The organism is [Mycobacterium] fortunisiensis (genome assembly GCF_019050325.1).
In the GTDB taxonomy this organism is placed as follows: Bacteria; Actinomycetota; Actinomycetes; order Mycobacteriales; family Mycobacteriaceae; genus Mycobacterium; species Mycobacterium fortunisiensis.
Map to the genome: position 1 here is coordinate 57672 of NZ_VOMB01000001.1, position 46033 is coordinate 103704.

46 protein-coding genes and 2 pseudogenes (1 of these 48 running past the window's edge) are annotated in these 46033 nt (G+C 67.1%); 28 read left to right on the top strand and 20 right to left on the bottom strand.

Annotated features, from left to right (window positions below):
* On the top strand, window positions 1–864 hold the 3' portion of the coding sequence (locus FR943_RS00240; protein WP_217154323.1) for a pirin family protein. 111 nt of this gene lie to the left of the window's left edge; the window shows 864 of its 975 coding nt (coding positions 112–975); its start codon lies beyond the left edge, outside the window; its stop codon occupies window positions 862–864.
* Here the strand turns inward: FR943_RS00240 and FR943_RS00245 are convergent.
* Both FR943_RS00245 and FR943_RS00250 read right to left on the bottom strand, forming a co-directional pair.
* Window positions 861–3017 carry an FUSC family protein gene (locus FR943_RS00245; RefSeq protein WP_217154324.1) on the bottom strand — a complete coding sequence of 719 codons (2157 nt, stop codon included), beginning with the start codon at window positions 3015–3017 and terminating at the stop codon, window positions 861–863. The two genes, FR943_RS00240 and FR943_RS00245, sit on opposite strands and share 4 nt — an antisense overlap.
* A gap of 11 nt (window positions 3018–3028) precedes the next feature.
* A complete protein-coding gene (locus FR943_RS00250) occupies window positions 3029–3604 on the bottom strand; it encodes a TetR/AcrR family transcriptional regulator (RefSeq protein WP_217154325.1) in 576 nt (191 codons plus the stop codon).
* Window positions 3605–3726: 122 nt separating this feature from the next.
* Here FR943_RS00250 and FR943_RS00255 point away from each other — a divergent pair, with 122 nt between their 5' ends.
* From FR943_RS00255 to FR943_RS00265, 3 genes are all read left to right on the top strand, one after another.
* On the top strand, window positions 3727–4362 hold the full coding sequence (locus FR943_RS00255) for a TetR/AcrR family transcriptional regulator (protein ID WP_217154326.1): 636 nt from the start codon (window positions 3727–3729) through the stop codon (window positions 4360–4362).
* A 71-nt stretch (window positions 4363–4433) separates the two neighbouring features.
* Window positions 4434–5396: a class I SAM-dependent methyltransferase gene (locus FR943_RS00260; RefSeq protein ID WP_217154327.1), complete on the top strand. Its 963-nt coding sequence runs from the start codon at window positions 4434–4436 to the stop codon at window positions 5394–5396.
* On the top strand, window positions 5393–6325 hold the full coding sequence (locus tag FR943_RS00265) for a class I SAM-dependent methyltransferase (protein WP_217154328.1): 933 nt from the start codon (window positions 5393–5395) through the stop codon (window positions 6323–6325). Before FR943_RS00260 ends, FR943_RS00265 begins: the two co-directional genes overlap by 4 nt.
* A gap of 18 nt (window positions 6326–6343) precedes the next feature.
* Here FR943_RS00265 and FR943_RS00270 read toward each other — a convergent pair whose 3' ends face one another.
* Window positions 6344–6526: a hypothetical protein gene (locus FR943_RS00270; RefSeq protein WP_217154329.1), complete on the bottom strand. Its 183-nt coding sequence runs from the start codon at window positions 6524–6526 to the stop codon at window positions 6344–6346.
* Window positions 6527–6716: 190 nt separating this feature from the next.
* Between FR943_RS00270 and FR943_RS00275 the strand changes: the two genes are divergently transcribed.
* From FR943_RS00275 to FR943_RS00295, 5 genes are read left to right on the top strand one after another with little or no spacing between them, the layout of a single operon-like run.
* Window positions 6717–7580 carry an SDR family NAD(P)-dependent oxidoreductase gene (locus tag FR943_RS00275; RefSeq protein ID WP_217154330.1) on the top strand — a complete coding sequence of 288 codons (864 nt, stop codon included), beginning with the start codon at window positions 6717–6719 and terminating at the stop codon, window positions 7578–7580.
* A gap of 5 nt (window positions 7581–7585) precedes the next feature.
* Window positions 7586–8551, top strand: coding sequence for an NADPH:quinone oxidoreductase family protein (locus tag FR943_RS00280; protein ID WP_217154331.1), 966 nt, complete (start codon window positions 7586–7588; stop codon window positions 8549–8551).
* 9 nt (window positions 8552–8560) lie between these two features.
* The gene (locus FR943_RS00285; protein ID WP_217154332.1) at window positions 8561–9298 is read left to right on the top strand and encodes a class I SAM-dependent methyltransferase; all 738 of its coding nucleotides are present in this window, start codon (window positions 8561–8563) and stop codon (window positions 9296–9298) included.
* Window positions 9295–9801 carry a DUF456 domain-containing protein gene (locus FR943_RS00290; protein WP_217154333.1) on the top strand — a complete coding sequence of 169 codons (507 nt, stop codon included), beginning with the start codon at window positions 9295–9297 and terminating at the stop codon, window positions 9799–9801. Before FR943_RS00285 ends, FR943_RS00290 begins: the two co-directional genes overlap by 4 nt.
* Complete coding sequence (locus FR943_RS00295; RefSeq protein WP_217154334.1) at window positions 9798–10337, top strand: YceI family protein; 540 nt, start codon at window positions 9798–9800, stop codon at window positions 10335–10337. Before FR943_RS00290 ends, FR943_RS00295 begins: the two co-directional genes overlap by 4 nt.
* Before the next feature lie 96 nt (window positions 10338–10433).
* On the opposite strand, the gene FR943_RS00300 is transcribed toward FR943_RS00295, so the two are convergent.
* Window positions 10434–11243 carry a tyrosine-protein phosphatase gene (locus FR943_RS00300; protein ID WP_217154335.1) on the bottom strand — a complete coding sequence of 270 codons (810 nt, stop codon included), beginning with the start codon at window positions 11241–11243 and terminating at the stop codon, window positions 10434–10436.
* Window positions 11240–12493 carry an acyl-CoA dehydrogenase family protein gene (locus FR943_RS00305; RefSeq protein ID WP_218045113.1) on the bottom strand — a complete coding sequence of 418 codons (1254 nt, stop codon included), beginning with the start codon at window positions 12491–12493 and terminating at the stop codon, window positions 11240–11242. The genes FR943_RS00300 and FR943_RS00305 overlap by 4 nt, the downstream gene beginning before the upstream one ends.
* Window positions 12494–12536: 43 nt before the next feature.
* On the opposite strand from FR943_RS00305, the gene FR943_RS00310 reads away from it, so the two are divergent.
* Window positions 12537–13010, top strand: a complete 474-nt coding sequence (locus tag FR943_RS00310) for a nuclear transport factor 2 family protein (RefSeq protein ID WP_217154336.1) — start codon at window positions 12537–12539, stop codon at window positions 13008–13010.
* On the opposite strand, the gene FR943_RS00315 is transcribed toward FR943_RS00310, so the two are convergent.
* Together FR943_RS00315 and FR943_RS00320 are read right to left on the bottom strand one after the other, a co-directional pair.
* Entirely contained in the window at window positions 12956–14224 is a 1269-nt protein-coding gene (locus FR943_RS00315; protein WP_217154337.1) for an MFS transporter, read from the bottom strand. The two genes, FR943_RS00310 and FR943_RS00315, sit on opposite strands and share 55 nt — an antisense overlap.
* A 46-nt stretch (window positions 14225–14270) precedes the next feature.
* Window positions 14271–15152, bottom strand: coding sequence for a LysR family transcriptional regulator (locus FR943_RS00320; RefSeq protein ID WP_217154338.1), 882 nt, complete (start codon window positions 15150–15152; stop codon window positions 14271–14273).
* 43 nt (window positions 15153–15195) lie between these two features.
* On the opposite strand from FR943_RS00320, the gene FR943_RS00325 reads away from it, so the two are divergent.
* Both FR943_RS00325 and FR943_RS00330 read left to right on the top strand, forming a co-directional pair.
* Entirely contained in the window at window positions 15196–15846 is a 651-nt protein-coding gene (locus FR943_RS00325; RefSeq protein ID WP_217154369.1) for a response regulator, read from the top strand.
* A gap of 9 nt (window positions 15847–15855) precedes the next feature.
* On the top strand, window positions 15856–17022 hold the full coding sequence (locus FR943_RS00330; protein ID WP_217154339.1) for a sensor histidine kinase: 1167 nt from the start codon (window positions 15856–15858) through the stop codon (window positions 17020–17022).
* Window positions 17023–17028: 6 nt separating this feature from the next.
* Here the strand turns inward: FR943_RS00330 and FR943_RS00335 are convergent, their stop codons facing one another.
* A complete protein-coding gene (locus FR943_RS00335; RefSeq protein WP_217154340.1) occupies window positions 17029–18645 on the bottom strand; it encodes an LCP family protein in 1617 nt (538 codons plus the stop codon).
* Window positions 18646–18737: 92 nt separating this feature from the next.
* On the opposite strand from FR943_RS00335, the gene FR943_RS00340 reads away from it, so the two are divergent.
* A complete protein-coding gene (locus FR943_RS00340) occupies window positions 18738–19652 on the top strand; it encodes an alpha/beta fold hydrolase (protein ID WP_217154341.1) in 915 nt (304 codons plus the stop codon).
* On the opposite strand, the gene FR943_RS00345 is transcribed toward FR943_RS00340, so the two are convergent.
* Together FR943_RS00345 and FR943_RS00350 are read right to left on the bottom strand one after the other, a co-directional pair.
* On the bottom strand, window positions 19627–20766 hold the full coding sequence (locus FR943_RS00345) for an acyl-CoA dehydrogenase family protein (protein WP_217154342.1): 1140 nt from the start codon (window positions 20764–20766) through the stop codon (window positions 19627–19629). The genes FR943_RS00340 and FR943_RS00345 overlap by 26 nt on opposite strands.
* A 104-nt stretch (window positions 20767–20870) precedes the next feature.
* The gene (locus tag FR943_RS00350) at window positions 20871–22019 is read right to left on the bottom strand and encodes an ROK family transcriptional regulator (RefSeq protein ID WP_217154343.1); all 1149 of its coding nucleotides are present in this window, start codon (window positions 22017–22019) and stop codon (window positions 20871–20873) included.
* Between the two features lie 121 nt (window positions 22020–22140).
* On the opposite strand from FR943_RS00350, the gene FR943_RS00355 reads away from it, so the two are divergent.
* The gene (locus FR943_RS00355; protein WP_217154344.1) at window positions 22141–24903 is read left to right on the top strand and encodes a cadherin-like domain-containing protein; all 2763 of its coding nucleotides are present in this window, start codon (window positions 22141–22143) and stop codon (window positions 24901–24903) included.
* Window positions 24904–24997: 94 nt separating this feature from the next.
* On the opposite strand, the gene FR943_RS00360 is transcribed toward FR943_RS00355, so the two are convergent.
* The 4 genes from FR943_RS00360 to FR943_RS00375 form a co-directional block, all read right to left on the bottom strand.
* Window positions 24998–25390 (bottom strand): RidA family protein, encoded by a 393-nt coding sequence (locus FR943_RS00360; protein WP_217154345.1) that lies wholly within the window; start codon window positions 25388–25390, stop codon window positions 24998–25000.
* A gap of 108 nt (window positions 25391–25498) precedes the next feature.
* Window positions 25499–26938 carry a Re/Si-specific NAD(P)(+) transhydrogenase subunit beta gene (gene pntB, locus FR943_RS00365; protein ID WP_217154346.1) on the bottom strand — a complete coding sequence of 480 codons (1440 nt, stop codon included), beginning with the start codon at window positions 26936–26938 and terminating at the stop codon, window positions 25499–25501.
* Window positions 26939–26975: 37 nt separating this feature from the next.
* On the bottom strand, window positions 26976–28502 hold the full coding sequence (locus tag FR943_RS00370) for a Re/Si-specific NAD(P)(+) transhydrogenase subunit alpha (protein WP_217154347.1): 1527 nt from the start codon (window positions 28500–28502) through the stop codon (window positions 26976–26978).
* 155 nt (window positions 28503–28657) lie between these two features.
* Window positions 28658–29677, bottom strand: coding sequence for a magnesium transporter CorA family protein (locus FR943_RS00375; protein ID WP_217154370.1), 1020 nt, complete (start codon window positions 29675–29677; stop codon window positions 28658–28660).
* A 69-nt stretch (window positions 29678–29746) separates the two neighbouring features.
* Between FR943_RS00375 and FR943_RS00380 the strand changes: the two genes are divergently transcribed.
* Window positions 29747–30400 carry a DUF3159 domain-containing protein gene (locus FR943_RS00380; protein ID WP_217154348.1) on the top strand — a complete coding sequence of 218 codons (654 nt, stop codon included), beginning with the start codon at window positions 29747–29749 and terminating at the stop codon, window positions 30398–30400.
* 48 nt (window positions 30401–30448) lie between these two features.
* Here the strand turns inward: FR943_RS00380 and FR943_RS00385 are convergent, their stop codons facing one another.
* On the bottom strand, window positions 30449–31306 hold the full coding sequence (locus tag FR943_RS00385; protein WP_217154349.1) for a 3-hydroxyacyl-CoA dehydrogenase: 858 nt from the start codon (window positions 31304–31306) through the stop codon (window positions 30449–30451).
* Between the two features lie 200 nt (window positions 31307–31506).
* Between FR943_RS00385 and FR943_RS00390 the strand changes: the two genes are divergently transcribed.
* Genes FR943_RS00390 through FR943_RS00400 form a run of 3 tightly spaced genes read left to right on the top strand, consistent with a single transcriptional unit; the run spans window position 31507 to window position 34167 of the window.
* Window positions 31507–32370, top strand: coding sequence for an ABC transporter permease (locus FR943_RS00390; RefSeq protein ID WP_217154350.1), 864 nt, complete (start codon window positions 31507–31509; stop codon window positions 32368–32370).
* Entirely contained in the window at window positions 32367–33398 is a 1032-nt protein-coding gene (locus tag FR943_RS00395; RefSeq protein ID WP_217154351.1) for a taurine ABC transporter substrate-binding protein, read from the top strand. The genes FR943_RS00390 and FR943_RS00395 overlap by 4 nt, the downstream gene beginning before the upstream one ends.
* Complete coding sequence (locus FR943_RS00400) at window positions 33379–34167, top strand: ABC transporter ATP-binding protein (RefSeq protein WP_217154352.1); 789 nt, start codon at window positions 33379–33381, stop codon at window positions 34165–34167. The genes FR943_RS00395 and FR943_RS00400 overlap by 20 nt, the downstream gene beginning before the upstream one ends.
* Before the next feature lie 77 nt (window positions 34168–34244).
* Here the strand turns inward: FR943_RS00400 and FR943_RS00405 are convergent, their stop codons facing one another.
* Window positions 34245–34355, bottom strand: coding sequence for a hypothetical protein (locus tag FR943_RS00405; RefSeq protein ID WP_003883225.1), 111 nt, complete (start codon window positions 34353–34355; stop codon window positions 34245–34247).
* Window positions 34356–34481: 126 nt separating this feature from the next.
* Here FR943_RS00405 and FR943_RS00410 point away from each other — a divergent pair, with 126 nt between their 5' ends.
* Window positions 34482–35165: a TetR/AcrR family transcriptional regulator gene (locus tag FR943_RS00410; RefSeq protein ID WP_217154353.1), complete on the top strand. Its 684-nt coding sequence runs from the start codon at window positions 34482–34484 to the stop codon at window positions 35163–35165.
* Between the two features lie 8 nt (window positions 35166–35173).
* Complete coding sequence (locus tag FR943_RS00415; RefSeq protein WP_217154354.1) at window positions 35174–35947, top strand: SDR family oxidoreductase; 774 nt, start codon at window positions 35174–35176, stop codon at window positions 35945–35947.
* Window position 35948: 1 nt separating this feature from the next.
* On the opposite strand, the gene FR943_RS00420 is transcribed toward FR943_RS00415, so the two are convergent.
* A complete protein-coding gene (locus tag FR943_RS00420) occupies window positions 35949–36323 on the bottom strand; it encodes a DoxX family protein (protein WP_217154355.1) in 375 nt (124 codons plus the stop codon).
* 98 nt (window positions 36324–36421) lie between these two features.
* Here FR943_RS00420 and FR943_RS00425 point away from each other — a divergent pair, with 98 nt between their 5' ends.
* Complete coding sequence (locus tag FR943_RS00425) at window positions 36422–37306, top strand: sigma-70 family RNA polymerase sigma factor (RefSeq protein ID WP_217154356.1); 885 nt, start codon at window positions 36422–36424, stop codon at window positions 37304–37306.
* Window positions 37307–37315: 9 nt separating this feature from the next.
* The gene (locus tag FR943_RS00430) at window positions 37316–39034 is read left to right on the top strand and encodes an acyl-CoA dehydrogenase (protein ID WP_217154357.1); all 1719 of its coding nucleotides are present in this window, start codon (window positions 37316–37318) and stop codon (window positions 39032–39034) included.
* Between the two features lie 7 nt (window positions 39035–39041).
* Here FR943_RS00430 and FR943_RS00435 read toward each other — a convergent pair whose 3' ends face one another.
* Window positions 39042–40133 carry an alcohol dehydrogenase catalytic domain-containing protein gene (locus FR943_RS00435; RefSeq protein ID WP_217154358.1) on the bottom strand — a complete coding sequence of 364 codons (1092 nt, stop codon included), beginning with the start codon at window positions 40131–40133 and terminating at the stop codon, window positions 39042–39044.
* A gap of 26 nt (window positions 40134–40159) precedes the next feature.
* On the opposite strand from FR943_RS00435, the gene FR943_RS00440 reads away from it, so the two are divergent.
* Both FR943_RS00440 and FR943_RS00445 read left to right on the top strand, forming a co-directional pair.
* Window positions 40160–40624: an acyl-CoA thioesterase gene (locus FR943_RS00440; protein WP_217154359.1), complete on the top strand. Its 465-nt coding sequence runs from the start codon at window positions 40160–40162 to the stop codon at window positions 40622–40624.
* Window positions 40593–41030: an SRPBCC family protein gene (locus FR943_RS00445; RefSeq protein WP_217154360.1), complete on the top strand. Its 438-nt coding sequence runs from the start codon at window positions 40593–40595 to the stop codon at window positions 41028–41030. Before FR943_RS00440 ends, FR943_RS00445 begins: the two co-directional genes overlap by 32 nt.
* On the opposite strand, the gene FR943_RS00450 is transcribed toward FR943_RS00445, so the two are convergent.
* Window positions 41031–41333, bottom strand: coding sequence for a hypothetical protein (locus FR943_RS00450; RefSeq protein ID WP_217154361.1), 303 nt, complete (start codon window positions 41331–41333; stop codon window positions 41031–41033).
* A gap of 131 nt (window positions 41334–41464) precedes the next feature.
* On the bottom strand, window positions 41465–42154 hold the full coding sequence (locus tag FR943_RS00455) for a GntR family transcriptional regulator (RefSeq protein ID WP_217154362.1): 690 nt from the start codon (window positions 42152–42154) through the stop codon (window positions 41465–41467).
* A 127-nt stretch (window positions 42155–42281) separates the two neighbouring features.
* Between FR943_RS00455 and fadD5 the strand changes: the two are divergent.
* From fadD5 to FR943_RS00475, 4 genes and pseudogenes are all read left to right on the top strand, one after another.
* Window positions 42282–43980: pseudogene (gene fadD5 / locus FR943_RS00460) on the top strand (fatty-acid--CoA ligase FadD5).
* Between the two features lie 150 nt (window positions 43981–44130).
* The gene (locus FR943_RS00465; RefSeq protein ID WP_067768338.1) at window positions 44131–44931 is read left to right on the top strand and encodes an MlaE family ABC transporter permease; all 801 of its coding nucleotides are present in this window, start codon (window positions 44131–44133) and stop codon (window positions 44929–44931) included.
* Window position 44932: 1 nt separating this feature from the next.
* Entirely contained in the window at window positions 44933–45802 is an 870-nt protein-coding gene (locus tag FR943_RS00470; protein WP_217154364.1) for an ABC transporter permease, read from the top strand.
* 4 nt (window positions 45803–45806) lie between these two features.
* Window positions 45807–46033, top strand: a pseudogene (locus tag FR943_RS00475) (MCE-family protein MCE1A); the annotation flags it as partial.

Sequence of the window (46033 nt, forward strand, 5' to 3'; positions counted from 1 at the left end):
GGTGAGGGATTCCCCGTCGTCCGGGCCTTCGGCGGCGTCAGCGCTGCCGATCTCGACCCGTTCGTCCACATGGACCAGATGGGTGAGGTGGAATACCAGCCCGGCGAGGCGCGGGGCACCGATTGGCACCCGCACCGAGGATTCGAAACCGTCACCTACATGATCGACGGCCGCTTCGCACACCAGGATTCACACGGCGGCGGCGGTCTGATCACCGACGGTGCCACGCAGTGGATGACCGCGGGATCGGGAATCCTGCACATCGAAACCCCGCCGGCCGAACTCGTCGACAGCGGCGGCACGTTCCACGGCATCCAGCTGTGGGTGAACCTGCCCCGCAAGGACAAGTTCGCCACCCCGCGCTACCAGGCCATCGAGGGCGGCGACGCCACGTTGCTGTCCTCGCAAGACGGCGGCGCCCTGGTCCGCATCATCGCCGGCGACATCGACGGGAAAACCGGGCCGGGCAGCACACACACCCCGATCACGTTGGCGCACGCCACGATTGAGCCCGGGGCGCAGCTCAATCTGCCGTGGAACCGCGAGTTCAACGCGTTGGTGTACGTCCTGAGCGGACGCGGCAGCGTCGGCCCGGTGGGCCATCCGATCCATCAGGGCCAACTCGCCGTGCTCGGTCCGGGTGACCGGATCACCGTGTCGGCCGAACCCACCCAGGATTCGCACCGCCCCGCGATGGAGGTTCTGCTGTTGGGCGGCAAGCCCATCCGTGAACCCGTCTTCCACTACGGGCCGTTCGTGATGAACTCGAAGGCCGAGCTCATCCAGGCGCTGGAGGATTATCAGGCCGGCAAGTTCGGCCAGATTCCGCCGGACGCCCTGATGCCGCACCGTCCGCTCAACTAACCCACCGCCTCGGCGGGCTGCGGGTAGAGCAGCTCGAGCTCGCCGAGATGTGCAGCCGCCGTCACCAGCGGCAGGGCCGCCGAGACCGCCAGGTCGGTTTCGGTGGCCTCGGCGCGCAGTGACGTCACGAAGGTCTCGCCGATCGGTACCCACACCGAGGTGGCGTCGGCGCCGGTGAGCCGGGCGCAGATGGCCCGGGTGTGCTCTTCGATGATCGCGGCGGTCTGCGGATAGACGCCCAGCGGCGGGGGCACGATGTCGGCGATCAACTCGGCCGCGGCCCGCACCCGGATGGCCCGGTTGGCCGCCCGCACCACCGGGGCACGCTGGTCGGAGGGGCCGCCGTTCTCCGAAAGGTAGTGTCGCACCGCATCATCGAGGGTGCGGGTGGCGGCCAGGGCGTCGTGGCCCAGTGCGATGACGCGGTCGGTGGCCTCTTCGGAGGCGCCCCGGGTCACCCGCAGCACCGCCGCTTTGAGGAACCGCGCCCCCGCCTGGCGGGCCCGGTCGACCGCCGTCGACACCGACGCCGTCGCGCCACGCGGCCACAACAGCAACGACATGGCGATGCCCACCAGCGCGCCGACCACCACGTCTTCGACCCGCACCAGCCCCACCCGCCAACCGGTCGGCACGATCAGGTTGAAGTTGATCAGCACCATCATGGTGAACGCGGCCTGCCCGGCGATGAACGAGCCGACCTCGGGCACGTAGGCAGAGCCAAATGCCACGACGGGCAACAGGATCCACATCACCACGGGATCCACCCCGACGAACTCGATGAGCACCGCGCCCAGGACGAAGCCGATGGCGGTGCCGGCGACGGCACGCAGCACGCGCGTCCCGGTGGTCAGCGCGCTGCTGCGCAGCACCGACATCGCACCCAGTACCACCCAGAAGCCGTGCTGCACCGGGAACACGTGCGTGACACCCACCGCCAGCGCCAGTCCCAGCCCGGTGCGCAGGCTGTTGCGCAGCACCACGGCCCGGCCGGTGACCAGGCCCCTGGCGATCGCGGTGACGGCGAGGGTCTCGGGCATCACCCAGTCAGCGGTGCCGGTTTCCGGCAGCCGCCGCCCCAGCACCCGGGCCCACACCGGTCGGGCGTCGGCCAGCGCGGCGTTGCGGATCACCCGGCCGGTCACGGCGATGGTGGCCGAGATGGTGCGCCGAATGAGCAGGCCGCGGCCCAACTCGACGGCCGCTTCGTCGTCGGCGGTGTCCAGGATCTGGGTGATCTCGTCGCGGTAATTGCCCTGGGCCACGGTGCGCTGCTCGGTCAGCGCGGCCCGCAGGTCGGCCTCCCGTGCCGCGCGCACGGACCGATCGGCGGTCTGCAACAGGGCGGCGCTGTCGCGTAGCACCCGCACCGCCGGGGTGCGCATGGAGCCGAGCAGGGCCGCGGTGTCGTCGGTGACCTGATCGCAGATCCAGCCCAGATCGTCGACGACGCGCACCAGGGCGCGGCTGCCGGCGGTGAGCGCGACGGGGCGGTAATCGGCGCCGAGAAAGCTGGCGTACAGGGCGTTCATTGCCCGGGTCACGTCGCGGTCGGTGGCCGCGCCGTCGAGGCGGTCGGCCAGCAGCCGGCACACCCGGGCCGCGTAGCGCCGCAGTTCGTCGTGATGGCGGGGCCGGAACAGGAACAGCGCCGCGGGCACGCAGATCACCAGCGCGATCAGCCAGCCCAGCAGCCGGTCGGGAATTGGGCCGACGGGCGTACACAGCGGCAGCACGAACAACAGCAGGGTGGCGCGCTGCCCGGCGGCGACGATCTCGCTGAGCACCCCGGAGAACATCACCACCACGCCGACGACGAACATCGCCACCACGCTCAGCCACGGGTGCGGAGCCAGCACGGTGCCGAGCACGATCAGCACGAGGCCGTTGAGTGCCAGGCCGGCGTAGGCCAGGGCGCGGGCCGGGCGGTTGCCGGGGAAATCGGCGGTGATGAGCAGGGAGACCGCGCCGAAGATGGCGAACAGCGGGGTCTGGGACCCGCCGCCGAGGGCGAATCCGGCGGCGGCTGCGATGGGGAGGACGATCGCGGCCCGCAGCGCGCGGCGCAGTGCGTCGTAGTCGGGGTCCTTGGTGCGCAGACGATCGCGCAGGCGGTCGGCTGTCCGGCGCCAGATCGCGGCCGGGGTCAGCATGTTCGCCGATGTTAGACCGGTTGGTCGGATCCGGTGGCCGGTGTGAACCGGCCCGATTCGAGCGTGTCCCGCATCTGGGTGGTGATCCACTGCAGGGCGTTGGTGTCGCGCGGCAGGGTGCTCTGCTCGAAACCGACGATGAGGTAGATACCCCACGCGGCGAAGCACTCGGCGGTGCGCTTGTCGCCGATGAGCTCGAGCGCGGATTCGTAGATGATGTCGAAACGCATCTGGTCCACCACGGCCTGCACGGCGTAGACCTCGGCGTCCAGGGAGCTCCAGACCCGGATGGCGGCCTCGGCGCCATGCGGCAGGGCGAGTGCTTCGCCGATGATGCTCTCGATGCGGTGGTGCGCATCCTGGTCGGCCCGCAGGGACTCGACCACCCGCTGGGTGCGGGCCTCGCGCCAGTGGGCGATCAGCTCGCGCGTGTAGGACGCCCAGTTGGGGAAGTAGTGGTAGAACGAGCCGGTCGTGACGCCGAGCCGGTTGCACACCTCGGCCAGCTTGAGGCCTCCGTAGCCGAGGTCGGACAGTACGTCCAACCCGGTTTCGAAGTAAGCCTCCCGTGAAACGCCCCCCGCCATGGCGGACAACGGTAGTTCGTCGTCGATCTGACGGTGCGACTGGGTTTGCTGGCGGGCGGGTTTGGCGCCGCGCGAAAAAATCAGCGTCGGGCCCCCAACTTGACGTGTGGCACAATTTCAACGTGGAGCACATCGCGAGTCGAGGACCGGGACGTCCCCCGGCAGCAAAGGCAGCGGAGACACGTGAGCGCATCCTGCATGCTGCCCAGGAAGTTTTCAGCGAACTTGGATACGACGCAGCTACATTTCAGGCAATCGCCATTCGTGCCGATCTCACCCGCCCAGCGATCAACCACTATTTCAGTAGCAAACGTGTTCTGTACCGCGATGTGGTGGAGCAGGCCCATGCCAAGTTGATGGCCGCCGCCCTTGCCAAAACGCAGGAAGCCAGCACGTTACTGAGCCGGATTTCGGCGGTGTTCGCTGCGGCGATGGACACCGAATCCACGGACCGTTCGGCGGCTGCTTTCCTGGTCACGTCGGTGCTGGAATCGCAGCGTCATCCCGAACTGGTTTCCGAGGAGCACGACGCGCTGGCCAGCTCGCGGAAGTTCGTCACGTGGGCGGTCAACGATGCGATCGAAAAGGGTGAATTGAGCGCGGACACGGACATCCCGGCGATCGTCGAGATGTTGGTCGCGGTGATGTGGGGGATGGGCTTTTACGCCGGTTACGTGGGTGATCGCGACGAGCTGGCGGTCATCGTGGACAAGTTCGAGCTGCTGATGGCGAACAAGCTCTGGCAGCTGCGCGATTGACGCCTCGTCGGCGTGAGGTAGCACACACTACCGTATAGCTTGGCTAACTATTCGGTAGGATGGTTGGGCAAATGACTGATCTGACTGACGTACGGCCCGATCGAGCCGACGGCGACAGCTGGGACATCACCGAGAGTGTCGGGGCCACGGCTCTGGGGGTGGCCGCCTCCCGCGCCGCCGAGACGGCCCAGCCCGATCCATTGATCCGCGATGAGTTCGCCTTCCTCCTGGTGGCGGCCGCGGGCCCGGCCTGGGCCCAATTGGCCGGCAGCGAACCGCTCTGGATTGGCGACGACCCGAACGCCCGTCGCATCCACGAGCTGGCCCGCAACTATCAGGCCGTGCGCACGCACTACTTCGACGATTACTTCTCCGAGGTCGCCCACGACGGCATCCGCCAGGTCGTCGTCCTGGCCGCGGGCCTGGATTCCCGGGCCTACCGGCTGGACTGGCCGGTCGGCACCACGGTGTTCGAGATCGACCAGCCCAAGGTGTTGCAGTACAAGACCGCGACGCTGGAGGCGCACGGCGCGGTGGCGCGGGCTCGGTATGTCGGTGTACCGATTGATTTGCGCGACGACTGGCCGGCGGCCTTGGCCGCCGCCGGATTCGACCCAGCCCAGCCGACCGCGTGGCTGGCCGAAGGATTGCTGCCCTATCTGCCCGGTGAGGCCCAGGACCGCCTGTTCGAACTGGTCGCCGCGCACAGCGCCCCAGGAAGTCGGCTCGCCGTCGAGGACTTCGTCATGGACCCGGCTCGGTACACGCCGGAGAAGCGCGCCGAGCGCCGGGCCCAGGGCGAGCACATGCGCACTGCGCTGGGGTTGGACATCGACACCGACGCCCTGATGTACACCGGTGACGAGCGGACCGCCGCCGCCGAGTGGCTCGCGGAGCACGGGTGGGAGGTCGACGCGTGCTGCGCCGCCGACGAGATGGACCGGTTGGGCCGGCCGGCCCGAGCCGACGAGTTGGCCGAACTCGGTTTGGACAGCGTGCTGTTGCGCGCGCGATTGGACGGAGAATCCCGATGAGCTCACTGCGCAGCCACGACGACACCTGGGACATTGCCACCAGCGTGGGGTCGACCGCGGTCATGGTGGCCGCCGCCCGGGCCGGCGAGACGGACCGGGAGAACGCCCTGATCCGTGACCCGTACGCCCGGATCCTGGTGGCCGGCGCCGGGAGTGGAACGTGGGAGTCACTGTTGGACGGTGATCTCGTCGAGAAGATCGGCGCCGTCGACACCGAGGCCGCCGCGGTCTTCGAGCACATGGGCAGCTATCAGGCGGTGCGTACGCACTTCTTCGACGACTTCTTCGCCAAGGCCGTCGACGCGGGCATCCGCCAGATCGTGATCCTGGCCTCGGGCTTGGATTCGCGGGCCTACCGGCTGGAGTGGCCGGCCGGGACGACGGTGTACGAGATCGATCAGCCCAAGGTGCTGGAGTACAAGGCCGAGACGCTGGCTGCCCACGGTGTGCAGGCGGCTGCGCAGCGCCGTGAGGTGGGCATCGACTTGCGTCAGGATTGGCCGAAGGCATTGCGCGCGGCGGGCTTTGACGCCGAACAGCCCACGGCATGGTTGGCCGAGGGGCTCTTGATGTATCTGCCCGCCGATGCCCAGGACCGGTTGTTCGAACTCGTCACCGAGCTGTCGGCGCCCGGCAGCCGGATCGCCGCGGAGACCGCCGGGGTGACGGCCCGCGAGCGCCGCGAAGAGATGCGGGAGCGTTTTGAGCGGTTCGCCGCGCAATTCAACATGGAACATGCGCTCGATGTTCAGGAATTGATGTACGACGACCCGAACCGGGCCGACGTGGTGCAGTGGCTGGCCGAACACGGCTGGCGGTCGCACGGTGTGCACTCAGTGGACGAGATGCGCCGACTGGGCCGTTACGTCGAAACGGTGCATCGTGACCCGGCCGGCTTCTCCACGTTCGTCACGGCCGAACGACTCTGAGCGTTTCTCGGAACCCGTTCAGCCGTTCGGCCTGATGCTGGTGTGCTTCACCGTGTTGTCGACCTGCGGAACCTGTGCCTTCTGATGCTGCTGGTGTACCCACATGTGGTGGTCGACCCCGGCGGACGCCGGAGCGGCCAGACCCACGACCGCGGCGGCCAGACCACTGGCAATGACGGCGCTGAATCCCAACTTCTTCATGTCTGACCCTCTTCTGTATCGCTTTTCTTGATTAGTTCAACTTTAGCGATACTGGAATGATTCCAAATTAAACGTCGCGGGACCGTGACAGTGGTCACTCGTCGACCCGGTGCGCCGTCCGCGAGGCAGCCGCCGTATACAAGAGGGGAGCTGAGCCCCTTTTTCAGGCCCGTTATCGAGGAGGAATCCCATGCCAGGAGTGCAGGACCGCGTCGTCGTCGTCACCGGAGCCGGCGGAGGTCTGGGTCGTGAATATGCCCTGACGCTCGCCCGCGAGGGCGCCAGCGTCGTCGTCAACGACCTGGGCGGTGCCCGTGACGGGTCCGGCGCCGGACACAACATGGCCGACGAGGTGGTGGCCGAGATCCGCGAAAAAGGGGGTCGCGCGGTGGCCAACTACGACAGCGTCGCCGAGCAGGCGGGCGCCGAGAACATCATCAAGACCGCCATCGACGAGTTCGGCAAGGTCGACGGTGTGGTGAGCAACGCAGGCATCCTGCGAGACGGCACCTTCCACAAGATGACGTTCGAGCAGTGGGACGCCGTGCTCAAGGTGCACCTCTACGGCGGGTACAACGTCATCCGCGCGGCCTGGCCGCACTTCCGCGAGCAGAGCTTCGGCCGCGTCGTGGTGGCCACCTCCACCAGCGGTCTGTTCGGCAACTTCGGTCAGGCCAACTACGGTGCGGCCAAGCTCGGCCTGGTCGGTCTGATCAACACGCTGGCCCAGGAAGGCGCCAAGTACAACATCAAGACCAACGCGGTCGCGCCGATCGCCGCAACCCGGATGACCCAGGACATCCTGCCGCCCGAGGTGTTCGAGAAGCTCACCCCGGAATACGTCGCGCCGGTGGTGGCCTACCTGATGACCGAGGAACTGCCCGACACCGACTCGGTGTTCATCGTCGGCGGCGGCAAGGTCCAGCGCACCGCGCTGTTCCAGAACGACGGCGTCACCTTCACCGAGGTGCCCACCGTCGATGACATCGCCGCCAAGTGGGGCGAGATCACCGACCTGTCCGCCGCCCAGCTGGCCACCTTCAAGCTGGGCTAATACGAGTGAAAGCGCTTGTAGCGCAGGCACTCACCGGTACATCCGGGCTGGCGTACGTCGACGTCCCCGATCCTGCTTCCGCGGAAGCGGTGATCGTGGACGTCGGCGCCGCCGGCGTGTGTTTTCCCGATCTGCTGTTGCTGCGCGGTGAGTACCAGCTGCGGCTGGAACCGCCGTTCACCCCGGGGATGGAAGTGGCCGGAACGGTGCGTTCCGCCCCGGAAGGCTCCGGTTTCACACCCGGACAACGAGTTTCAGCGTTCTCGATGATCGGTGGATACGCCGAGCAGGTGGCGGTGCTGCCGTCCAACGTGGTGCCGACGGCCGCCGGTCTCGACGACGCCGAAGCGGCATCGCTGCTGGGCAACTACTACACCATGCAGTTCGCGCTGGCTCGTCGTGGTGGGCTGGTGGCGGGCGAGACCGTGCTGGTGCTCGGCGCGGCAGGCGGCATCGGGACTGCGTCGATCCAACTCGCCAAGGCCATGGGCGCCAAGGTCATTGCGATGGTGCACCGGCCGGGCGCCGAGGAGTTCGTCGCCGCTGCCGGGGCCGATGCGGTGCTGCCGCTGACCGACGGCTGGCGCCAGGCGGTGATGGACGCCACCGACGGAAACGGCGTCGACCTGATCGTCGACCCGATCGGTGGCGACGCGTTCGACGACGCCATCCGGGTGCTCGCCCCCGAGGGCCGGCTGTTGGTGATCGGATTCGCCGCGGGCAGCGGAATTCCCACGGTCAAGGTGAACCGCCTGCTGTTGCGCAACGTCAGTGTGGTCGGTGTGGGCTGGGGCGAGTTCGTGCGCCGGCACCCGGCGGCCCAGGCCCAGGTGGGTGCGGAGCTGGCCAGGCTGGTTGCCGGCGGGTTGCGGCCGCCGCCGCCGGTGCGGTTCCCGCTGTCCGAAGGGGCGGCGGCGCTGGATGCGCTGGCCCGTGGTGAAGTGCGGGGCAAGTTGGTGCTTGAGCCGTAACGTGGAGATGTGGACACCGCATCGAATCGGGCACTGAGCACGGCGCTGGATCTTCTTCGGGATCCACCCGCCAAGCCGGACCTCGGCAAGGGCTATCTCGACCTGTTGGGGGCGGGCAGTGGTGAAGCCCCCAAGAATTCCGGGTTCATCCAGAAGGCGTGGGCTTCCCCGGTCGGGTCGATGCTCTACGACCACGCCCAGCTGTTGAACCGTCGGCTGCTGACGGCGTTCCACCCGCCCATCGACTGGCTCGGCATCCCCAGCGGCGGGGTGGCGCTCGACGTCGGCAGTGGACCCGGCAACGTCACCGCCGCACTGGCCCGGGCCGCCGGGCTCGACGGGGTGGCACTCGGTGTCGACATCTCGGAGGCGATGCTCGAACGCGCGGTCAAGGCCGAGGCGAGCCGCCAGGTGGGTTTCGTGCGCGCCGACGCACAACAGCTGCCGTTCCGGGACGAGACCTTCGACGCCGCGGTGTCACTTGCGGTGCTGCAGTTGGTCCCTGACGCCGAGGCGGCGCTCTCGGAGATGGTGCGGGTGCTCAAGCCGGGCCGGCGGATGGCGATCATGGTGCCGACGGCGGGCCACGGCGGGCCGATGCGGTTCCTGTCCCGTGGCGGCGCCCGGTTTTTCGCTGAGGACGAGCTCGGTGACATATTCGAAGAGCTGGGCCTGGTGGGTGTGCGGACCAAGACGCTGGGATTCCTCCAGTGGGTGCGTGGGCAGAAGCCGCTGGACGCCCGGTGAGTGTTCTCGGGGTCGTTCTTGTTGCGTTGGTGATCGCGGTCGGGCTGGTCGGCATCGTGGTGCCGATCCTGCCCGGCGGTGGATTTCTGGTGTTCGCCGCGATCGCGGTGTGGGCGGTGTGGGAAGCCAGGGCAATTCCGGCGCACGCCACCGTCGCCTGGGTGACGCTGGGGATTGCGGCGGTGTTCTTCGTGGCCGCTGAGGTGATCAAGTATGTCTGGCCGGTGCGGCGAATGCGGGCCGCCGAGGTCGGCATCTGGACCCTGGTGGCCGGCGGCGTACTCGGGGTGATCGGGTTCTTCGTCATTCCCGTGATCGGGCTGGTGATCGGTTTCGTCGCCGGGGTCTACCTGGCCGAGCTGGCCACCCGGCGCGACTACCGGCGGGCCTGGACGTCGACTGTGCACGCCCTCAAGGGTGTGGCGTTGTCCGTCGGCGTGGAGCTGACCGGCGCGCTGCTGGCCACGATCACCTGGGTGACGGGTCTGGTGATCGCGTCGTGACCCGGTGGACGCTCGGTCCCGACTCGGGCGAGTTGCTGTTGCGTACCGGGGTCACGGGTACTGCGGCGCGGATGGGCCATCGGCTGACCATCGCGATGCGGACTTGGCAGGCATGCGTCGACTGGGATGGCGACGTGCCGAGCGCGATGGAGGTGACGGTGGACCTCGACTCCCTCGACGTGCTGCGGGGTGAGGGCGGCATGACCCCGCTCTCCGGTGCCGAGAAAGGGCTCATCCGATCAAACGCGTTGAAGTCGTTGCATGCGAAGCGGTTTCCCCAAGCGGTCTTTCGATCGTCCGAGATCGTCGGGGACGGCGACTCGTATCGGATTCGCGGCATGCTCGAGCTCGGCGGTCACCATGGGGACCAGGCGGTCGATGTGCAGGTGGAGTCGGACGGTGACGGCTGGCGCATTTCCGGCACGGCGCACGTGCGGCACAGCGCATTCGGGATCAAGCAGTATTCGATGCTGATGGGTGCGATGAAGGTGGCCGACGAGGTTGAGGTGAGTTTGGCGGTGACGCACCCGGCCTGACCATGCGTGGCGGTGCCTGTTGACTTCGACACCACGCACACCGCTACTCGAAAAAGTGCAGCGTCAGCTCAAAGTCAACGAGCAGAGGAGCGTCGACTAACCCACCAGGTTGGCCCGCAGCGCGGTGAGGTCCTCAGCGGACACCCCGGCCGCTTCGAGGAATCCGCGCACTGAACCGTAGGCCTCATCGAGCTTGCGCCGCGCTGCGTCGAGGTACTCCTCGCGGACCCCGAGCACCTCGTCGGTTAGTCGGGCCTCGGCGTAGGTGACCATTTCCGGAGCGTCTTGGGCCCGGGCCCGCACCGAATCCATGATCCGATTCCGCAGCGCGGGGATCGCGTTGTTGCTGGCCAGGAAGTCGGCGATGATGCGGTCCCGTTCGACGCCGACCGTCTCGAGCACGGTGGCCACGGTGAAGCCGGTCCGGTCCTTGCCGGCGAAGCAGTGCGCGATCACCGGACGGTCTTGTGCCAGAAGCGAAATCACCTCGCGTACCGCCGTTTGCGCGCCCGGCAGCGTGGGGAACTCCTCGTACACCTCGGTCATGTACCGGCGGGCCGCGGTGCCCACGTCCTCGTCATCGGCGGATTCTGCCATCACCCGCTGGAACGTGCTCTCGTGCGGTGCGTCCTGGGTGGAGTTGTCGTCGGGATGGAACGGCAGTAGGTGCACCGCGACGCCGTAGGGCACCTGCCCCGAACCCTGTCGTTGCACCTCCTGATGTGACCGCAGGTCGGCGACGTCAGTGATGCCGAGCCGGCGGAACACCGCCCGGCCGGCGTCGGAGAGCTGGCTGAGCTGACTGGAGCGGTAGAGCAGCCCCGGTCGGATCGCGGTCTCGCCCGCGACGTCCCGAAAGTTCCACGCCCCCGACAGTTCCCCGAGCTCGGTGTTGTTGGTGGTCACCGCGATGTCACCGCCGTGCCCGATTGGCGGCACGCCGCCGCCGCGAGCGGTGACTTTTCTCGGCCTAGTTCGGCGCGCGCGATCGTGCGCATGTGCACCTCGTCGGGCCCGTCGAACAGCCGCATCGCCCGGTGCCAGGCATAGAGCCGGGCCAGCGGGAAGTCGTCGCTCACCCCGGCCGCGCCGTGCACCTGGATGGCTCGGTCGATCACGTTGCAGGCGATCTGCGGGGCCACCGACTTGATCTGGGACACCAGCACGTGGGCGGCCTTGTTGCCGTCCTGGTCGATCGTCCAGGCGGCCTTTTCACACAGCAGGCGGGCCTGGTCGATCTCGTTGCGGGACTTGGCGATCGACTCGCGCACCACTCCCTGCTCGGCCAGTGGCTTGCCGAAAGCCACCCGCTTCTGCACCCGGTCGACCATCAACGCCAGCGCACGTTCGGCCGCGCCGAGCGCGCGCATGCAGTGGTGGATCCGGCCCGGCCCGAGCCGGGCCTGGGCGATCGCGAAGCCGCTGCCCTCCTCGTGCAGCAGGTTCTCGGCCGGCACCCGCACGTTGTCGAACACGATCTCGCAGTGCCCGTGCTGGTCCTGCCAACCGAACACCGGCAGCGAGCGCTGGATGTCGACCCCCGGAGTGTCGACGGGAACCAGGATCATCGACTGCTGTTGGTGTGACGCGGCGTCGGGATTGGTACGGCCCATCACGATCAGGATCTTGCAGCGCGGATCGGCGGCGCCGGTGATCCACCACTTGCGGCCGTTGATCACGTAATCGGCCCCATCACGCAGCATCGTGGTCTCGATGTTGCGGGCGTCGGAGGACGCCACGGCCGGCTCGGTCATTGCGAACGCCGACCGGATCTCCCCGGCCAACAGCGGCTCCAGCCACTGCTTGCGCTGCCTCTCGTCGGCGAACAGGTGCAGCGTCTCCATGTTCCCGGTGTCGGGGGCCGCACAGTTGAGTGCCTCCGGAGCGATCTCCATGCTCCAGCCGGAGATCTCCGCCAGCGGGGCATACTCCAGATTGGTCAGGCCGGACTCCGAGGGCAGGAACAGGTTCCACAAACCCAGCTCGCGGGCCTTGACCTTGAGCTCCTCCACCACCGGCGGCACGGTGTGGTCCCGGGGACCCTTGTCCTCGCGATAGGCGTGGTAGGAGGCTTCCGCCGGGAACACATATTCGGTCATGAAGTCGGTGAGCCGGGAGTGGTAATCAGCCGCCTTGGCCGACATCGCGAAGTCCATGCCAGCCACGATAGCCACATGGTTAGACAGGTAGAAAGGTGGCATGACCGGAAGCTCGCCCGACAGTCGCCCGCCTTTCCCGCCCTTCACTCTGGACACAGCCCTGCAGAAGGTTCAGGCCGCCGAGGATGCGTGGAACACCCGCGATCCACAGCGCGTCAGCCTCGCCTACACGGTGGACTCCGTGTGGCGCAATCGCGACCTGCACATCGTCGGACGGGACCAGATCGTGGAGTTCCTGACCGCCAAGTGGGAGCGCGAGCTCGATTACGTTCTGCGCAAGAGCCTGTGGGGTTTTCGCGAAAACCGGATGGCGGTGCGGTTCCAGTACGAGTGGCACGACGCGAACGGGCAGTGGTATCGCAGCTACGGCAATGAGCTGTGGCAGTTCACCGAGGACGGGTTGATGGCGCGGCGTGAGGCGAGCATCAATGACGTCGCGATCGACGAATCGCAGCGACGCTACTTCGGTCCGCGCCCCGAATCGGAGTACGGCCGCGACATCGAGCTGTGGTAGATGCGCGGCTCGCCGCGGTGGTAGTTGCGCGGCAGCGTCACCGCCAATATCCCGGCCAGCGCCGCCAGGGCCATCACGGCACCGGCCACGGCCGGCCATCCGGCCGCGTCGAAGGCCACCCCGCCGGCCCAGCCGATGACGCTGGACCCCGCGTAGTAGAAGAGGTTGTACAGCGACGACGCCTGGGCCTTGCCATCGCCGGCCGCCACGCCGACCCAGCCGGAGGCGATCGCGTGCGCGCCGAAGAACCCGGCGGTGGCGATCAGTAGGCCGACCAGCACGATGACGATATTGCCCGCCAAGGTGATCGCGACACCGGCGATCATGGTGAGAATCGACCCGAGCAGCACGGGCTTGCGGCCGAACCGGCCGGCCTCCGCGCCGGCCCGGGCCGAGGCCCAGGTGCCGGCCAGATAGGCCAGGAACACCAGGCTGACCACGGTTTGCGGCAGCTCGAACGGTGCGCCCAGCAGCCGGAAGCCGAGAAAGTTGTACATCGCCACGAACCCGCCCATCAGCAGGAAGCCCTGGCTGTAGAGCACCAGCTGGCGCGGTGAGCGCAGGTTCTCGGCCAAGCGGCGGGCCAGGTACGGGGCGCCGGTCGGGGTGAATCCCTGTGCCGGCGGGGCGAGTTTGACGAACGCGAACGCCGACAGGGCGCACAGCACCGCGACCACCAGCACGCCGACTCGCCATCCGGCGAACTCGGCGATCGGCCCGGTGACCAGCCGTCCGGTCAGCCCGCCGATCGTGGTGCCCGCGACATAGGTACCGGCCGCCCGGGCCGCGTGCCCGGCGTCGACTTCTTCGGTGAGGTAGGCGATGGCCACCGCGGGCACCCCGCCCAGCATGAGCCCTTCGACGAGCCGGCCCGACAGCAGCAGCGTGGCGTTGGGCGCCAGCGGCACGATCAGGCCGAGAAGCGTTGCGGCGGTGATGGATATCGTCATCGCCTGAACCCGGCCGATCCGGTCGGCGAGCGCCGACCAGGGGATCACGCCCAAGGCCAGACCAACCGTGGCCGTCGAGATCGTCAGGGCGGCATGGGCGGCACCGGTCCCGAGGTCGCCGGCGATCAGCGGTAGGACGGCCTGGGGAGAGTACAGCTGGGCGAAGGTGGCCACCCCCGCGCAGAACAACGCCGCCAGCAGGCGCCGGTATTCAGTCGAGCCACGAGCGTGCCCCTGCCAGTCGACGGAGGTGGAAGTGGACACCCGCTCGACGGTAGGACCTCAGCAAAAATGTGTCCAATGCATGATCTCACTCAAATTCATGAATGTTATGCATGATGAAGCCGACCAGGCGCGCGGCAGCCGGCGGCATCTCGCGGTGTGGGTTCCAGGTCAGACCGATCTGGCGTTTGGCGGAGCCCTCCGTCAGCGGCACGTATGCCGGCCCCGGTTCGGCGCGTTCGGTTCGCGGTACCGGCACGACGGCAACCCCGAATCCGGCGGCCACGAGCCCCTCCATGGTCGGGATCTCCATGGCCTCGAACACCACCGGCGGGGCGATCCCGGCCTCTGCGCACAGTTCGTCGGTGAGCTGCCGCAATCCGAAGTCCGGGGCGAGCGCGACGAATGGCTCCGCGCCGGCGTCGGCCAGCCGGATCCTGGCCCGGTGGGCGAACCGGTGCTCGCGCGGCACCGCCAGGCACAGCCGCTCCACGTACAGGCCGCGCCAGCGGAACCCCGGCGGACGCGGTGAGGTGATCGCCAGGTCGGAGGCCCCGTCCGTCAGGCGTTCGACGATCTCGTGGGCCGCGCCCTGGAACAGCTCGAAACGCACCCGGGGTGCCTCGGAGCGGAACCGGCGCAACAGGTCGGGTACGTACCAGCCGGCCTGCGAATGCAGGAAGGCCAGCCGCACCGTCCCGGTGTCGGGATCCCGCAGCTCCGCAATTTTCTCAGTGGCGGTATGGATTTCACTGATGCTGCGCCGGGCATGCTCGAGCAGGACGCGCCCGTAGGCGTTGAGGCGCAGCCGGCGGTTGACCCGATCGAACAGCGCCACCCCCACGTCGTTCTCGAGCCGCGCCAACGCCCGCGACAGGGTGGGCTGGCTGATCCCGAGCTCGGCCGCGGCGTCGGTGACGTGTTCCGTCTCGGCGAGCACCACGAACCACCGCAGCTCGTCGGTATGCATACCGGTGACTCTAAACGCGCTGATCACCGACCCGGCCTGTGCCATGCTGTGCCGCATGGCCGGCAAGGTGCGGGTGGTGGTGGGCGACGATCACCCGATGTTCCGCGAGGGCGTGGTCCGTGCCCTGACGTCCAGCGGTGAGATCGAGGTGGTGGCCGAGGCCGACAACGGTGCCGACGCACTGGAATTGATCCGGACCCATCAGCCGCAGGTGGCGGTGCTGGACTATCGGATGCCGCAGCTCGACGGGGCTCAGGTGGCCGCCGCGGTCGGCCGCGACGAGTTGCCCACCCGGGTGCTGTTGGTCTCGGCCCATGACGAATCGGCGATCGTCTACTCCGCGCTGCAGCAGGGGGCGGCCGGCTTCCTGTCGAAGGAGTCGACCCGCAGCGAGCTGGTGAATGCCGTGCTGACCTGTGCCAAGGGCCGTGACGTGCTCGACCCGAACCTCGCCGCCGGTCTGGCCGGCGAGATCCGTCGCCGCAACGAACCCGACGTGCCGGCGTTGAGCCCGCGCGAGCGTGAGGTGCTGGACCTGATCGCCAAGGGTCGTTCCATTCCCGCGATGGCCAAGGAGCTCTACCTGGCCCCGTCCACGGTGAAGACCCACGTGCAACGGCTCTACGAGAAACTGGGCGTGAGCGATCGCGGCGCGGTGGTCGCGGAGGCGATGCGCCGCCGGTTGTTGGACTGACGGGCTGACATGGGAAGCGGACGCGTCGTCGAATTCTTCACCGCCCAGCCGGTTCGGGTCTCGGCACTGCTTCGGCTGCCGCTGATCGGGCTAATCGTGGTGCTGGTCTCGGTGTGGGAGGTCGAGCACTGGTTGCCGGTGCTGTACGCGGTCATCCTCGGTGCGTACGCGGCCGTGGCGGTGTTGTGGCTCGTGGTGGTGTTTCGCGGTCCGATGCCGCCGTGGGCCGAGTGGGCCTCGACCGGTGTCGACGTCGGGGTGTTGGTGGCGCTGTGTGCGGTGTCGGGCGGGGCCACCGCGGCGCTGCTGCCGGTGTTCTTCCTGCTGCCGATATCCGTTGCGTTCCAGGACCGTCCGTGGCTGACGGCGTTGCTCGGGGCCAGTACCGCCCTGGGCTACCTGGCGGTGTGGATCCTGTACTCCAAGCGTGACGACAACGTCGGCCTGCCCAACATCGTGTACATGCACGTGGGTTTCCTGGCCTGGCTGGCGGTGGCATCGGCGGCGTTGTCGTTCGTGTTGGCGCGGCGCTCGGCGCGGGTGCGGGCCCTGATGGAGGTGCGGCGGCAACTGGTTTCGGAATCCACCCGCGCCGACGACCGGCGCAATGCCGAACTGGCCGAACACCTTCACGACGGGCCGCTGCAGACCCTGCTGGCCGCGCGGCTGGACCTCGACGAAATTCGGGAACGCATCCCGGATCCCGACTTGGACCGCGTGCACGCGGCCCTGCAGGAGACCGCGGCCGGCCTGCGTTCGACGGTGACCGCGCTGCATCCGCAGGTGCTGGCCCAACTGGGGCTCGCCCCGGCAGTGCGGGAACTGCTGCGCCAGTATGAGAATCGCCCGGGGTTGACGGTGCGGGCGGATCTCGACGATGTCGGTCGCCCCGACGGGCAGGCCCTGCTGTACCGGGCGGCGCGCGAATTGCTGGCCAACATCAACAAACATGCTGGGGCAAGCACGATCTCGGTCGGGCTGCATCCCCGCGGCGACCGTACGGTGCTCACCGTGGCCGACGACGGCGCCGGGTTCGATCCGTCGAAGGTGGCCGAATCCGTCGCCGAGGGGCACATCGGACTGGCCTCGCTGCAGGTTCGCATCGAGGCCATGGGGGGTTCGATGTCGATCAGCTCGGCGGTCGGCTACGGGACGCAGGTGACGGTGACGCTGTAGCTGCCGCTATTTGACGCAGGGAATGCCGGAGACCTTCATCTGGCTCAGGTCGGTGGGCGCCGGGGTGTAGGTTCCGGTCGCGGTCGCGGCGACCGTGGTCACCGGGGTGCTGGCGGTGGTCTCCTCCGTGGTCTCGCTGCTGGAGTTCCAGTCCGACGAGGTGGCATCGGTCGACGTCGTGTCGGTGGATCCGGTCAGATAGTCGTGGCCGGGAAAATCGGTTCCCACCGTCAACTGCACCGTCCCGTCCAGCACCTCGGTGGAGGGACTGGCAACCACACCCAGCTCGTCGGCCAGCGACTGGGCGGCGGCCTCGGCGCCGGTTCCGTAGTCGATCGTGGTGGCGGCGGCCAGCGAGTCGCCGTCGCCGATCTGGCCCTCGGTGAATCCGTGTGCACCGAAGGTGGATTCGAGCGCCGCCGCCAGCCCGCTGTAGGTGGAGGCGTTGACGACGTCGAGCACCGCGCCCTGACCGTCGAGCGCCTCGGCCTTGCTGGTCGAGGTCGTCGACGACGACGGGCTGTCGTCCTTGGAGACCAGGTCGTGCACGATCTTGCGGATCGTCGGGACGTCGATGATGTTGATGTCCTCGCCGTAGGCGTTCTGGCTGAACTCCTTGATCGGCAGGGTGTAGAGGGTCGGCGGCGCCCCGGTCAGGTCGGAGGCCCGGCTGGCGAAGCTGGCCAGGTCGAAGCCGGAGTCCAGGGCCACGTTCTGCTTGGTGACATTGAGCAGCTCGCGCAGCTTGGTCGGGCTGGACAGGGCGCCGCTCTCACCGAGGGCGGATACCAGGGCAGCGATGAAAGCCTGTTGGCGGCGGGTGCGGTCGAGATCGGTGAAGTTCTCGTCGTTGACGTCGCGGCGCTGTCGGACGAAGGCCATTGCCTGTGCGGCGTCGATCTGTTGCACACCTTCGCGAAAGTCCGCCCCGGAGTATGGATCTGAGGTGTCGGCGTTGAGACACACGGTAATTGGTGCAACCGCCTTGGCGATCTGGAAGAAGGCGCCGAGGGTCACTTCGACGAAATGATCGATGGGGATGCCGAGCAGGTTGCGGACAGTGGCGATCTGGGCCCGGCGCCCGGCTTCACGGGCCTGCTGCTCATGCTCTGACTGGTCGTCGGAATCGGACTCCAGCGTTTCCATTTCGCGTTGATAGGCCCAGCCGTAGGCCTGCTTGATCTTGCCCTTGCACGGGTCGACATCGCAGCCCGCGATCTGGACGTAGTCGTCGCGGGGAATGGAGAACGCGGTGGCGGGCCCGCCGTCACCGGGGAGGTGCACCACGATCAGCACGTTGGCGTTGTAGCCGCCGACGGTCTCGTCGCCGGCGTGCAGCGCCTCGTAGATGTCCTCGGGCAGCGGGTTGCCGTGCTGATCCAGCCGGCTGTCGAGCCCCATGATCAGAATGTTTTCGGTGTCCCCGGTGGACACCGGGCCGCCGTCGAGGGCATTTGAGGTGGTGATGCCGTCGAGCACGCCGTGGTAGGTCACCCATCCCATCCCGGTTCCGGCCAGCACCGACAGTGCCACCACGCCCACAGCGGCGCGGCGGGCGGCCTGTACGCCCCGGCGCGGCAGGCGATGCCGAGGGGGGTAGGCGGCGTGGACGGGTGCGTTCATGGCACCTGCCATTATGCGGCTGTTCGCTGAGACCGCGACCACCGGGGAAACTCGCTGGTGGGGCCGGCTCCTTCGGTACTACTGTGCGCAGCGTGAAGCTGCGTATCGCCCTGAGCGTGCTGGTGCTGGCCGTGTTGGCACTGTTGGTGAACGAACTGCTGGTGAGCCGGCAGCAGCGGGCGGCCGCCCCGTTTGCGGATGGGCACGTGCTGGAATTGGACGGCCCCGACCTCAACGTGCGGGAATACGGGCCGGCCGGTGAGCGCGCGGTGATTTTGCTGCACGGGTACTCGGCCTCTGTGCAGTGGTGGGATCGGGTGGCCCCACAACTGGCCCGGGATCAACGGGTGATCGCGATCGATCTGGTCGGTCACGGTGGTTCGGAAGCCACGACGGCGGCCTCGGACTACACCGCTGACGGCCAGGCCTCCGCGGTGCACAACGCCCTGGTGGCGCTGGGTGTGCGCGACGCCGTACTGGTGGGGCATTCGATGGGCGGCAAGGTTGCGGCGACGCTGGCCCAGCGCTACCCGGATCTGGTGGAGCGCGTCGTGGTGTCCGACACCCCGGGGTCGGAGGAGTTGGTCGCCATGCCGGCCCTGGGAAACATGGTGTGCTGGCCGGTGATCGGGCCGGCCCTGGACCGGTTCCGCAGTGTCGACGCGATCACGGAGAGCACGCTGCAGAGCGGGTTTGCCGATGACTACCCGGTGCCCGAGTTCGCTCACCGGTCGCTGGAACAGCTCACCTACTCCGGGGTGTGCGATTCCAAAGCTCCGGCCGTGCCGGTCACGAAAACCCTTGCCGCCCTGCACAAGCCAGTTCTGGTGCTGTGGGGCGAGCAGGATGTGCTGACCCCGACGGCTCCGAATGTCGAGCGTTACACCGCGGCGGGTCTGGCCCCGGTGGTGCTCAAGGGCTCCGGACATTCTCCGATGGTCGAGCGGCCCGAGCAGTTCGTGGCCGCGGTGACGGACTTCGTCAGGAACCCAGCGCCCGCGAGATGACCAGGCGCTGAATCTGGTTGGTGCCCTCGAAGATCTGGGTGATCTTGGCTTCGCGCATGAAGCGTTCGACGCGGAAGTCGCGGGTGTAGCCGACGCCGCCGAACACCTGTACGGCGTCGGTGGTGACCTTCATCGCGGCGTCCGTTGCGACCAGCTTGGCGACCGATGCCTGCGTCGAATACGGCAGGCCCAGGTCGCGCCGTCGTGCGGCATCCAGATACGTGGCCCGGGCGCTGATGACCGCGGCGGCCATGTCGGCCAGCAGGAAGCCCAATCCCTGGTGGTCGATGATCTTGCGGCCGAATGTGGTTCGCTCGTTGGCGTAGCGGACCGCCTCGTCGAGGGCGGCCTGGGCGATACCCACCGCCACGGCGGCGATGCCGAGCCGGCCGGAGTCCAGCGCCGAGAACGCGATGGAAAGGCCTTGTCCCTCTTGGCCGATCAGCCGGTCCGCGTCGAGCCGGGCATTGTCGTAGAAGGCAGAGGTGGTGGGCACGGCGTGCAGACCCATCTTCTCCTCGGGCTTGCCGAAGCTCAGCCCTTCGAGATCACCTGGTACCAGGAAGCAGGAGATGCCCTTGCTGCCCTCTCCGGTCCGGGCGAACAGGGTGTAGAAATCGGCCTTCCCGCCGTGGGTGATCCACGCCTTGGACCCGTTGAGCACATAGCTGTCGCCGTCGCGGGTGGCCTTGCAGCTCAGTGCGGCGGCGTCGGACCCGGCCTGTGGTTCGGACAGGCTGTAGGCACCGATCTGCTCGCCAGAGAGCATGCCGGGCAGCCAGCGCTGCTTCTGCTCGTCGCTGCCGTAGGAGAGCAGCGGGTGCGAGGACAGGCTGTGCACGCTGACCGCGACGCCGATCGCAGCCCACCGTGCGGCGATTTCCTCCAGTACCTGTAGGTACACCTCGTAGGGCTGGCCGCCGCCGCCCCATTGTTCGGGCTGGGGCAGGCTCAGCAGCCCGGCCGCCCCGAGCTGGGCCATGACGCCTTCGGGGTATTTCTCGTCGCGCTCGTACTCGTCGACGATCGGGTCGAGGACCTTGTCGGCGATGTCGCGGGTGAGTTCGATGAGGTCACGAGCCTCGTCGGAAGGAAGTAGGCGGTCCACCGGCATACTTGCATATCCTAGTTTTCCCGCGAGCAGACGCAAAGTCGCAACTTTTCGGCCGAAAAAGACGTGCGAGTTTGCGTCTGCTCGGCGGAGGTCCTCGGCGGAGATCAGTGCAGCAGTCCGGCGATGTCGGGATCGAGTTGCTGCAGGGCGACGATGACCGCGACCCGGTAATCACGCCCGATCTGCGAGCGCATGGTGGTCGTGCGGCCCCGTCGCTCGGGCGGTCTGATCTCCTCGATGCGCGCGTCGAGGGCGACGATGAGTTCTTCGAACTCGGTGATGAGCCCGGACAGGATGAGAATCTCGGGATCGAGCACCGCTTCGATCAGGATCGCCGTGCGGGCCATCTGGTCGATGACGTCGCTGATGATCTTCTGGGAGTGCGGGTTTCGGGCTGTCTCCTGCGCTACTGCATCGAGGTCGATCTCTTTGAGCGCCATCCCCTCGGTCTGCGGTGCAACGGATTGCATGGCGTGCAGGGACATACTGGCGTTGACGCAGCCGATGCGTCCGCATGCGCATTTCGCTTGGCTGCCGGCCACCGGCATGTGTCCGATCGCGCCGGCAACGCCACTGGCCCCTGGGTACGGGCGTCCGCCGATGATCAGGCCGACGTTGAAGTGTCCACCGCAATTGAGCACCAACGCCGAGCGCACCTCTCTGGCCTGGCCGGCAATCGTCTCGGCCAGCGTCATGGCCTGGGTGCTGTCCTGCACCGCGGTCGGAATTCCGAGCGCGCGGGCGATCGGCTTACCGAGTTCCACCTCGGACCAGCCCAGCGCTTTCGACTCGACGACGAAACCGGTTGTGCTGTCGATAAATCCGGGTAGGCAGACGCCGGCGGCGACGACTGAGCTGTCCGCGGCTTCCTCGATCATCTGCTTGCCGATCCGGGTGATCGAGCGGATCACCGAAGCGGGCGTGCGACCGGCCGTAGGTGTCTCGTCCTCGCGCGAGATGTTGCCCGTGGCGTCGGCCAGGGCGATGCGGGCTCGACGTTCGTCGATCCAGATGCCGAGCACGCGTCTCGCCTGCGGGTTGCAGCCCAGTAGTTTGCGGGGACGGCCCCGGTAGCCCGGACCTTCGACGCGGGCATCCAGTTCGACAAGGGTCCCGTCGTCGATCAACTCGCCGACGATTGCGGTGATCGAGGGACGGCTCAGTCCGAGCCGATCGGCCAAGTCGGCCCGGGCCAGTGGGCCCTCGGTCCGAAGCAGGTGGACGACGCGCTGGCGGTGCAGCAGGTGCAACACCTGCTTTTCCTGCCGCGCCGATTCTGACCGTTTCAGCAGAACCTCCTTGACGGCCTCAACAATATGCTGCTATTAAGTTCGTCACAGAAATTAAATCGGCCTAGGGCATCGGAGCCGCGCCATGACTGCTGTCAATCCGCTCATCAATCCGCAGTTCACCTCCCCTCCTTCGGGCGCGCCGGCAGGCCCGACCGCATCTCGCCGGATACTTCAAACTACCGGCCGGATCGGTGCCTACAGCGGCATCGTGGTGACGGGGTGGCTGGTCGCCGCGCTGGCGTCCGGCTACGGCGTCGCTGCGGCGGACACGACAGGGACGTCCTCGTCGCAGTCGTCCACATCGAGTCCGGCGAGCACGTCGTCGGGCAAGACCGTCACTGGGGGCGGTGGTGACAGCTCGCCGGCGGGCAAGGGCGGATCGTCGGCGGACAGTCCCGGCAAGAGTGTGGTCAAGAAGCCGCTCAAGCCGAAGCGGTCGGGCAAGACGTCGTCGACCAGGGAGCTGGCGCCCGGCGTGACCATCAGCAGCAGTGGTGGTGTGCGCAATGCGCCGACCCAAGTGAAAGTCGAAGTCCCTGCACCACAGCAGAAACCGGACAAGCCGGCGGGCCTCGTCGAGGCGATCGACACGCAGTTGGACGCGCTGACTTCAATTCCCGACAAGGTGAGATCGACGATCGCGCACTTCTCGGATGGCAAGGCGTCGCCGCGCGCATCGGAGGCGGTGTCCGATACCAAGGCGCCCCTGGCTGCGGCGGATTCGGTGAATACCGGTGCCACCCTCGAGCAGTCGGTCGGGCGGGTGGAGCAGGTCACCAGGAAGCTCGCGGCCAGGGCCAAAGAGGAGATCGCCGCTCCAGATGTGCTGACGACAACCGATGAGCCGGTATTCGATTCTGCCGCAGATGATCTGCGGACAGCTGCGAAGGCGACGGTGACGGCGGCCGCTGTGCCGGCAGTCGAGGCCGAGAACCCCGTCGAAGGGGTACTCGGTGTCCTGAACGGGATTGTCACCACGGTGCTCAATCCGTTCCTCGCTCCGGCTCCGGATTCGCCGGAACCGTTCACGCCGATCATGTGGGCGGCCCTGGCGTGGGTGCGTCGTAACGCGTTCAACCAGGCGCCGGTGGTCAGCAGCCCGACCACAACGGTGCAGACGGGCCAGACCGTCACCGGCAACATCGGTGTGACCGACGCCGAAGGTGACGAGTTGACCTACACGGTGACCGAGCAGCCGACGTACGGCACCGTGACCATCGATCAGGAGACCGGTGAGTTCACCTACACCCCGGATGACATTGATTACGATGCGGCGCAGCTGGATTCGTTCACCGTATCGGTGACCGACGGTGACAAGATCAACTTGTTGAGCCTGTTCACACCGCGCACGGCCCAGAAGGACGTCGATGTGACGGTGCTCAACCCCACCGTGGAGCGCGTAATCCTGGATCTGCCGGACGGTATCACGAACCCGAACACGCCGCGCTTCTCGGAGGATGGACAGTCCATCTACTTTGGGGCCACACCGGCCGAGGGCGGCCGTCAGGAGATCTACCAGATCAGCGTCGACGGTACGGAAGTCGAGTGCATCACCTGCGGTGTGTCCACGGAGGTCACCGCCGGCCTGTCGAGAGTCGTCCCGTTCCAAGATGGTTCGGGGCGCCTGATGATTCAGGTGACCACGAGTCCCAACTCCTACGTCGTGTACGAAGAGACTGCCGACGGTAAGCAGCTGGTCCCGGTCATCACGCCGCCGGCCGGCACGCGAGTGCTCGACCCGCAGCGGGAAATGCGGATTTCTCCCGACGGAACGCATGTGTTGTTCAGCCAGATCCAGATGAACCCGGATGGACTCATCACGGCGGTGCCGGTGGTGGGACGGCTGGAGCGCACCGACGCCGGATATGAAATCGCAGACGCCCGTGTGGTTTACCCCGTCGGCGAGGGGAAGCAGTGGACCCCCGACGGTAAGGGCGTGATCATCCTCGGCGGCCGCTATGAGGCAGGCAACGTCGATGACATCGTCGTGAATCTGGAGACCGGTGCGGTGACCCGGCTGACCGGAAACCTCGACTACGACGAGGACACGGATCTCTCGCCCAACCAGAAGTGGATCGCGATCGGCAGCACCCGTGGGTACGACGCGTTGACGCCGATGTCTCGAATTGTGCGCCCGGCGTTCCTGCCGGCCGACATCCAGGGAGCGGTGTACCAGGCCTATGCCGGAAACTCAGACGGCCAAAATATCTCGAACCAGGAGTGGATCCTTGCCGTCGAGGATGATCTGAAGGGCGAGAACGGCGTGCCGGTGTTCGTCGACGGTGACGGCTACACCGCCCGCAGTATGGCGAGCTGGAACGATACCGGCGATGCCGTCACGTTCTGGGAGGCGAGCCCGACCGGCGAATCCCGTTTGGTCATCGCAAATCTGAAGTACACGACCAGCGTCGGACCGGTCGAGGGCGACCGGGTGACGCCGGACCCGACCTGGGCGCCCGAGCTCAGCAGCTACGTTCCCAGCGCGGCTCCGCTGCCTCCCACCGGGACCTACGGGGGCGCGGGTGGTGGTACCGCGGTGGTCACCGAGGTGACCGATCCGACGACGGGTCACATCGTCCGCACCGTCACCTACACGGACTACGTCAATGAGCAGGGAATGGTCCTCAACGGCATCGAATCGACTGACACCACAGCCAGCCAGTCCAGCATCCACTATCTCGCCGACATCACCGTCACGGGTACGCACACCGGATACCTCACGGCGGACGCCAACATAAACAAGCTCCAGCGCACGATCACGGGTCAGATCACGTCCGATCTGGACGGCGACGTGCAGAGCATCAATGACCAGGACAGAATCGACGAGGACAGGGAAAACATGTAGCTGCGACCCCATCGCGACCAGACACAGAACCCCCCAATTCCCTACGGAAATGGGGGGTTTTGCGTCTGCTCGGCGGGGGACCGACGGGGAACAGTCAACGTATCCGGGCGATGATCTGGATCTCGACCAATGCTCCCAGCACCAGCTCGGTGACACCGACGGCGGTCCAGGCCGGGTAGGGTGCGGCCACGAACTCGTCCTTGACCGCACCGAAGAGCTGGATGTGTTGTTGCAGCCCAACGTGATAACTGGTGATGTCGGTGACGTCGGCGAACGTCAGGCCGGCCTCCGCCAGCACCCCGCGCAGGTTCTCGAAGGCCAGCCGGAACTGGGTCTGCGGATCTTCGGGCAGGGTCATGTCCGGCCGGATCCCCATCATGCCGGAGCAGCGCAGCTGGTCGCCGTCGATCACCGCGGGGGCGTAATGATAGGTGTCGTACATGGGCTGCATCCACGCCGGGATGACGATGTTCTCATCTGAAGTCATGGCGCCTCCGATTTCCTGAACAGACGTGAAATCCCCCAGTTCCATGAGGAAATGGGGGATTTCACTGGGGGTACCTCCCGCTTGCGGGGGACTGCTCGGCAGAGAGAGTTACACGCGCTCGGCGGCGGGCAGCGCGGCCAGGATGTCGTTCACCCGGTCGCGGGCATCGCCGAACAGCATCTGGGTGTTCTCCCGGAAGAACAGCGGGTTCTGCACGCCGGCGTAACCGGAGGCCATGGACCGCTTGAACACGATGACGTTGTCGGCGTTCCACACCGTGAGCACCGGCATGCCGGCGATCGGGCTGCCCGGATCCTCGGCGGCGGCCGGGTTCACCGTGTCGTTGGCGCCGATCACGAGCACGACGGAGGTGCCGTCGAAGTCGTCGTTGATCTCGTCCATCTCCAGCACGATGTCGTAGGGCACCTTGGCCTCGGCCAGCAGCACGTTCATGTGGCCGGGCAGGCGGCCGGCGACGGGGTGGATGCCGAAGCGGACGTTGACGCCGCGTTCGCGCAGTTTGCGGGTCAGGTCGGCGACGCCGTACTGGGCCTGGGCCACCGCCATGCCGTAGCCGGGGGTGATGATCACCGAGTCGGCGTGGGCGAGCAGTTCGGCGGCACCTTCGGCGGTGATCTCGCGGTGCTCGCCGTAGTCCTTGTCGTCCGCCGGGCCGGCTTCGATGCCGAAGCCGCCGGCGATGACCGAGATGAACGAGCGGTTCATCGCCTTGCACATGATGTAGGACAGGTAGGCACCGGAGGAGCCGACCAGTGCGCCGGTGATGATCAGCAGGTCGTTGGACAGCAGGAAGCCCGATGCGGCCGCGGCCCAACCGGAGTAGCTGTTGAGCATCGAGACCACCACCGGCATGTCACCACCGCCGATGGAGGCGACCAGGTGCCAGCCCAGCAGCAGCGCGAGCACGGTGACCACGACGAGCAGCCACAGTTGCGGGTCGATGACGAACCACACGGTCAGCACGGCGAAGACCACCAGTGCGCCCACGTTGAGGAAGTTCTTGCCGGGCAGCATCAGCGGGGCGGACTTCATCCGGGCCGACAGCTTGAGGTTGGCCACGATGGAACCGGTGAACGTGACGGCACCGATGAAGACGCCGATGAACACCTCGGCGGAGTGGATGCCGAGCATTCCCTCGGTGCCGAGCTTGAGGGCTTCGGCGCCGGTGGGGTCGTCCTCGACGTGCAGGTAGCCGTTCCAGCCGACGAGCACGGCGGCCAGACCGACAAAGGAGTGCAGCAGGGCGATGAGCTCGGGCATGCCGGTCATCTCGACCACCCGGGCCCGCCACAGGCCGATCGCGGCGCCGATGATCATGGCGATGACGAGCAGGGCCAGGCCCAGCGGCTCGATCTTGCGCTCGAAGGCCAGGGCGATGGTGGCGATCAGTGCGATCGCCATCCCGGTGATGCCGAAAGTGTTTCCGGCCCTGGAGGTCTCGTGCTTGGACAGGCCGGCCAGCGCCAGGATGAACAGCAACGCGGCGACGACGTAGGCCGCCGTGGCGACGTTTTCTAGGTTGAACATGGAAATCCGTTTCCGAAGGTTCTGAGGAGAGGGGGCGTCAGCTGCGGGAGAACATCGCCAGCATGCGACGCGTCACCGCGAAGCCACCGAAGACGTTGATGCTGGCGAGCAGGATGGCGCAGGTCGCGATGGCGGTGACGACGGCATTGCCGTGGCCGACCTGCAGCAGCGCGCCCACCACGATGATTCCCGAGATCGCGTTGGTCACCGACATCAGCGGGGTGTGCAGCGCGTGGTGCACATTGCCGATCACGTAGTACCCGATCACGATCGCCAGCGCGAACACCGTCAGGTGCACCTGCAGCGCCGCCGGCGAGATCGCGATCAGCGCGAAGATCGCGGCCGCCGCGGCGAACGTGATCCCGAGCCGGCGCCCGGTCGACATCGGCTGCTTCTCTTCCTTGACCGCGGGAGCCGCGGCGACGGGCTGAGCGGCCGGGGCCGCGGAGACCTGCACCGGCGGCGGGGGCCAGGTGGTCTCGCCGTCGCGCACCACGGTCATCGACCGCTGCACCACGTCGTCGAAGTCGAGGATGACCTTGCCATCCTTCTCCGGGGTCAGCAGCTTGAGCAGGTTCACCAGGTTGGTGCCGTACAGCTGGGAGGCCTGCGCGGGCAGTCGGCCGGCCAGGTCGGTGTAGCCGATGATCGTCACCCCGTTGTCGGTGACGATTGCCTCGTCCTTGACGGTGCCCTCGACATTGCCGCCGTTGGCCGCGGCCATGTCGACGATCACGCTGCCGGACTTCATCGAGGCCACCATCTCGGCGGTGATGATGCGCGGCGCGGGCTTACCGGGGATCAGCGCGGTCGTGACGATGATGTCGACGTCCTTGCACTGCTCGGCGTACAGCGCCGCCTCGCGTGCCTTGTAGTCGTCGTCCATTTCCTTGGCGTAACCGGTGGCCGAGACTTCGGCCTGCTCGTTCGCGACGGAGAGGTACTCACCGCCCAGGGAGGCGACCTGGTCGGCGACCTCGGGCCGCGGATCGGTGGCCCGCACGATGGCGCCCAGGCTGCCGGCCGCGCCGATGGCGGCCAGGCCGGCCACACCGGCACCCACGACGAGCACCTTGGCCGGCGGAACCTTGCCGGCCGCGGTCACCTGGCCGGTGAAGAACCGGCCGAAGCTGTGCGCGGCCTCGACCACAGCGCGGTAGCCGGCGATGTTGGCCATCGATGACAACACGTCCAGGGACTGGGCCCGCGAGATACGCGGCACCGCATCCATCGCCAGTACCGTGATCTTGCGGGCGGCCAACTTCTCGACGAGCTCGGGCTTGAGCGCCGGCGAGATCAGGGCGACCAGGGTCGCACCGTCACGCAGGGCGGCAATCTCGTCGTCGCTGGGCGCGTTGACCTTCAGTACGACGTCGGCGTCCCAGGGGTTACCGATCTCGGCGCCGGCCGATACGTAGGCATCGTCGGCAAAGCTCGAGGCGGCGCCCGCGCCGGATTCCACGACTACCGTGTAGCCGAGCTTGATAATCTGCCCGACGGTCTGAGGTGTCGCGGCGACGCGGGTCTCACCAGGTGAAGACTCGCGGGGTATCCCGATGAACATCGATTTTCGGTCCCATCTAGTTGGTTGGGCTCCGAAGAGTGTTGCATCTGCAGTTTCTCTGCGGGCGGGCGCCTCCGCAGGTAAGCGCCTTGCTGAAACCGGCTATATGCCCTTGACCTGCGCTTTACCGATACAGTCGGATTGTGGTCCGCAGCCTACAGCCAGTCCCGGCGCTTGAACATCACATATAGGACGGCCACCAGCACCACGATCAGGACGGTGCTCACCACGAAACCGACGGCGGTGTTGATCCCGGGATACAGCACGTTCTGTCCGTAGAACCCGGTGATCGCGGTCGGCACGGCGATGATGGCCGCCCAGCCGGTGAGCTTTTTCATCACCACGTTCAATCGCGCGTCCTGCAGCGACAGATTGGTCTCGAAGACCGCGGTGATCAGGTCACGTAGCGATTCGGTCCACTCCGAGGCGCGCAGCACGTGGTCGTAGAGGTCGGCGTAGAGCGGATCGAGGGCGGACCCGTTGGGTGCGTCGAACCGGCGGTGCTGAATGGTGCTGACCACTTCGCGCATCGGCAGCACGACGCGGCGCAGGTGGACCAGGTCCTTGCGCAGCCGGAAGGTGCGTCGCTGCAGACCCCGCCGCGGCCCGCGCTCGAGAAACAGCTCGTCCTCCAGTGATTCGACGGCATCGTCGAGCGCCTGGACGGCGGCAAAATGTCCGTCCACGACGACGTCGAGCAGGCCGTGGACGAGTGCGCCGACGCCGTACTGCTGTCCGCCGAGCTCGTCGAACCGCCGCGACACCTCATCGACGTCGAACTCCTGCGCCGCGTGCTCGGCGGAGCCCAGGCGGACGGTGATCAGGGCGCGCGGCAGCACGAACGCCGAGATCCGGTGCCGGATCAGCGACGACGCCGAAGGGTCTGCGGCGCCGGTACTTCCGGGGTCTCGGGTGCTCACCGCATACACCGTGAAGAACGTATGGGTGTGGTACACCGAGGTTTTGGTGCGCTCCATGGGGGCCAGCGAATCTTCGACGGCCCAGATGTTGAGCCCGAGTTCGGTGGCCAGCTCGCTGAGCGTCTGGTGGTCGGGTTCGAAGATGTCGGCCCACAGCAGGACGTCCTCGTCGGCGAGGCAGTCGGAGATCGCCGAGAAGCTGAAGCCGTCGACCGGCCGGCCGGAGCGCCAGATTCGTCCCTGCACCTGGGTCATGAGCATCGAGTCAACCACATCGAACCAGGTCAAGTTGCTTGCTCAGTCGGGCTAGGTACTGTCGCTTCAATGACGAGCACTCCGGTCGAGACCGCGCTGGCCCGGGTCGGCGGTATCCGCGGCCTGGTGTACTCGGCGCTGCCCGTGACGACGTTCGCGGTGGTCTCGGCGGCGTCCGGCCGCATTCCCGCCACCGCTGCGGCGGTCGGTGTCGCCGCGGTGATCCTGGTCTGGCAGCTGGTGCGGCGCGAATCGACCCGGCCGGCGCTGTGGGGGTTCGCCGGGGTGGCACTGTGCGCGGGGGTGGCCCTCGTCACCGGCCAGGCCAAGGATTTCTACCTGCCCGGCATCTGGATGTACCTGGGCCTGGGCCTGCTGTTCACCGCCTCGATCCTGGTCGGGCGGCCCGTCGTCGGGGTGTTCTGGGCCTGGGTCACCGGCCGGGACAGCACGTGGCGCGGCGTGGCTCGGGTGCGGTTGGCGTTCACCGCCGCGACCGCCGTGATGGCCGCGGTGTCGTGGGTGCGGTTCGTCGTGCAGTACTACCTCTACGACACCGATCAGGACGGGTTGCTGGCCGCGGCCCGGATCGCCATGGGCTGGCCGCTGATGGCGATCACCCTTCCGGCTGTGCTGCTGGCCGTCCGGTACGCCGTGCGGGCCCTGCCGGTCCAGACCCTGAGCTCAACCGCGGCCGGGGATCAACCCGTATTCGGCGAATAGTTCGCCGACCTCGTAATTGCCGCTGCTGTAATACATCTCGCCTCTTCCTCAGTTGTATTTGTAGAAGCCCTCGCCGCTGGCCAGCCCCAGCTTTCCCTTGTCGATGTAGTTTTCTTTCAGCCAGGCCGCGAGCTTCTGAGCTTCGGCGTCTCCGTGGGACATGATGTTGTACGGCGTTGTCAGACCGACGATGTCGTAGATCTGGAACGGGCCGACGGGCGCGCCGGTGGCGATCCGCCAGGTGGCATCGACGGCGCTGGGGTCGGCGTAGCCGCCGGCCGCGAGTTCGGCGGCGGCGTTGAGGAATGGCACGAGAAGTGAGTTGAGGACGTAGCCGGCCTTCTCCTTGTGCAACTCGATGGGCACCATTCCGATGGCCTTGGCGAATTCGACGACAGCGGCGAAGACTGCCGGATCGGTGTCGGCGGTGCCCATGACCTCGGCGGTGTTGAACTGCCACACCCGGTTGGCGAAATGCAGCGCCAGAAACTTCTCGGGCCGGCCGGTGGACTCCTTGAGATCGCTGGGCAGCAGCGTCGAGGAGTTGGTGGCGAAGATGGTTTTGTCCGGGGCGAGCTGGCCGAGCTTCTGGTAGGTCTCGCGCTTGAGGTCGAGGATCTCGGGGATCGCTTCGATGACCAGGTCGGCGTCGGTCACGGCGGCGGCGAGATCCGAGGTCAGCGTGAGCCGGCCCCGGGCTTCTTGGGCCGCACCGTCGCCGGCATCGGGCACTTCGTCGGCGTAGGTTTCGGCGAGCTTGTCGAATCGCGCGCTCGCGGCCGCCAGGACCTCGTCGTTTATGTCGTAGGCCGTCACCGGGAAGCCCTTGAACGCGGTCTGAAACGCGATCTGGGAACCGAGCACCCCGGTTCCGAGCACGGTCACTGTCTTGATCGAGTTCGTCACGATGCTTCCTCTTCTCGGAGCGTCCCTCCATTACAGCCGCCGGCCGCCGCTCGTGCGCGGCAAATAAACTCAGTCCGATTTCAGATCTTCACCGGATCGGCCGTCCCCGGTACCAATACCCGGGTGAACGAGACGCTGCCGGGTTGCTGTCGCTGAAGCCACGCGCCTCCCCCTGCTTCAGCAACAGAAAGCCGACCACAGTGTCTGTCTTCGTCGATGTCGTTCCCGCCGAGTCCGAAACGGGTGCGTCGGGTCCCAGCGCGCCGTCCACCCGTTGGCGCGGCGTGCTGTTGAGATCCGCGCTGCCGCTGCTGTCGGTCGTGGTGTTCTTCGCCGTGTGGCAGCTGGTCGCCTGGGCCGGCATCTGGAACCAGACCTTCGTGCCGTACCCGAGTGCGGTCTGGCGGGCCTTCCTCGACGTGTCCACCACCCATGACGGCGCCCGCGGATACGCCGGCTATCTGCTCTATGAGCACCTCTACATGACCCTGCGTCGGCTGCTGGCCGGTGTCGTCATCGGTGTCGTCCTCGGGGTGCTGCTGGGGCTGGTGATGGGTTCGATCGGCTGGCTGCGCAACGTGCTGGAGCCGTGGCTGACCTTCCTGCGGGCCTTGCCCCCGCTGGCGTACTTCTTCCTCTTGGTGATCTGGCTCGGCATCGACGAGGCCCCCAAGATCACCCTGCTCGCATTGGCTGCCCTGCCGCCGGCAGCGGTGGCCACGACCTCGGCCGTCGTCGCCGCCCCCGTCGGTCTGCAGGAAGCCGCCCGCGCGCTGGGCGCAACCCGGGCGCAGGTGATCCGCGATGTGGTGGTGCCGTCCGCGCTGCCCGAGACCTTCACCGGAATCCGGCTGGCGGTCGGGCTGGCCTACTCCTCGGTGGTGGCCGCCGAACTGTTCAACGGCATCCCCGGAATCGGTGGATTGGTCAAGGACGCAAGCAATTACAACAACACACCGGTCGTGCTGGTCGGGATCTTCGCCATCGGGATCTCGGGTCTGGTGATCGACGGTCTGCTTCGTGCCATCGAACGGCGCGCGGTGCCATGGAGAGGAAAAGTATGAAGATCCGATCGTTGTTCGTCGCCCTGGCGGCATCGGCCTTGGCGCTGGCCGGCTGTGCGGTGGACCACTCCGGGGAGAACTCCGGAAAGCCCACCATCCGGGTTGGCTACCAGGCGTTCATCAGCGGGGACCTGATCGTCAAGAACCACCGGTGGCTCGAAGAGGCGTTGCCGGACTACAACATCAAGTGGACGAAGTTCGACTCCGGCGCCGACGTCAACACCGCATTCGTCGCCAAGGAGCTCGACCTGGGGGCACTGGGCTCGAGCCCGGTGGCCCGCGGATTGTCTGCGCCACTGAACATTCCGTACAAGGTGGCCTACGTGCTCGACGTCGCCGGTGCGAACGAGGCGCTGGTGGCCCGCAACGGCTCCGGCGTCAACAGCATCGCCGACCTCAAGGGCAAGCGCGTCGCCACTCCGTTCGCGTCGACGGCCCATTACAGTCTGCTCGCGGCTCTGGAGCAGAACGGCTTGTCGGCCAACGATGTTCAGCTGATCGACCTGCAGCCGCAGGGAATTCTGGCGGCCTGGGAGCGTGGTGACATCGTCGCGGCCTACAGCTGGTTGCCGACGCTGGACCAGCTGCGCAAGTCCGGCAGGGAACTGATCAGCAGCCGGCAGCTGGCCGAGGCCGGCAAGCCGACGGGCGATCTGGCCGTGGTGGCCGATGAATTCGCTGACGCACACCCCGATGTCGTCGACATCTGGCGCCGGCAGCAGGCCCGGGCGGCCGATGTCATCCACGATGATCCGACTGCCGCGGCCAAGGCGATCGCCGCGGAGATCGGCCTGACGCCCGAGGAGGTGGCCGGGCAACTCGAGCAGAGCGTGATTCTCACGCCGGCCGAGCAGGTTTCGCAGGAGTGGCTGGGCGTCGACGGCGAGCCGGGCGATCTCGCTGCGACGCTGCAGGCCGGTTCACAGTTCCTGGCCGATCAGAAACAGATCCCCACGGCCGCACCGGTGCAGACGTTCGCGGATGCGATCTACACGAAGGGATTGCCCGATGTCATCACCACGCAGTGATACTTCCGGTGGCCTGAGGATCCGCAACGTCGCCCACCGCTATGGCCGTGGACAGAACGAGGTGACCGCACTCGGCCCGGTGGACCTCGACGTGGCACCCGGCTCGTTCCTGGTCTTGGTGGGCGCGTCGGGCTGCGGCAAGAGCACGCTGCTGCGTCTCATCGCCGGGTTCGAGACGCCCTCGGAGGGGGAGGTCAAGGTGTCCGGTGTCCGGCCGACACCCGGGGTGACTGCGGGCGTCGTCTTCCAGCACCCGCGCCTGTTTCCGTGGCGCACGGTGGGCGGCAACGTGGACCTGGCACTCAAGTACGCCAATGTGCCGCGGGACTTACGGCCTGAGCGCCGAGCGGCGATTTTGGAGCGCGTCGGGTTGGAGGGCACCGCACAACGCAAGATCTGGGAGATCAGCGGCGGCCAACAGCAGCGGGTGGCGATTGCCCGGGCCCTGGCGGCGGAGACGCCGCTGTTTCTGCTGGACGAGCCGTTCGCGGCGCTGGACGCGCTGACCCGCGAGCGGTTGCAGGAGGATGTCCGCCAGGTGAGCGCCGAGTCCGGTCGCACCACGGTGTTCGTGACACACAGCGCCGACGAGGCCGCGTTCCTGGGCTCACGGATCGTGGTGTTGACCCGGCGGCCGGGAAAGATCGCACTGGACCTGCTGGTGGAATTGCCGCGCACCGGCGTCGCGGCTCATGAGCTGCGACGCTCGCCCGAATACCTCAAGCTGCGGACGGATGTCAGCGAGGCGGTCAAGGCAGCTGCGGCCTAGTGGTATGCGCCGAGAGTGACGCTGTGGTCGTAAACCCGTCACGGCAACGACCCTGGCGTCACTTTGGCGCGCCGAAATCACACCGGGGGATAGGCGGGCGGCGGGTAGACACCGCGCAGACCCCAGGCCAGCCACGGAAAGAAGAAGTCACTCTCGTCGCTGAGGTCGTAGTCGGGATTCGGATCCATGGCCGCAGTCTAGACGCCCTGGGCCAGGGCAGAACAGGGTTGCGGAAGGAATTGCCTACACTCTTCAACCATCTAGTTGATTGATTTCCCGGGCAAGGTCCCGGCGAGGCTGATAGTGAGTGTGCTATGTCATCCGATGCAGAGGGCGGCCGGGGTCGCGCAGGCGCGGCTGCCAACGGGACATCCCGCCGCGACGAGCTGCTGACCGTGGCGGCCAAACTGTTCGCGGCCCGCGGTTATCACGGCACCCGCATGGACGACGTCGCCGAGGCGGTGGGGCTCAATAAGGCCACGGTCTACCACTACTACTCGAGCAAGTCGCTGATCCTCTACGACATCTACAAGAGCGCGGCGGACTTCACCGTCGAGGCCCTGCACGACGATCCCAGCGCGTCGGCCCGGGAGACCATCTACCACTTCACCCGGCGGCTGCTCGTCGGGATCGCCAACGACCTGGAGCGCGCCGCGGTGTATTTCCAGGAAGGCCCCTATATCGCCGAATGGTTCACCGAGGAACAGGTGGCCTACATCCGCAACGCCGAGACCCAGGTGTACGAGCACGTCCGCGACGTCATCGACCGCGGCATCGCCAGCGGCGAGTTCTACGACTGTGACTCCCACGTGCTGGCCCTGGGCTACATCGGGATGACCCTGGGTTCCTACCGTTGGCTGCGGCCGCACGGCCGGCGCACCGCCGAGGAGATCGCCGTGGAGTTCAGCACGGCGCTGCTGCGCGGCCTGATCCGCGAAGAGAGCGTCCGCACCGAATTTCCGCTCGGTGTCGACCTCGACGTCGACCAGAAAGCGTAGAAGGCGGCATGACTGATCTGTTCCGACTGGACGGCAAGGTCGCCGTCGTCACCGGAGGCGGCCGTGGCATCGGCCTGATGATGGCCCGGGGCCTGTTGCAGGCCGGCGCGTCGGTGTACCTGGCCAGCCGCAAAGAGGCCGAGTTGAGCGCGGCGGTGGACGCGTTGTCCCCGCTCGGCCGGGTCTCTGCGGTGCCGGCCGACCTGGGTACCGCCGAAGGGGTCGCCGCGCTGACCGCCGCGGTCACCGGGCGTGAGGACAAGATCCATGCTTTGTTCAACAACGCCGGCGCGGCCTGGGGCGCACCGTACGACGAGTTCCCGGAGTCGGGGTTCGACAAGGTCTACGACGTCAACGTCAAAGGCGTTTTCCTGCTGACCCGCGCCCTGACCCCGTTGCTGAATGCCGGTGCCACCGAGGATGATCCGGCCCGCGTCGTCAACACCGGCAGCATCGACGGGATCGTCGCCCCCGAGAAAGGGCGCGACAACTTCTCCTACAGCGCCAGCAAGGCCGCCGTGCACATGCTGACGAAGCATCTCGCCGGTGAGCTCGCCCCCAGGATTCTCGTCAACGCGATCGCGCCGGGCCTGTTCGAATCCCGGATGACCAAGGAGATGCTGCGTGCCGGCGCCGATGCCGTCGGGTCGGCCCTGCCTCTCGGGCGAATCGGGCAACCCGACGACATCGCCGGCATCTCGGTGTTCCTGGCCAGTCGCGCCAGCGCCTACATCACCGGCGCGGTCATCCCGGTCGACGGTGGCGTGAGCACCATCAGGTGACCTACAGCTGGGTGAACCAGCCCCAGGCCAGGTAAGCGAACATACCGATAAAGACGATGTCGCCGGCCATGTAGAGCCACTCGCTGCGACGGAATCTGGTGGTGGCCGCCCCGGCCATGAACAACGCCAGACCGCAGGCGGCCACCGGGGTCAGCACGGGCGCGATACCCGTCGCGGCGGGCAGGACCAAGCCGAGGGCACCGACCAGTTTGATCGTCGCGATCGCCGTGAGGTGGCCGTCGCCGAAGTCATCGACCCAGTGCTGGTTGCTGCCCAGTGACCGGTACTTCTCCCGCGACATGAACAGCAGGCTGGCCCCGCCGGCGGCGTAGGCCAATGCCGCGATGATGGTGATGATCCAGAGGGTGGTGTGCATTGCTCGCTCCCTTTCGTGGTTACGTCGGTCTTCGTGGTTACGTCGAGCCCTTCCGACTCGTCACCCCTATGACGGATCCGCGCGACGAGAGGTAACGCATGACGCCTGACACATCACTGACCGAGAGCTTCGAGCAACAGCGCCCACGGCTGCTCGCGGTGGCCCACCGCATCCTGGGCTCACGGGCAGACGCCGAGGACGCCGTGCAGGAAGCGTGGCTACGCGTGTCCCGCCAGGAAGCCGGTTCGATCGACAATGTCGCCGGCTGGCTGACCACCGTGGTGGGCCGGATCTGTATCGACATGCTGCGGTCGCGCAGCAGCCGCCCCGAAGTGACCGCCGCCGCCGACATTCCCGACCTGGTCGTCACCGAGGACGTGGACACCCCGGAGGACACCGCGGTGCTCGCGGACTCGGTCGGGCTGGCGATGCTCGTCGTGTTGGGATCGCTGCGCCCCGATGAACGTCTCGCGTTCGTCCTGCACGACATGTTCGCCGTGCCGTTCGCCGAGATCGGGCAGATCCTCGACCGCTCGGGTGATGCCGCCAAGATGCTGGCCAGCCGTGCGCGCCGGAAGGTGCAGGATGTGCCGCCGCCGGCCGGGGACCGGCGCCGCAGGCAGGAGCAGCGCGAGGTGGTCGATGCCTTTCTGGCCGCCGCCCGCGACGGCGACTTCGACGCGCTGCTGCGGGTGCTGGATCCCGACGTCCGCTGGCAGCGGTACACGGCCGCCGGCATGACCGTCGGGACCGGATCGGAGGCCATCGTCGACGCGGTGCGGCGCGGCCAGGGAACCCGCGTCTTGGCCCGGCGCGTGGCGGTGAACGGCGAGCCGGGAATCCTGGCGTGGGGGCCGACCGGGTGTCCGCTCAGCCTCATGGCCTGCACCGTTGAGGCGGGCCGGCTGGTCGGTATCGTGTCGATCGTCGATCCGCGACGGCTGGCCCGGATGTCGCTGCCGGAGCCGCCCGCCGACGATTAGCCTGGCCGCATGAAGTCGACGATCCTCTCGCGCCGAGACCTGGATTTCCTGCTCTACGAGTGGTTGGACGTCGAAAAGCTCACGGCTCTGGACCGATTCGCCGAGCACTCCCGCGAGACCTTCGACGGGGTGCTGGAGCTGTGCGAGCAACTCGCGACGCGCTACTTCGCGCCGCACAACAAGCTGAGCGACGCGAACGAGCCGACGTTCGACGGGCACGCCGTCGCGTTGGTCCCGGAGGTGAAAGAGGCCTGGGACGCGTTCGCCGCAGCCGATCTGATGGCGATGGGGATGGATGCCGAGATCGGTGGCGCACAACTGCCGATGACGGTGGCACAGGCGGCGTTCGCGTGGATCTACGCGGCCAACGTGTCCACCGCGGGCTATCTGATGCTGACCGTCGCCAACGCCAATCTGCTGGCGCACTTCGGCACGCCCGAGCAGATCGAGACGTTCGTCAAACCCATGCTGGCGGGCCGGTTCTCGGGAACGATGGCGCTGTCGGAGACCCAGGCCGGATCGTCGCTGGCCGATATCACCACCCGCGCCGAGGCGCAGCCCGACGGCAGCTACCGGCTGTTCGGTTCGAAGATGTGGATCTCGGGTGCCGAACACGAGATGACCGAGAACATCGTCAACCTGGTGCTCGCCAAGATCCCCGGCGGTCCGGCCGGCACCAAGGGGATCTCGCTGTTCATCGTCCCCAAGTTCCTGGCCGACGGCACCCGCAACGGGGTGGCCATCTCCGGGCTCAATCACAAGATGGGACAACGCGGTATCACCAACACCGTGCTCAACTTCGACGGCGCCGTCGGCTACCTCGTGGGGGAGCCGCACCGCGGCATCGTCTACATGTTCCACATGATGAACGAGGCTCGCCTCGGCGTCGGTATGGCCGCGGTCGCGCTCGGGTACACCGGCTACCTCAAGTCGCTGCAATACGCGCGGGACCGGCCCCAGGGCCGGCCGCTGGGGGTCAAGGACCCGGCGACTCCGCAGGTGCCCATCGTCGAGCATCCCGATGTCAAGCGAATGCTGTTGGCGCAGAAGGCCTATGTCGAAGGTGGGCTGGCGCTGGCGTTGTACTGCGCCAAGCTGGTGGACACCGGTGGCGCCGATGACAACTCTGTACTCGACATTCTCACCCCGGTGGCCAAGAGCTGGCCGTCACAGTGGTGTCTGGAGGCCAACAACCTGGCCATCCAGGTACACGGCGGCTACGGCTACACCCGCGAGTACGACGTCGAGCAGCACTACCGCGACAATCGGCTCAACCCGATCCACGAGGGCACGCACGGTATCCAGAGCCTGGACCTGTTGGGCCGCAAGGTGACCCAGAACGGCGGGGCGAGTCTGGCCGCGCTGGGGGAGCGCGTCGCCGCGACGGTGACAGCGGCCGCGGGCGTGGCCCCCAAGCTGGCGGAACAGCTCGATGACGCCTGGCAGCGGCTGGTCGCGGTCACCGGCGCGATGTTCGCTTCCGGCGACGTCGAGGCCGCGATGGCCAACAGCGCGGTGTACCTCGAGTCGTTCGGGCACATCGTGGTGGCCTGGATCTGGCTGGAGCAGTTACTGGCCGCCGAGGGCCGCACCGGTGATTTCTATGACGGCAAGCGGCAGGCCGCCCGGTACTTCTTCCGGTACGAACTGCCCAGGACCGCACCGCAATTGGCCCTGCTGGAGAGCCTGGACCGCACCACGCTGGAGATGCGCGTGGAGTGGTTTTAGCCTGGTTCTAGCCGAATTCGATGATTTGACGAACAGCCCGACCGTCGGCGAGCGCGTCCATGCCGGCATTGATCTGATCGAGGGTGATCGTGCCGGAGACCAGCGATTCCACCGGCAGTCGTCCGGACCGCCAGAGTTCGACGAAGCGCGGGATGTCGCGGGCCGGTACCGCCGAGCCCAGATAGCTGCCGATCAGTGAGCGGCCCTCGGCCACGAAACCCAACGGCGCCACCGAGATGCGGGCGTCCGGGCGGGGCAGGCCGACGGTGATCGTGCGGCCGCCGGGTCCGGTGAGCGCGATCGAGGTCTCCAGTGCGGCCGGGTGACCCGCGGCTTCGATCACCACGTCGGCCTTCAGGTCGGCGACCTGTTCGGGGGTGTGGGTCTCGTGCACGCCCAGTTCGCGGGCCCGGGTGAGCTTGTCGGGCAGCTGGTCTACGCCGACCACCCGGACGCCGTCGTGGGCCAGTGCGGTCAGCGCGGCTGCCATACCGACACCGCCCAGCCCGACGATCGCCACCGTCTGGCCCGGCTGCGGTTTGCCCACATTGAGCACGGCGCCCCCGCCGGTGAGTACCGCACAGCCCAACAGGGACGCGACGACCGGGTCGACATCGGCGGGCACCGGGACCACCGAGTGCCGGTCGACCACGGCGTGGGTGGCGAACCCGGACACCCCGAGGTGGTGGAACACCGGTTCGCCGTCGCGGGTGAGCCGGATGTCGCCGTTCATCAGGGTGCCGGCGCCGTTGGCGGCCGAGCCGGGACCGCAGGGCGTCAGGCCGTCGGTGGCGCAGGCCGGGCACACCCCGCAGCGCGGCAGGAACGTCATCACCACGCGCTGTCCCACGGGCAGATCGCTGTCACCGGCCTCGACGACGCCCGCGGCTTCGTGGCCCAGCAGCATCGGAACCGGTCGTACCCGGTTGCCGTCGACGACCGACAGGTCCGAGTGGCACAGTCCGGCGGCCTCGATGCGGATCAGCAGTTCGCCGGGACCGGGTGCGGCGAGCTCCAGGTCGCTGACCCGGATCGGTTGCGACTCGGCGTACGGGCGGGCAAGGCCGATGTGCTCGAGGACGGCGCCGCGGATCTTCATGGTGACAAGCCTGTCAGACTGCCGGAATGACCGACGGAGCTGAATTGACCCGCGCAGATTTTCCCCTGCACTGGCCGGTGCTGACCCGATGGACCGACAACGACATGTTCGGTCACCTCAACAACGCGGTGTACTACGAGCTGTTCGACACCGCGATCAATGGGTGGATCAACACCAACTGTGCTGTCGACCCGGTCACCGCGCCGTGGCTGGGGGTGGTCGCCGAGTCCGGTTGCCGGTTCCTGTCCGAGCTGAAGTTCCCGGACCCGCTGGTGGTCGGCCTGGCGGTGGCGCGGCTGGGCAACAGCAGCGTGACCTATCGGCTGGGGTTGTTCGAGCCCGACGGACCGGTGGCGGCGGTGGGCCATTGGGTGCATGTCTACGTCGATCGGGATACACGTCGTCCGGTACCGATTCCCGCCGTGATCCGCGAGCTGTTGCTGTCGATATGCTCGCCGGATGCCACTCGTGAGCAAGACCGTAGAGGTTGAAGCCCCCGCCGAGAAGATCCTGGCGATCGTCGCCGATTTCGAGGCCTATCCGCAGTGGAACCCCGAGATCAAGGGCAGTTGGATCTTGGCCCGCTACGACGACGGTCGGCCCAGCCAGCTGCGGCTCGACGTGGAGATCCAGGGCCAGTCGGGCGTCTTCATCAACGCGGTCTACTACCCCGCCGAAAACCAGATCTTCACCGTGATGCAGCAGGGTGATCACTTCACCAAGCAGGAGCAGCGGTTCTCGGTGGTGCCCCTCGGCGCCAACACCCTGCTTCAGGTCGACCTCGACGTCGAGGTGAAGCTGCCGATCCCGGCCATGATGGTGAAGAAGCTGGCCGGTGACACGCTTGAGCACCTGGCCAACGCGCTCGTCACCCGGGTGCAGCAGCTCTCCGGCTAGCTAGGCTGCACGGTCGGCGGCGGCCGCGCGCAACTCGAACACGCGATTGCGGATGCGGTGCTCGGTGGACCGGGGCATCTCGGCCGGCCGATATCGACCATGCCCGATCCGATAGACCCGGCCGTGGCTCATCTCCCAGCGCAGGGCGTCGGAGATCGTCTTCGATGGTCGGCCGGCGGTGGTGAAGCCCTGATCGTCGAGCGCCTCGACCAGATCGGCGACCGATTGTGCACCCTGCTGAAGCAGCTGCACGGTGAGTACGTAGCGGAGGTTGGTCCCCCGCAGCAGGAGTTTGTCCGCCATGGGGTGACGGTGCCCGAAGGTACTGACAAGTCACACCAGTCACAGATTCCGGCGGGGTATCCGATGGCAGGTCGGCACCCGCCGCCGGAGCCGGGACGCCGAGATCAGCCGGCGACACCGAGACCACCAGCTCAGCCCCACATCCCGATGTCGTCCAGGCGCGCGATGAGCCGCTGGGCGCCGTCGGTGAACTGGCTGCCGTTGAGCTCGACCGCGGCCGCCACGTCCCGCCGGCGCAGCGCCTCGATCAGCAACCGGTGGCTTTCCACGGCTTCGGTGCCCCACTCCGGATCGGTCGAATAGATCAGGGCGGGTAGATACCGCGCCACGTGCAGGAGGAACCAGGCCAGCTTGATCCGGCCGCTGGCGTGGTTGAAGGCGCGGTGAAAGGCGAATTCGGCCGAGGAGATCTCGTCGGGGTCCTGGCCCTCGACGGCGGCCGCGAGTTCGGCATTGAGCTGCTCTAGTTCGTCGACCTCGGCCTCGGTGATGCGCTCGGTCGCAGTGGCGGCCAATTCCCGCGCGATGGTGGCCTGCAGCCAGAAGATGTCCTCGACATCGGTGCGGGTCAACGGCACCACGACGTGTCCACGGTTCGGTTCGAGCTGCACCATCCCCTCGCCGCGAAGCGTGCGCAGGGCCTCGCGCACCGGGGTGATGCTGACTCCCAGCGCGGCGGCAGTCTCGTCAAGCCGGACGAATGTCCCCGGCCGCAGCACGCCGGTCATGATCTCGGCCCGAAGCTGGGCTGCCACCTCGTCGGAGAGTTGTTCGCGCCGTCCTCGGCGACGTTGCACGGCCGTTCTGGCAGGTGCGTTCACGAGTTACCGGGTCGCCTTTCTGGTGGGCTTGTCGCCGAGGCGCCGAGGCCATAGTGTGACCGGGGCAACCCCATGTTTGATCAAATATCAAGTTGATGCAACTCGATTACGATGGAGTACAGATCCGTTGACTGCCGAGCCGTCCCGCACCGAGCCGTCCCCCACTGAGCAGCCGTACCTGGCCCGCCGTCAGAACTGGGCCAACCAATTGACGCGGCATGCACTGATGCAGCCCGAGAAGACCGCGCTGCGGTTCCTGGGCCGCACCACCACGTGGCGCGAACTCGATCACCGGGTGACCCGGCTGGCCGGGGCGCTGAGTCGTCGCGGCGTGGGTGTCGGTGACCGCGTGCTGATCCTGATGCTGAATCGCCCCGAGTTCATCGAGGCGATGCTGGCGGCCAACAAGCTCGGCGCCATCGCGGTGCCGGTGAACTTCCGGATGACCCCGCCGGAGATCGCTTTCCTGGTCAGTGACTGCGATGCCCGTGTCGTGGTCACCGAGCCCGTGCTGGCCGGGGTGGCCACCGCTGTGCGCGATCTCGAAGCCACCCTGGAAACGGTCATCGTTGCCGATACCGCCACCGAGGACGGGGTCCTGGGCTACGAGGATTTGATCGCCGAAGACGGTGCGCCGGTCGCACCCGTCGACATCCCGAGCGACGCCCCCGCACTGATCATGTACACCTCGGGCACCACCGGACGGCCCAAGGGCGCGGTGCTGACCCACGCCAACCTGGTCGGCCAGAGCATGACCAACTTGTTCACCACCGGCGTCGACATCAACAACGACGTGGGCTTCATCGGTGTCCCGCTGTTCCACATCGCCGGTGTCGCCGGCAACGTGAACACCGGCCTGACGCTCGGCCTGCCCACGGTCATCTACCCGCTCGGGGCGTTCGACCCCGGCGCCCTGCTGGACGTGCTGGAGGCCGAGAAGGTCACCGCGATCTTCCTGGTCCCCGCCCAGTGGCAGGCGGTCTGCGCCGAGCAGAAGGCGAATCCCCGCAACCTCTGTCTGCGGGCCCTGTCCTGGGGCGCGGCGCCGGCCTCGGATACTTTGCTGCAGGCGATGGCCGAAACGTTCCCGGGCAGCCAGATCACCGCGGCATTCGGCCAGACCGAGATGTCCCCGGTCACGTGCATGTTGTTGGCGGACGACGCAATTCGCAAACTCGGCTCGGTCGGTCAGGTCATCCCCACCGTCTCGGCGCGCATCGTCGACGAGAACATGAACGATGTGCCGGTCGGTGAAGTCGGCGAGATCGTCTACCGCGCCCCAACTTTGATGGCCGGCTACTGGAACAACCCCAAGGCCACCGCAGAAGCCTTCGCCGGCGGCTGGTTCCACTCCGGGGACCTGGTCCGCCAGGACGAGGAAGGCTACATCTGGGTCGTCGACCGCAAGAAGGACATGATCATCTCCGGCGGCGAGAACATCTACTGCGCCGAGGTGGAGAATGTCCTGGCCGCCCATCCCGCCATCACCGAGGTCGCCGTGATCGGCAGGCACGACGACAAGTGGGGCGAGGTTCCCGTCGCCGTAGTGGCTCTGGCAGCTGTGTCGGATTCGTTGGATCTCACCGAACTCGACGGTTTCCTCACCGAACGCCTGGCCCGCTACAAGCATCCGAAGGCCCTCGAGATCGTCGATGCCTTGCCGCGCAACCCCTCGGGCAAGGTCCTCAAAACCGAGCTCCGGGAACGCTTCGGCTCACCGATCAACGCCCAATAGCGTTGACGTTGGCGAAAGCAGCTCAGCGTCAACGGTTTCAGCAGGTAGCGCCGAGAGTTTGCTAGTGTCGCGTGCTCTCGCTAACGGTTGATGGCACAATCCACCCGATGCGGTGCACGGCCCGGTTTGGATCGGGTACAGTCCGGTGGTCTTACTTACTACTCGTGAGTAGGGAGAGACGGATCACACAAGCTGACAGGCGACGAGGAGGGGGCGTGCGACACGTCCAAGGGGCGCACCGGTGACGGCGCCCGCCGACGGGCTCGTCGGCTACGTACGTGGTCAACTCGAGAAGCCGCTGGCCATGGTCGGTGGCTTCTTCAAGATGAGCGTGCTCACCGGAAAGGCCCTTCTGACACGGCCTTTCCAGTGGAAAGAGTTCGTGCTGCAGAGCTGGTTCCTGATCCGGGTGGCCTTCCTGCCCACGCTGGCGGTGTCGATTCCGCTGACCGTGCTCATCATCTTCACGCTCAACATCCTGTTGGCCGAGTTCGGCGCGGCCGACGTGTCCGGTGCCGGTGCGGCACTCGGCGCGGTCACCCAGCTGGGCCCCCTGGTGACGGTGCTCGTGGTGGCCGGCGCCGGTTCGACCGCGATTTGCGCCGATCTGGGTGCCCGTACCGTGCGCGAGGAGATCGACGCCCTCGAGGTGCTCGGCATCGACCCGATCGAGCGGCTGGTTGTCCCCCGCGTGGTGGCCTCCACCTTCGTGGCCTTCATGCTCAACGGCGCGGTGATCACCATCGGCCTCGTCGGTGGCTTCTTCTTCGGTGTCTACATTCAGAACGTCTCCGCCGGTGCCTACGTCTCCACCCTGACGCTGCTGACCGGATTCCCCGAGGTGCTCATCTCGGTGATCAAGGCGACGTTGTTCGGTCTGATCGCCGGGCTCGTCGGGTGCTACCGGGGCCTGACGGTCGCCGGTGGTTCCAAGGGTGTGGGCACCGCGGTGAACGAGACCCTGGTGCTGTGCGTGGTGGCGCTGTTCGCCGTCAACGTCGTGCTCACCACCATCGGCGTGCGGTTCGGGACGGGACGTTGACATGAGTACCACAACCGTCCTGCGCTCCCGGTTTCCCCGGGCGTTCTCGCGTACCTCCGACATCGCCGGCATCCCGGGCCGATTCCTCGACAGCATGGGCCACGTCGCGTGGTTCGTCGTCCAGGCCATCGGCTCCATCCCGCACGCGTTCCGGCACTATCGCCGTGAAGCGCTGCGCCTGGTCGCCGAGATCGGCATGGGTACCGGTGCCATGGCCGTCATCGGCGGCACGGTGGCCATCATCGGATTCGTCACCCTGTCCGCCGGTTCACTGATCGCCATCCAGGGTTTCGCCTCCCTGGGCAACATCGGTGTGGAGGCCTTCACCGGGTTCTTCGCCGCCTTGGCAAACATCCGCGTCGTTGCCCCGGTGGTCACCGGGCAGGCCCTGGCCGCCACGGTCGGTGCCGGCGCCACCGCGGAGCTCGGCGCCATGCGCATCAGCGAAGAGGTCGACGCCCTGGAAGTCATGGGTATCCGGTCGATCTCGTATCTGGTGTCCACCCGGCTCATCGCCGGCTCGATCGTGATCATCCCGCTGTACGCGATGGCGATCCTGCTGTCCTTCCTGTCCGCGCAGTTCGTCACGACGATCTTCTACTCGCAGTCGGTGGGCACGTACGAGCACTACTTCCATACGTTCCTGCGCGTCGACGACGTGATGTGGTCCTTCCTCGAGGTCATCATCATGTCGATCGTGGTCATGTTGAACCACTGCTACTTCGGCTACTACGCCAGTGGCGGTGCTGTCGGTGTGGGTGAGGCAGTGGGGAGGTCGATGCGAACCTCGTTGATCGCAATCGTGTTGGTGGTCCTGTTGGCTTCGTTGGCGCTCTACGGCACCGACCCCAACTTCAACCTCACGGTGTAGCGGCATGACCCAGCCTCCAGTGCCGCGCGCGCCCCTCAACAAGCCGAAGATCCCGCCGTACAAGCTGGCCGGATTGGTATTCGCACTCGTCAGCCTGCTGGTCCTGACCCTGACCTGGATGCAGTTCCGCGGGACGTTCGAGGAAAAGACGCAGCTGACCGTGTTGTCGGGGCGGGCTGGTCTGTCGATGGATCCGGGTTCGAAGGTGACGTTCAACGGTGTGCCGATCGG

Coding starts and splice junctions, on each gene's coding strand:
- FR943_RS00245 (WP_217154324.1), bottom strand. CDS start 3,017: ATGCTGACCCCGGCCGCGATCTGGCGCCGGACAGCCGACCGCCTGCGC.
- FR943_RS00250 (WP_217154325.1), bottom strand. CDS start 3,604: ATGGCGGGGGGCGTTTCACGGGAGGCTTACTTCGAAACCGGGTTGGAC.
- FR943_RS00260 (WP_217154327.1), top strand. CDS start 4,434: ATGACTGATCTGACTGACGTACGGCCCGATCGAGCCGACGGCGACAGC.
- FR943_RS00265 (WP_217154328.1), top strand. CDS start 5,393: ATGAGCTCACTGCGCAGCCACGACGACACCTGGGACATTGCCACCAGC.
- FR943_RS00270 (WP_217154329.1), bottom strand. CDS start 6,526: ATGAAGAAGTTGGGATTCAGCGCCGTCATTGCCAGTGGTCTGGCCGCC.
- FR943_RS00275 (WP_217154330.1), top strand. CDS start 6,717: ATGCCAGGAGTGCAGGACCGCGTCGTCGTCGTCACCGGAGCCGGCGGA.
- FR943_RS00305 (WP_218045113.1), bottom strand. CDS start 12,493: ATGGACTTCGCGATGTCGGCCAAGGCGGCTGATTACCACTCCCGGCTC.
- FR943_RS00310 (WP_217154336.1), top strand. CDS start 12,537: ATGACCGGAAGCTCGCCCGACAGTCGCCCGCCTTTCCCGCCCTTCACT.
- FR943_RS00320 (WP_217154338.1), bottom strand. CDS start 15,152: ATGCATACCGACGAGCTGCGGTGGTTCGTGGTGCTCGCCGAGACGGAA.
- FR943_RS00325 (WP_217154369.1), top strand. CDS start 15,196: ATGCTGTGCCGCATGGCCGGCAAGGTGCGGGTGGTGGTGGGCGACGAT.
- FR943_RS00330 (WP_217154339.1), top strand. CDS start 15,856: ATGGGAAGCGGACGCGTCGTCGAATTCTTCACCGCCCAGCCGGTTCGG.
- FR943_RS00335 (WP_217154340.1), bottom strand. CDS start 18,645: ATGAACGCACCCGTCCACGCCGCCTACCCCCCTCGGCATCGCCTGCCG.
- FR943_RS00345 (WP_217154342.1), bottom strand. CDS start 20,766: ATGCCGGTGGACCGCCTACTTCCTTCCGACGAGGCTCGTGACCTCATC.
- FR943_RS00355 (WP_217154344.1), top strand. CDS start 22,141: ATGACTGCTGTCAATCCGCTCATCAATCCGCAGTTCACCTCCCCTCCT.
- FR943_RS00360 (WP_217154345.1), bottom strand. CDS start 25,390: ATGACTTCAGATGAGAACATCGTCATCCCGGCGTGGATGCAGCCCATG.
- pntB (WP_217154346.1), bottom strand. CDS start 26,938: ATGTTCAACCTAGAAAACGTCGCCACGGCGGCCTACGTCGTCGCCGCG.
- FR943_RS00370 (WP_217154347.1), bottom strand. CDS start 28,502: ATGTTCATCGGGATACCCCGCGAGTCTTCACCTGGTGAGACCCGCGTC.
- FR943_RS00375 (WP_217154370.1), bottom strand. CDS start 29,677: ATGACCCAGGTGCAGGGACGAATCTGGCGCTCCGGCCGGCCGGTCGAC.
- FR943_RS00380 (WP_217154348.1), top strand. CDS start 29,747: ATGACGAGCACTCCGGTCGAGACCGCGCTGGCCCGGGTCGGCGGTATC.
- FR943_RS00395 (WP_217154351.1), top strand. CDS start 32,367: ATGAAGATCCGATCGTTGTTCGTCGCCCTGGCGGCATCGGCCTTGGCG.
- FR943_RS00400 (WP_217154352.1), top strand. CDS start 33,379: ATGTCATCACCACGCAGTGATACTTCCGGTGGCCTGAGGATCCGCAAC.
- FR943_RS00405 (WP_003883225.1), bottom strand. CDS start 34,355: ATGGATCCGAATCCCGACTACGACCTCAGCGACGAGAGTGACTTCTTC.
- FR943_RS00410 (WP_217154353.1), top strand. CDS start 34,482: ATGTCATCCGATGCAGAGGGCGGCCGGGGTCGCGCAGGCGCGGCTGCC.
- FR943_RS00415 (WP_217154354.1), top strand. CDS start 35,174: ATGACTGATCTGTTCCGACTGGACGGCAAGGTCGCCGTCGTCACCGGA.
- FR943_RS00420 (WP_217154355.1), bottom strand. CDS start 36,323: ATGCACACCACCCTCTGGATCATCACCATCATCGCGGCATTGGCCTAC.
- FR943_RS00425 (WP_217154356.1), top strand. CDS start 36,422: ATGACGCCTGACACATCACTGACCGAGAGCTTCGAGCAACAGCGCCCA.
- FR943_RS00430 (WP_217154357.1), top strand. CDS start 37,316: ATGAAGTCGACGATCCTCTCGCGCCGAGACCTGGATTTCCTGCTCTAC.
- FR943_RS00435 (WP_217154358.1), bottom strand. CDS start 40,133: ATGAAGATCCGCGGCGCCGTCCTCGAGCACATCGGCCTTGCCCGCCCG.
- FR943_RS00440 (WP_217154359.1), top strand. CDS start 40,160: ATGACCGACGGAGCTGAATTGACCCGCGCAGATTTTCCCCTGCACTGG.
- FR943_RS00445 (WP_217154360.1), top strand. CDS start 40,593: ATGCCACTCGTGAGCAAGACCGTAGAGGTTGAAGCCCCCGCCGAGAAG.
- FR943_RS00450 (WP_217154361.1), bottom strand. CDS start 41,333: ATGGCGGACAAACTCCTGCTGCGGGGGACCAACCTCCGCTACGTACTC.
- FR943_RS00470 (WP_217154364.1), top strand. CDS start 44,933: ATGAGTACCACAACCGTCCTGCGCTCCCGGTTTCCCCGGGCGTTCTCG.